The 53,332-nt window shown below is 70.2% G+C and carries 50 protein-coding genes (1 of these 50 cut by a window edge); 35 read left to right on the forward strand and 15 right to left on the reverse strand.

The features are described from left to right. The 4 genes in view from trpS to Aco04nite_RS29945 are tightly spaced (at most 31 nt apart) and all read left to right on the forward strand, a layout consistent with a single transcriptional unit that may run on beyond the window. Positions 1–270, forward strand: the 3' portion of a protein-coding gene (gene trpS / locus Aco04nite_RS29930) for a tryptophan--tRNA ligase (protein WP_213000569.1). 756 nt of this gene lie to the left of the window's left edge; 270 of the gene's 1,026 nt are visible here — the last part of the coding sequence; the start codon falls outside the window, past its left edge; the stop codon is at positions 268–270. 5 nt (positions 271–275) lie between these two features. Continuing rightward, complete coding sequence (locus tag Aco04nite_RS29935) at positions 276–833, forward strand: 2'-5' RNA ligase family protein (RefSeq protein ID WP_244876393.1); 558 nt, start codon at positions 276–278, stop codon at positions 831–833. Positions 834–864: 31 nt separating this feature from the next. Beyond that, a complete protein-coding gene (locus Aco04nite_RS29940) occupies positions 865–1,785 on the forward strand; it encodes a YihY/virulence factor BrkB family protein (protein WP_213000570.1) in 921 nt (306 codons plus the stop codon). Positions 1,786–1,792: 7 nt separating this feature from the next. After that, entirely contained in the window at positions 1,793–2,197 is a 405-nt protein-coding gene (locus Aco04nite_RS29945) for a hypothetical protein (protein ID WP_213000571.1), read from the forward strand. 23 nt (positions 2,198–2,220) lie between these two features. On the opposite strand, the gene Aco04nite_RS29950 is transcribed toward Aco04nite_RS29945, so the two are convergent. Beyond that, complete coding sequence (locus Aco04nite_RS29950; RefSeq protein ID WP_213000572.1) at positions 2,221–2,808, reverse strand: TetR/AcrR family transcriptional regulator; 588 nt, start codon at positions 2,806–2,808, stop codon at positions 2,221–2,223. A gap of 97 nt (positions 2,809–2,905) precedes the next feature. Between Aco04nite_RS29950 and Aco04nite_RS29955 the strand changes: the two genes are divergently transcribed. From Aco04nite_RS29955 to Aco04nite_RS29995, 9 genes are all read left to right on the forward strand, one after another. Continuing rightward, positions 2,906–3,859 carry a hypothetical protein gene (locus Aco04nite_RS29955; RefSeq protein WP_213000573.1) on the forward strand — a complete coding sequence of 318 codons (954 nt, stop codon included), beginning with the start codon at positions 2,906–2,908 and terminating at the stop codon, positions 3,857–3,859. Positions 3,860–3,875: 16 nt separating this feature from the next. After that, positions 3,876–4,157: an SCO4848 family membrane protein gene (locus Aco04nite_RS29960; RefSeq protein ID WP_244876394.1), complete on the forward strand. Its 282-nt coding sequence runs from the start codon at positions 3,876–3,878 to the stop codon at positions 4,155–4,157. Positions 4,158–4,350: 193 nt separating this feature from the next. Further along, positions 4,351–5,445 (forward strand): BMP family lipoprotein, encoded by a 1,095-nt coding sequence (locus tag Aco04nite_RS29965; protein WP_213000574.1) that lies wholly within the window; start codon positions 4,351–4,353, stop codon positions 5,443–5,445. A 169-nt stretch (positions 5,446–5,614) separates the two neighbouring features. Beyond that, on the forward strand, positions 5,615–7,120 hold the full coding sequence (locus Aco04nite_RS29970) for an ABC transporter ATP-binding protein (RefSeq protein WP_308161703.1): 1,506 nt from the start codon (positions 5,615–5,617) through the stop codon (positions 7,118–7,120). Next, positions 7,117–8,409 carry an ABC transporter permease gene (locus Aco04nite_RS29975; RefSeq protein WP_213000575.1) on the forward strand — a complete coding sequence of 431 codons (1,293 nt, stop codon included), beginning with the start codon at positions 7,117–7,119 and terminating at the stop codon, positions 8,407–8,409. The genes Aco04nite_RS29970 and Aco04nite_RS29975 overlap by 4 nt, the downstream gene beginning before the upstream one ends. 5 nt (positions 8,410–8,414) lie before the next feature. After that, positions 8,415–9,683, forward strand: a complete 1,269-nt coding sequence (locus Aco04nite_RS29980) for an ABC transporter permease (RefSeq protein WP_438874951.1) — start codon at positions 8,415–8,417, stop codon at positions 9,681–9,683. A 55-nt stretch (positions 9,684–9,738) separates the two neighbouring features. Then, the gene (locus Aco04nite_RS29985) at positions 9,739–10,458 is read left to right on the forward strand and encodes a cytidine deaminase (protein WP_213000576.1); all 720 of its coding nucleotides are present in this window, start codon (positions 9,739–9,741) and stop codon (positions 10,456–10,458) included. Beyond that, on the forward strand, positions 10,455–11,732 hold the full coding sequence (locus tag Aco04nite_RS29990; RefSeq protein WP_213000577.1) for a thymidine phosphorylase: 1,278 nt from the start codon (positions 10,455–10,457) through the stop codon (positions 11,730–11,732). Before Aco04nite_RS29985 ends, Aco04nite_RS29990 begins: the two co-directional genes overlap by 4 nt. A gap of 6 nt (positions 11,733–11,738) precedes the next feature. After that, on the forward strand, positions 11,739–12,416 hold the full coding sequence (locus Aco04nite_RS29995; RefSeq protein ID WP_203838291.1) for a DUF4272 domain-containing protein: 678 nt from the start codon (positions 11,739–11,741) through the stop codon (positions 12,414–12,416). Here the strand turns inward: Aco04nite_RS29995 and Aco04nite_RS30000 are convergent. Next, positions 12,413–13,216: a putative RNA methyltransferase gene (locus tag Aco04nite_RS30000; protein WP_213000578.1), complete on the reverse strand. Its 804-nt coding sequence runs from the start codon at positions 13,214–13,216 to the stop codon at positions 12,413–12,415. The two genes, Aco04nite_RS29995 and Aco04nite_RS30000, sit on opposite strands and share 4 nt — an antisense overlap. A gap of 26 nt (positions 13,217–13,242) precedes the next feature. Between Aco04nite_RS30000 and Aco04nite_RS30005 the strand changes: the two genes are divergently transcribed. From Aco04nite_RS30005 to Aco04nite_RS30040, 8 genes are all read left to right on the forward strand, one after another. After that, a complete protein-coding gene (locus Aco04nite_RS30005; RefSeq protein ID WP_213000579.1) occupies positions 13,243–14,307 on the forward strand; it encodes an adenosine deaminase in 1,065 nt (354 codons plus the stop codon). A 451-nt stretch (positions 14,308–14,758) separates the two neighbouring features. Further along, positions 14,759–18,442, forward strand: coding sequence for a sensor histidine kinase (locus tag Aco04nite_RS30010; protein ID WP_213000580.1), 3,684 nt, complete (start codon positions 14,759–14,761; stop codon positions 18,440–18,442). Next, the gene (locus Aco04nite_RS30015; RefSeq protein WP_014447580.1) at positions 18,439–18,843 is read left to right on the forward strand and encodes a roadblock/LC7 domain-containing protein; all 405 of its coding nucleotides are present in this window, start codon (positions 18,439–18,441) and stop codon (positions 18,841–18,843) included. Before Aco04nite_RS30010 ends, Aco04nite_RS30015 begins: the two co-directional genes overlap by 4 nt. Positions 18,844–18,935: 92 nt before the next feature. Continuing rightward, complete coding sequence (locus Aco04nite_RS30020; protein WP_203838361.1) at positions 18,936–19,310, forward strand: DUF742 domain-containing protein; 375 nt, start codon at positions 18,936–18,938, stop codon at positions 19,308–19,310. Position 19,311: 1 nt separating this feature from the next. Beyond that, positions 19,312–19,899 (forward strand): GTP-binding protein, encoded by a 588-nt coding sequence (locus Aco04nite_RS30025; protein WP_041832917.1) that lies wholly within the window; start codon positions 19,312–19,314, stop codon positions 19,897–19,899. Between the two features lie 74 nt (positions 19,900–19,973). Further along, a complete protein-coding gene (locus tag Aco04nite_RS30030; protein ID WP_213000581.1) occupies positions 19,974–20,756 on the forward strand; it encodes a DUF8817 family protein in 783 nt (260 codons plus the stop codon). Between the two features lie 33 nt (positions 20,757–20,789). After that, positions 20,790–21,059 (forward strand): hypothetical protein, encoded by a 270-nt coding sequence (locus Aco04nite_RS30035; protein WP_213000582.1) that lies wholly within the window; start codon positions 20,790–20,792, stop codon positions 21,057–21,059. Positions 21,060–21,069: 10 nt separating this feature from the next. Continuing rightward, positions 21,070–21,519: an AAA family ATPase gene (locus Aco04nite_RS30040; protein WP_244876395.1), complete on the forward strand. Its 450-nt coding sequence runs from the start codon at positions 21,070–21,072 to the stop codon at positions 21,517–21,519. Between the two features lie 209 nt (positions 21,520–21,728). Here the strand turns inward: Aco04nite_RS30040 and Aco04nite_RS30045 are convergent, their stop codons facing one another. The 5 genes from Aco04nite_RS30045 to deoC all read right to left on the reverse strand — a co-directional run bounded on the left by Aco04nite_RS30045 (position 21,729) and on the right by deoC (position 28,238). Next, a complete protein-coding gene (locus Aco04nite_RS30045; RefSeq protein ID WP_213000583.1) occupies positions 21,729–24,026 on the reverse strand; it encodes a transposase in 2,298 nt (765 codons plus the stop codon). A gap of 24 nt (positions 24,027–24,050) precedes the next feature. After that, positions 24,051–24,956: a SatS C-terminal domain-containing protein gene (locus Aco04nite_RS30050; RefSeq protein WP_213000584.1), complete on the reverse strand. Its 906-nt coding sequence runs from the start codon at positions 24,954–24,956 to the stop codon at positions 24,051–24,053. A 93-nt stretch (positions 24,957–25,049) separates the two neighbouring features. Next, positions 25,050–25,877: an aldehyde dehydrogenase family protein gene (locus tag Aco04nite_RS30055; protein ID WP_213000585.1), complete on the reverse strand. Its 828-nt coding sequence runs from the start codon at positions 25,875–25,877 to the stop codon at positions 25,050–25,052. Positions 25,878–25,890: 13 nt separating this feature from the next. Next, a complete protein-coding gene (locus tag Aco04nite_RS30060) occupies positions 25,891–27,318 on the reverse strand; it encodes an aldehyde dehydrogenase family protein (protein WP_213000586.1) in 1,428 nt (475 codons plus the stop codon). A 5-nt stretch (positions 27,319–27,323) separates the two neighbouring features. Next, positions 27,324–28,238 carry a deoxyribose-phosphate aldolase gene (gene deoC, locus Aco04nite_RS30065; RefSeq protein WP_213000587.1) on the reverse strand — a complete coding sequence of 305 codons (915 nt, stop codon included), beginning with the start codon at positions 28,236–28,238 and terminating at the stop codon, positions 27,324–27,326. A gap of 62 nt (positions 28,239–28,300) precedes the next feature. Between deoC and upp the strand changes: the two genes are divergently transcribed. After that, positions 28,301–28,933, forward strand: coding sequence for a uracil phosphoribosyltransferase (upp, locus tag Aco04nite_RS30070; protein WP_203838303.1), 633 nt, complete (start codon positions 28,301–28,303; stop codon positions 28,931–28,933). Here the strand turns inward: upp and Aco04nite_RS30075 are convergent. Continuing rightward, positions 28,930–29,412 (reverse strand): NUDIX hydrolase, encoded by a 483-nt coding sequence (locus tag Aco04nite_RS30075; protein ID WP_213000588.1) that lies wholly within the window; start codon positions 29,410–29,412, stop codon positions 28,930–28,932. The two genes, upp and Aco04nite_RS30075, sit on opposite strands and share 4 nt — an antisense overlap. Positions 29,413–29,484: 72 nt before the next feature. Between Aco04nite_RS30075 and Aco04nite_RS30080 the strand changes: the two genes are divergently transcribed. The 3 genes from Aco04nite_RS30080 to Aco04nite_RS30090 all read left to right on the forward strand — a co-directional run bounded on the left by Aco04nite_RS30080 (position 29,485) and on the right by Aco04nite_RS30090 (position 34,601). Further along, a complete protein-coding gene (locus tag Aco04nite_RS30080) occupies positions 29,485–32,937 on the forward strand; it encodes a bifunctional glycosyltransferase/CDP-glycerol:glycerophosphate glycerophosphotransferase (protein ID WP_213000589.1) in 3,453 nt (1,150 codons plus the stop codon). Further along, complete coding sequence (locus tag Aco04nite_RS30085) at positions 32,934–33,851, forward strand: GT-D fold domain-containing glycosyltransferase (protein WP_213000590.1); 918 nt, start codon at positions 32,934–32,936, stop codon at positions 33,849–33,851. Before Aco04nite_RS30080 ends, Aco04nite_RS30085 begins: the two co-directional genes overlap by 4 nt. 63 nt (positions 33,852–33,914) lie before the next feature. Next, a complete protein-coding gene (locus Aco04nite_RS30090; RefSeq protein ID WP_213000591.1) occupies positions 33,915–34,601 on the forward strand; it encodes a GOLPH3/VPS74 family protein in 687 nt (228 codons plus the stop codon). A 36-nt stretch (positions 34,602–34,637) separates the two neighbouring features. Here Aco04nite_RS30090 and Aco04nite_RS30095 read toward each other — a convergent pair whose 3' ends face one another. From Aco04nite_RS30095 to Aco04nite_RS30105, 3 genes are all read right to left on the reverse strand, one after another. After that, positions 34,638–35,813 (reverse strand): Fic family protein, encoded by a 1,176-nt coding sequence (locus Aco04nite_RS30095; protein WP_213000592.1) that lies wholly within the window; start codon positions 35,811–35,813, stop codon positions 34,638–34,640. Between the two features lie 142 nt (positions 35,814–35,955). Next, a complete protein-coding gene (locus Aco04nite_RS30100; protein ID WP_213000593.1) occupies positions 35,956–37,614 on the reverse strand; it encodes a phospho-sugar mutase in 1,659 nt (552 codons plus the stop codon). A gap of 64 nt (positions 37,615–37,678) precedes the next feature. After that, the gene (locus tag Aco04nite_RS30105) at positions 37,679–39,715 is read right to left on the reverse strand and encodes a serine/threonine-protein kinase (RefSeq protein WP_213000594.1); all 2,037 of its coding nucleotides are present in this window, start codon (positions 39,713–39,715) and stop codon (positions 37,679–37,681) included. 263 nt (positions 39,716–39,978) lie between these two features. On the opposite strand from Aco04nite_RS30105, the gene Aco04nite_RS30110 reads away from it, so the two are divergent. Next, positions 39,979–41,238, forward strand: a complete 1,260-nt coding sequence (locus Aco04nite_RS30110) for an amidohydrolase (RefSeq protein WP_213000595.1) — start codon at positions 39,979–39,981, stop codon at positions 41,236–41,238. Here the strand turns inward: Aco04nite_RS30110 and Aco04nite_RS30115 are convergent. Further along, entirely contained in the window at positions 41,218–42,138 is a 921-nt protein-coding gene (locus Aco04nite_RS30115; RefSeq protein WP_213000596.1) for a DUF4349 domain-containing protein, read from the reverse strand. The genes Aco04nite_RS30110 and Aco04nite_RS30115 overlap by 21 nt on opposite strands. 110 nt (positions 42,139–42,248) lie before the next feature. On the opposite strand from Aco04nite_RS30115, the gene Aco04nite_RS30120 reads away from it, so the two are divergent. The 4 genes from Aco04nite_RS30120 to Aco04nite_RS30135 are packed head-to-tail and all read left to right on the forward strand — an operon-like array spanning position 42,249 to position 45,513. Continuing rightward, entirely contained in the window at positions 42,249–42,881 is a 633-nt protein-coding gene (locus Aco04nite_RS30120) for an MBL fold metallo-hydrolase (protein ID WP_213000597.1), read from the forward strand. Positions 42,882–42,891: 10 nt separating this feature from the next. Further along, a complete protein-coding gene (locus Aco04nite_RS30125; RefSeq protein ID WP_213000598.1) occupies positions 42,892–43,767 on the forward strand; it encodes a hypothetical protein in 876 nt (291 codons plus the stop codon). Positions 43,768–43,810: 43 nt separating this feature from the next. Further along, a complete protein-coding gene (locus Aco04nite_RS30130) occupies positions 43,811–44,548 on the forward strand; it encodes an SCO6745 family protein (RefSeq protein ID WP_213000599.1) in 738 nt (245 codons plus the stop codon). A 20-nt stretch (positions 44,549–44,568) separates the two neighbouring features. After that, entirely contained in the window at positions 44,569–45,513 is a 945-nt protein-coding gene (locus tag Aco04nite_RS30135) for a GNAT family N-acetyltransferase (protein WP_213000631.1), read from the forward strand. Here the strand turns inward: Aco04nite_RS30135 and Aco04nite_RS30140 are convergent. Next, the gene (locus Aco04nite_RS30140; RefSeq protein WP_213000600.1) at positions 45,503–45,931 is read right to left on the reverse strand and encodes a YybH family protein; all 429 of its coding nucleotides are present in this window, start codon (positions 45,929–45,931) and stop codon (positions 45,503–45,505) included. The two genes, Aco04nite_RS30135 and Aco04nite_RS30140, sit on opposite strands and share 11 nt — an antisense overlap. A 103-nt stretch (positions 45,932–46,034) precedes the next feature. Between Aco04nite_RS30140 and Aco04nite_RS30145 the strand changes: the two genes are divergently transcribed. Both Aco04nite_RS30145 and Aco04nite_RS30150 read left to right on the forward strand, forming a co-directional pair. Continuing rightward, entirely contained in the window at positions 46,035–46,406 is a 372-nt protein-coding gene (locus Aco04nite_RS30145; RefSeq protein ID WP_203838315.1) for a YciI family protein, read from the forward strand. An 11-nt stretch (positions 46,407–46,417) separates the two neighbouring features. After that, entirely contained in the window at positions 46,418–47,623 is a 1,206-nt protein-coding gene (locus tag Aco04nite_RS30150; RefSeq protein WP_244876396.1) for an RNA polymerase sigma factor, read from the forward strand. Here the strand turns inward: Aco04nite_RS30150 and Aco04nite_RS30155 are convergent. After that, positions 47,620–48,081, reverse strand: a complete 462-nt coding sequence (locus tag Aco04nite_RS30155; protein ID WP_203838316.1) for a gamma-glutamylcyclotransferase — start codon at positions 48,079–48,081, stop codon at positions 47,620–47,622. The two genes, Aco04nite_RS30150 and Aco04nite_RS30155, sit on opposite strands and share 4 nt — an antisense overlap. Positions 48,082–48,201: 120 nt before the next feature. On the opposite strand from Aco04nite_RS30155, the gene Aco04nite_RS30160 reads away from it, so the two are divergent. Next, entirely contained in the window at positions 48,202–49,602 is a 1,401-nt protein-coding gene (locus tag Aco04nite_RS30160) for an NAD(P)H-quinone dehydrogenase (RefSeq protein WP_213000601.1), read from the forward strand. 33 nt (positions 49,603–49,635) lie between these two features. Here Aco04nite_RS30160 and Aco04nite_RS30165 read toward each other — a convergent pair whose 3' ends face one another. Next, positions 49,636–50,394 (reverse strand): DedA family protein, encoded by a 759-nt coding sequence (locus Aco04nite_RS30165; protein ID WP_213000602.1) that lies wholly within the window; start codon positions 50,392–50,394, stop codon positions 49,636–49,638. Positions 50,395–50,796: 402 nt separating this feature from the next. Between Aco04nite_RS30165 and Aco04nite_RS30170 the strand changes: the two genes are divergently transcribed. Both Aco04nite_RS30170 and Aco04nite_RS30175 read left to right on the forward strand, forming a co-directional pair. Further along, a complete protein-coding gene (locus Aco04nite_RS30170; RefSeq protein ID WP_213000603.1) occupies positions 50,797–52,386 on the forward strand; it encodes a circularly permuted type 2 ATP-grasp protein in 1,590 nt (529 codons plus the stop codon). Then, on the forward strand, positions 52,380–53,318 hold the full coding sequence (locus Aco04nite_RS30175) for an alpha-E domain-containing protein (RefSeq protein ID WP_213000604.1): 939 nt from the start codon (positions 52,380–52,382) through the stop codon (positions 53,316–53,318). The genes Aco04nite_RS30170 and Aco04nite_RS30175 overlap by 7 nt, the downstream gene beginning before the upstream one ends. The last annotated feature ends 14 nt before the right edge of the window (positions 53,319–53,332 follow it).

Genomic DNA, 53,332 nt, shown 5'->3' on the forward strand with positions numbered 1-53,332 from the left:
ATCTACGCGGCGCTGACCGGGCGGACCATAGACGAGCTGCTCGAGCAGTACGACGGCCACGGCTACGGCGACCTCAAGAAGGACCTTGCCGAGATCGTGGTGGAGTTCGTCAAGCCGATCCAGGAGCGCACCCGCGGCTATCTGGAGGATCCGGCGCACCTCGACAAGATCCTCGCGATCGGGGCCGACAAGGCCCGCGCCGTGTCGGCGGTGACCCTGGCCCAGGCCTACCAGAACATCGGTTTCCTCAGCCCCTCCCGCGGGGCCTGACACCGGTGGCGGCTCAGACGGGCGAGGCCACCACGCGCATCGGGGTCGCGATCGACATCCCGGAGCCGTGGGGAGCCCTGCTCACCCGGCGCCGGGCCGACGCCGGCGACCCGCAGGCGGCATACACGCCCGCGCACGTGACCCTGCTCGGCCCGACCGAGGTCGCGAGCGCGGCGCTGCCGGAGATCGAGAAGCACCTGGAGTCGGTCGCGTCGGCGCAGGATCCCTTCACGATCCACCTGCGTGGCACGGGCACGTTCCGGCCGATCACCGAGGTGGTCTTCGTGACGCTGGCCGTGGGGATCAGCGAGTGCGAGCTGCTCGCCGCCGCGATCACGGCCACAGACGGGGTCCACCGCGACACCCGGTTCCCGTACCACCCGCACGTGACCGTTGCCCAGGACGTGCCCGGCGATGCCCTGGACGCGGTCTTCGAAGACCTGTCCGAGTTCGACGCGCGCTTCCACGTGCCCGCCTTCACCCTGTTCTCGCACGACGTTGCGGGGGCGGGGGAGGGCCCGTGGCGCCGCCGCCGTGACTACCGCCTGGGCGGCCTGCGCTAAACACAGAACGTAATTGGGTACGGTCTGCGGCGTGAACGCCATCGACCGGGCGTACGCGGCGGTCGAGTCCCGGATTCTGGCGCTGCGAGTTCGCTCCAAGTATTTCGACCATTTCGCCCGTGCCTGGCTGCGCTACGAGCAGGTCCTCGGTGGCCGGCTCGCGGCCGCGATCGCGTACTACGGCTTCTTCGCGATCTTCGCACTCGTCCTGATCGGCTACTCGATCTTCGGGTTCCTGCTCAAGTCGAACACCGCGCTTTTCGACATCGTCCAGGAGTTCCTCGGCGATAACCTGCCGTTCCTCGACGTGGAGGCCATCCTCACCAGCGGCAAGACCGTCGGGATCGTGGGCATCGTCGGCCTGGTCTTCACCGGCATCGGCTGGATCGAGGCGATCCGCTCGTCGCAGCGGCTGATCTGGCGGCTCAACGAGCAGCCCGGGTACATCGGCATCCGTCAGGTCGTGGATCTGCTCGTACTGATCGGCATCCTGTTGCTGCTGATCGTCACGGTGGCCGCCGTCTACGGGCTGGAGACGCTGCTGGAGTGGCTCACCGACGGCCGGGCCGGGTTCCTGCTCTCGCTGGTCAGCACGATCCTCACGCTGGGCCTGGACATGCTCCTGGCGGCGGCGTTACTGGCCGCGGTGCCCCGGCTGCGGATGACCGTACGCCGGATGGTGCCCCCGGTCCTGCAGGTCGGCATCGGCATCTACCTGCTCAACACCGTGGGCAAGTCGTTCGTCGGGCTGATCGAGCGCAATCCCGCGTACGGGCTGGTCGCCAGCGCCGTAGGCGTATTGTTCTACCTCTATGTCTTCAACCAGTTGCTGCTGTTCGGGGCGGCATGGGCGGCGACGAGCCCGCACGGCCGGGTCGTGGACCTGTCCGCCGACGATAAAACCGCCCCGGTCGGACAAAACACCTGGATCCGGCACGACCGCCCGGAATGATGAGGCCGTGGGCACTCTCGTGACGCTGCACCTGCCGCCGGACTCCCCGGTGGAGAACCTGCCGTGGATCATCACCATCGGCGCGCTGAACGACGACGAGGACTGGGAGCCGCTGGTCTGCGGCCCCTACGAGCGCCCGCACGCGCTCGCCCTGGCGCAGGCGGTCGTCGCGGACGAGGACCTCATGGCGGTGGTCGAGCCGCTGCTGCCGCTCGCCGACGCCGCCGCGATCCGCGCCGAGGTCGAGCTCGCGAAATCAGGCCTGGACGACGGCGCGAGCACCGACGACCTGGAAGCCGAGCACTTCGACGACGGACCGCGCCACACGACCCCGGGCCGCCCGCCCACCGGCGACGAGGTGCGCGCCGGCTTCGCCCGGATCGCCGCGAAACTGACCTCAGCGGACCAATGAGTCCTGCGGCCCGCGAGCTGACCTCAGCGGACCAGTAGCGCCCGCAGGCCCGCGAGGTAGGCCTCCTTGTCGGGGGAGCCTGTCAGGACCACCTGCACCGCATAGCCGGGCATGAGGGCGAACAGTACGGCGGCCACGGCGTCCGGATCGGAGCCGGCCGCCACCTCGCCCCGCACGACGGCCCGCTCGGCCAGCTTCGTGAACAACGCGCGCATCTCGTGGAAGCGGTCGCGCACGATTGCGCCGATACCCGGGTCGAGCGTTGCCTCGGACCAGACCTGCAGGCCCATGGGGAAGTTGCCGCCGGGCCGCGCCTGCTCGTCGATCACGTCGACCACCCGGCCCATCGCCTCGATCAGGCTCAGCGTCTCGTCCTCGGCGACCGCGTGCAGCCGCAGGACCAGGCTGCCCGCGACGGTCTCGGAGATCGCGTTGATGATCTCGTCCTTGGATCTGAAGTAGCGGTAGACCGCGCCGACCGACAGCCCGGCCTCCTGGATCAGGTCCTGCATGGTCGTGTTGTGCACGCCCTTGCGCATGAAGCAGGCGCGGGCGGCGACCAGGATCTGCTCCCGGCGGGCATTCAGGTGGTCTTCCGAGACGCGGGGCACGTCACCACTCTAAAACGAACGCTCGTTCTTGACAGTATCGGTCGCGGCGTGGACCCTGAAACCAATAAAGAACGAGTGTTCGTTTTAGGAGTACATGATGTCGAGGCTCCACCCGGTGCGGCTCGCCTTGCTCGTCGCGCTCGCTGCCGTGGCACTGCAGGTGCTGCTCGTCCCCCTCTTCGTCGGACCCGCGTCCCACATCGAGCCCCGCGACCTGCCCATCGCCGTGGCCGGCCCCCAACCCGCGGCCGGTCAACTGGCCGCCAAGCTGACGGCTGCGCGGCCCGGCGCCTTCGACGTGCGGGTGGTCGCCGATGCCGACGCCGCGATCCGCGACCGCGACGTGTACGGCGCCGTGGTGCTCGGCGACGCCGGCCCCTCGCTGCACATCGCCACCGCGGCGAGCCCGACCGTGGCGACGCTGCTCACCCAGGCCACCGCCGAGCTCGGCCAGGGCGCACCCGTGCCCGTCGTGGACGTCGTCCCGACCGACCCGGACGACCCGCGCGGTGCCGCCTTCGGCGCGGCGTTCCTGCCCATGGCGATCACCGCGATGCTCGCCGGGGTACTGACGTTCTTCCTGGTCAGGCGGGCGGCGGCGCGGGTGCTGGCGATCGGGGCGTTCGCGGTGCTCGGCGGGTTCGCGGGTGCGGCCGTGCAGCGGTTCTGGCTGGGGACGCTGCCCGGTGACTATCTGGCGGTCGCCGCCGGGATCGGGCTCTTCGCGCTGGCTTTGTCCGCCGCGGTTGCGGGGCTCGGGGCGCTGATCGGGCGGGCCGGGCTCGGGGTCGGCGCGGTGACGTTCTTCCTCGTGGGCAACGCGCTCTCCGGGGTCAATGCGGCGCCGGAGTTGCTGCCGCAGCCGTGGGGTGCCGTCGGGCAGTTCCTGCCGATCGGGGCGGGGGCCACGGTGCTGCGCTCCGATGCGTACTTCGGCGGGCGGGGTGCCGGGATGCAGGTTGCTGTGCTCTCGGCGTACGCCATCGTGGGTCTGATCCTTGTCCTGAGCGGTAGGGGCGGTCTGAGCCGGACCGGCTCCGCGGAATCGTGACGGGCATACTGGGCCTGTGGTGCTCAACCGGCGGTGGTCCGCCTTCCTGATCGCGGTCGGCGTGTGGAGCTGGCTGATCTGGCCCCGCTTCGGGCTGGCCATCTGGAAGGACGACCGCGCGTTCAGCGACGGGGCCCCGACCGCGTTCCTCTGGGTGCACGCGTTGTTGATCACGGCGTCGCTGGTCATCGGCACGGTCGTGGGGGTGCTCGGCGTGCGCGGGTGGCGGGCCGCGGCGACGACACGCCGTGTTACCGAAGATTCAGCGGCTGTCGGCGCGGGTTCGCCGAAAGATTAACGGCGCGTTACGCGAGAAACGGGCAATTCCCTACCTTCTCCCGGTTACCCATCGTTCAGCGTGTCGTGCGGTTGCGGCCAGATAACAGTGCGCCAACGGTCCGGCGCGATTTCCGGACGCCGCCGTGGCCTGCGGCTACGCTCCCGGCTGTGATGCACCGCGCGTAGTCGGTGCGCTGTGGAAGGAGGGCGTGTTGCGCCCAGTAACTGGTCAGCGAATCGTTGCGATTCTCGCGGCGGGTGGGCTGACGCTCGCCGCCGCGGCCTGTGGCGACGCCCCTGAGGACACTCCGAGTGGTTCCGGCGCGAGCGCTGCGGCGGCATACAAGGCATGCATGGTCACGGACACCGGCGGCATCGACGACCGGTCGTTCAACGCCTCCGCGTGGGCGGGCATGCAGGCTGCCAAGGAAGCCGCCAGCAACGTCGACCCGAAGTACGTGGCGTCGACCGCCGAGGCTGACTACGAGCCCAACCTGCGCCAGTTCGTGACGCAGAAGTGCAACTTCATCCTCGCGGTCGGTGGCCTCATGGGTGACGCGACGAAGGCTGTCGCGGCGACCGCCACGGACTCGCAGTTCGGCATCGTCGACAGCAGCATCGCGGACGCCAAGAACGTCTACCCGATGCAGTTCGCCACCGACGAGGCCGCGTTCCTCGCGGGCTACCTCGCCGCGGGCTACTCCAAGACGGGCAAGGTCGCCACGTACGGCGGCCTGGCGATCCCGCCGGTCACCGTCTTCATGGACGGCTTCGCCGACGGTGTGGCCTACTACAACACCCAGAAGAGCAAGAACGTCCAGGTGCTCGGCTGGGACAAGGCCAAGCAGAACGGCACCATCGCCGGCAACTTCGGCGACCAGGCCAAGGGCAAGTCGATCACGAGCACGTTCGTCGCCCAGGGCGCCGACGTGATCATGCCGGTCGCCGGCGGCACCGGCCTGGGCACCGCGGACGTCGCCAAGGCGTCCGGCGGCAAGGTCTCGGTCATCTGGGTCGACCAGGACGGCTGCAAGAGTGCCGAGCAGTACTGCGACGTGTTCCTGACCACGGTCGTCAAGAACATCACCGACGCCGTGAAGCAGGCCGTCACCGACGGCGCGCAGGGCAAGACCCTGGGCTCGACCCCGGGCTACCTGGGCACGCTGGAGAACGACGGCGTCTCGCTCGCGCCGTACAACCAGTTCGACAGCAAGGTCGACGCCGGTCTCAAGGCCGAGATCGACAAGCTGAAGGCGGACATCATCGCGGGCACCGTGAAGGTCGAGTCGGCCAACGCGCCGAAGTGACCCACCGGGAGACCGAGTAGTTTCCGGCCGCCGCGCAGTCACGTCGTGACCTGCGCGGCGGCTCTGCTCCGGGCTGTTATAACGTCCCTCGCGTTATCCACCATCTCGTCTGCAGGAGATTCCGCTGAGACTCGAGCTGCGCGGCATCACCAAGCGCTTCGGCGACCTGGTGGCCAACGACCACATCGACCTCACCGTCGAACCGGGTGAGGTCCACGCCCTGCTCGGCGAGAACGGGGCCGGCAAGTCCACCCTCATGAACCAGCTCTACGGCCTGCTCCAGCCGGACGAGGGCGAGATCCTCGTCGACGGTGAGGCGCGCACCTTCCGCAGCCCCCGCGACGCGATCGCCGCCGGCATCGGCATGGTCCACCAGCATTTCATGCTCGTGCCCGTCTTCACCGTCGCGGAGAACATCGCGCTCGGTGCCGAGAAGACCCGCGCCGGCTTCCTCGACCGCCGCCGGGCCCGCCGCGAGGTTCTCGAGGTCTCCGCACGGTACGGGCTGCCGGTCGACCCGGACGCCGTCGTCGAGAACCTGCCCGTCGGCGCCCAGCAGCGGGTCGAGATCGTCAAGGCGCTCACCCGCGACGTCGACCTGCTGATCCTGGACGAGCCGACCGCGGTGCTCACCCCGCAGGAGACCGAGGAACTGCTCGCCGTCATGCGGGGGCTCTGCGACGCGGGCAAGTCCATCGTCTTCATCACCCACAAGCTCAAAGAGGTCAAGGCCATCGCCGACCGGATCACGGTCATCCGGCGCGGGCAGACCGTCGGCACGGCGAGCCCGGACACCCCCGAGGACGAGCTGGCCGCCCTCATGGTCGGCCGCGCGGTCACCCTCGAGGTCAGCAAGGAGCACGCCAAGCCCGGTCGCGAGGTGCTCACGATCGCCGGCCTGTGCGTGGACGACGACCGGGGCGTGCGCGCCGTGGACGGCGTCGACCTGGAGATCCGCGCCGGTGAGGTGCTCGGCATCGCGGGTGTGCAGGGCAACGGGCAGACCGAGCTGGTCGAGGCCGTGATGGGGCTGCGCGAGGCGCTCACCGGCACGATCAAGGTCGACAACGAGGACCTGACCGGCATGACCACCAAGCAGATCCTGCGCTCCGGCATCGGCTACGTGCCCGAGGACCGCAGCCTCGACGGCGTGGTCAAGGAGTTCTCCGTCGCCGAGAACCTCGTCCTCGACCAGTACGACCGGCCGCCGTACGGCAACGCGTTCCGGCTCAACCCGGCCGCCATCGACGCCGCCGCCCGCGAGCGCGTCGAGCAGTTCGACATCCGTACGTCCTCACCCGGCTCCGCGGTGAGCACGCTCTCGGGCGGCAACCAGCAGAAGGTCGTCGTGGCGCGGGAGATGTCGCGGCCGCTGCGGCTGTTCATCGCCGCCCAGCCGACCCGGGGCGTGGACGTCGGCTCGATCGAGTTCATCCACGGCCGCATCGTGCACGAGCGCGACGTCGGCACCGCGGTTCTCGTGGTCTCGAGCGAGCTGGACGAGGTGGTCGCGCTCGCCGACCGGATCGCGGTCATGTACCGCGGCCGGATCCTGGCGATCGTCCCGCCTACGACGCCGCGCGAGGAGCTGGGCCTGCTGATGGCCGGCATCACCGGGCCGAACGCTGCGTCTGTGGCGCCCGCGGCCGGTTCTGAAGACAAGGGGACGAAGTGAGCACCGACGGACCGGTCGACGCGCCAGTCGCAGAGGCCGCACCTCCGCCCCCCGCGGCGCCGCCCAAGGAAGAATCCGATTCCTTCCTGAGCCACTTCCTGCACAACCTGTGGGCGGCCAACACGGTCACTGTGACGCTGCTCTCGATCGTGCTCGCCGCGATCGTCGGCGCGGTCCTGATCGTCCTGTCCGACCCGGCGGTGCTGGACACGTTCAGCTACATCACCGCCCGTCCCAGCGACGCGTTCACCAGCAGCTGGACGGTGGTCAGCAACGCGTACGCCGACCTGTTCAAGGGCGCGATCGTCGACCCCTCCACGATCACGGCCTGGGCGAACGGCAGCGGCACCTGGCGGCAGGTGTTCTTCCCGATCTCCGAGACCCTCACGTACGCCGCCCCGCTGGTCTTCACCGGCCTGTCGGTGGCGCTGGCGTTCCGCGGCGGCCTGTTCAACATCGGCGGCCAGGGCCAGGCGATCATCGGCACGATCACGGCCGGGCTGGCGGGCTTCCTGCTGCCGCTGCCGCCGGTGATCCACCTGATCGCCGCGCTGGCGGCGGGCGCGCTCGGCGGCATGCTCTGGGGCTTCGTGCCGGGCATTCTCAAGGCCCGCACCGGTGCCCACGAGGTCATCGTGACGATCATGCTGAACTACACGGCCAACCTGTTCCTGAGCTGGCTGATCCTGCAGAAGGGCATCCAGCAGCCCGGCCGCAGCGACGCGATCAGCAAGACCGTGGACAGCTCGGCGACGCTCCCGTCGTTCGGCGGTGAGCTGCGGGCCAACCTCGGCATCGTGCTCGCCGTGCTCGCCACCGCCGGGGTCGCGTGGCTGCTCAACCGCTCGGCGTTCGGGTTCGAGCTGCGTGCGGTCGGCGCCAACCCGCCTGCCGCGCGTACGGCCGGTATGAGCGTCGCCAAGACGTACACGCTTCTGATGATGACCGCGGGTGGCCTGGCCGGGCTCGGTGGCGCCACCCAGGTCCTCGGCACCGCGCACGCGCTGACCACCCAGGTGGCCGGCAACATCGGCTTCGACGGCCTGCTGGTCGCCCTGCTGGGGCGCAACCGCCCGTGGGGCACGCTGGCGGCTGCTCTGCTCTTCGGCGCACTGCGCGCCGGCGGTAACCGTATGCAGTCGTACTCCGGTATCTCCCTGGAGCTGGTAACCGTGCTCCAGGCACTCATCGTCATCTTCATCGCCGCCCCGGCGCTGGTGAAGACGATCTTCCACCTCCGGGCAGCCCGCACCGCGCGGCTCGGTGCCTCGATGGCGAAGGGCTGGTGACCGGGGTGTCCACGGCGACAGTGCAGGAAGCGCCCGTGACCGTGGCGCCGGCCAGGTTCATGGACCGCCAGCGGCGCCTGGGCGTCGGCGTGACCCTGATCGGCCTGGTGGCGGCGATCCTCTTCGGAGCGCTGGCCCCCTCGCAGACCGCACGCTTCACGCTCAGCGAGGACGCGCAGGGTGCCGCGCTGTCCATCAACGGGCAGTTCGGCGCGATCCTGTTCGGCGTCATCGCGATCGCAGCCGGCGCGGTGCTGCTCGCCGGGCTGCTGCGGCGGTACCAGACCACGATCCTGGTGCTGGGCATCCTCGCGTTCGTCCTGTCGTTCCTGTGCTGGCAGGTGGCCGGGAAGTTCCTGCCGCTGGTCGACACGGTCAGCGGCAGCCTCGAGCTCGCCGTGCCGCTGATCCTGGGCGCGCTCGCGGGTGTGCTCGGGGAACGCTCCGGCGTGGTCAACGTCGCGATCGAGGGCCAGTTCCTGATGGGCGCGTTCTTCGCGGCGCTGGTCGGCACGATGGCCACCAGCGTCTGGGCCGGGCTGTTCAGCGCGGCCCTCGGCGGCGTGCTCATCGCGGCGATCCTGGCCGTGCTCGCGATCCGGTTCCTCGTCGACCAGGTGGTCGTCGGCATCGTGCTCAACCTGCTCGCGCTCGGCATCACGGGGTTCCTCTACGAGCGGCTGATGCAGCCCGACGCGCAGTCGTACAACGAGCCCCCGAAGATGCCCGAGTGGCGCATTCCGGGCCTCGCCGACATCCCCGTGGTCGGCCCGGTGCTCTTCGACACCAACCTGCTGGTCTGGCTCGCGCTGATCCTGGTCTTCGCGCTGCACTTCGGCCTGACCCGCTCCCGCTGGGGCCTGCGCACCCGGGCTGTCGGCGAGCACCCCACCGCCGCCGACACGGTGGGCATCCGGGTCCGCGGCCTGCGTTACCTGAACGTCCTGATCGGCGGGGTCATCGCCGGTGCCGGTGGGGCGTACTTCACGCTGGTCTCCACGGGCAGCTTCAACAAGAACATGACGGCGGGCGCGGGCTTCATCGCCCTGGCCGCCCTCATTTTCGGCCGGTGGACGCCGTTCGGTGCGCTCGGCGCGGCCCTGTTCTTCGGGTTCGCGCAGAAACTCGCGACCTACCTCAGCGTCGCCGGGAGCCCGGTGCCGAGCCAGTTCCTGAACATGCTGCCGTACCTCGCGACGATCGTGGCAGTGGCCGGGCTCGTCGGCCGGGTCCGTGGCCCGGCTGCTGCCGGGCAGCCCTACGTGAAGAGCTAGTAGCCGTTAAGGGGAGCCCGTCCGGTCCGGACGGGCGGTCAGGCACAATCGGCGCATGGAGATCGACTGGGGATCACTGCGGGCCGCGGCCATCGAGGCCATGCGTCACGCGTACGCGCCCTACTCCGACTTTCCCGTCGGGGTGGCCGCACTGGTGGACGACGGCCGGGTGATCGTCGGCTGCAACGTCGAGAACGCGTCCTACGGCATCGGGCTGTGCGCCGAGTGCGGGCTGGTCAGCTCGTTGCACGCGACGGGCGGGGGCCGGCTCGTGGCCGTCTCCTGCGTCGACGCCAACGGGCAGCCGCTGATGCCGTGCGGGCGCTGCCGTCAGCTGCTCTACGAGCACGGCGGCCCCGAGTGCCTCGTCGAGCTGCTGCCCCGGCCGCTGACCATGGCTGAGCTGCTGCCGCACGCGTTCGGCCCCGCTGACATCGAGAAGGTCACCGGGCCGTCCGCCGTGCCGGCCGTGCCCGCCCAGCTCGCCAAGTGGCGCGGGCGCGGCACCGTGTTCGTGCACCCGGACCTCTCCGGTGGCGAGCAGGTCTGGACGGGTTACTGGGAACGCTCCGGTGGCAGCCCGGACGAGACCGACGCGGACAAGGGCGTCCTCGAGGAGGGCCCCAACTTCGCGACCGCGACCGCGGCGGTGACCTGGGGGCGTACGCGTACCTCCCGGATCGTCGTGGTCGACGCAGCCGGCGCGCTGTCCTGGGCCGGCGAGGGAGAACCGCCGGAAGGCATCGGTACCAAGTGGGAAGAGCAGTCCTCATGAGCGAGTTCGCGGCCGTCGACGTCATCCGGGCGAAGCGGGACGGGCACGTGCTGTCCGACGCGCAGATCGACTGGGTGCTCGACGCCTATACGAAGGGTGTCGTCGCCGACGAGCAGATGTCCGCGCTGGCCATGGCCATCCTGTTGCGCGGCATGACGCCCGGTGAGATCGCCCGCTGGACGGCGGCCATGATCGCCAGCGGCGAGCGGCTGGACCTGTCCGCCGTGCCGCGCCCGACCGTGGACAAGCACTCCACCGGCGGTGTCGGCGACAAGATCACCCTGCCGCTGACCCCGCTGGTCGCCGCGTGCGGCGCCGCCGTCCCGCAGCTGTCCGGCCGCGGGCTCGGCCACACCGGCGGCACGCTCGACAAGCTCGAGTCGATCCCCGGCTGGCGCGCCAAGCTCAGCAACGACGAGTTCGTGCGCCAGCTCAGCGACGTCGGCGCGGTGATCTGCGCGGCCGGCGAGGGCCTGGCCCCGGCCGACCGCAAGCTGTACGCCCTGCGCGACGTCACCGGCACCGTCGAGGCCATCCCGCTGATCGCCAGCTCGATCATGAGCAAGAAGATCGCCGAGGGCACCGGCGCGCTGATCCTCGACGTGAAGGTCGGCACCGGCGCCTTCATGAAGGACGAGAACGACGCCCGGGAGCTCGCCCGGACCATGGTCGAGCTCGGCAAGGCACACGGCGTGAAGACCGTCGCCCTGCTCACCGACATGAACACCCCGCTCGGCCTGGCCGTCGGCAACGCCATCGAGGTGGCCGAGTCGCTGGAGGTGCTCGCCGGCGGCGGCCCCTCCGACGTGGTCGCGCTGACCGTGGCGCTGGCCCGGGAGATGCTCGACGCCGCGGGCATCGACGCCGACCCGGCCAAGGTCCTCGAGTCGGGCGCTGCCATGGACACGTGGCGCGCGATGATCCGGGCGCAGGGCGGCGACCCGGACGCGCCGCTGCCCGGCGCCCGTGAGACCGAGGTGCTGCGGGCCACGGAGGACGGCGTGGTCGGCTCGCTGGACGCGCTCGGCATCGGACTGGCCGCGTGGCGTCTCGGTGCCGGACGGGCCCGTAAGGAGGATCCGGTGAGCTTCGGCGCCGGTGTGCTCCTCAAGAAGCGGCCCGGCGATGCGGTGCGCGCTGGTGACGTGCTGCTCGAGCTGCGTACCGATGATGAAAGCAGGATCCCCGCGGCCCTGGCGGACGCGCAGCGGGCCGTGACGATCTCGCAGGGCGTGCCCACCCATGGGCGGTTGCTGATCGACCGCATAGCCTGAGCGGTCATGAAGGCCGCCCCCGACCCCAGGGCGGTGCGCGACGCCAGCCTCGACGAGCTGGAACGCCTCGCACTGCCGTTGCCACCGCCGTCGTTCCCGCTCGTCTGGGAGCCCGGTGACGAGGTGGAGCTGCGCCCGACGGGCGAGCTCGAGGCGCGGGCGGCCGTCCTGCACGTGGTCGTCGCCCGCTGCTTCGGCATGCCGACCGAGGCCGCGATGAGCTGGCTGCTCAACTCCAAGCTGGTCGACTTCGTCACCCCGCCCGAGTGGCAGTTCGTCGCCGGGGCCAAGGGTGACCATCGCTCGTTCGTGCTGCACCACGACGCCGTCTTCGCGCTCTCCTGGCTGCTCGGGCTCAGCGGTCACCTCGACGCGACCGCGCCGCCGGAGGAACGGATGATGAGCCAGATGCCGGATCTGCCGGCCGGCGAGCTGTTCAACGCCTGGCGGTCGCGGGCACTGGTCGCACCCCGCGACGCCACGGACGCCGTGGTGCTGCTCGATCTCTACTACTGCCTCGACTGGGCCTTCCAGGAAGCCGAGAAGCTGGGCGTGGAGCTGCCCGGCGAGGTCGACAGCAACGCGATCGGGCAGCGCCGCTGGGCCCTCGAATGGGCGGTCACCTTCACGGGGCCCTATCACGAGGACCCTCCCGAATGGGAAGAAGTAGACCTTTCGGTCTAGGCAGACTGATAGAGCGTTACATCGACTGCAGCGGTCACTTTCCGGGCCGTCATGCCTTCCAGGGGTACGTGTCGCGCGCTCGGGGTCATCCCGACCAGGGTGCGGGTCTCGGCAGCCGTCAGATCGAGCGTACGGCGATGGGTCGCACCGCCGACGACGGTGAACGCTGCCCCCAGTGACTCGGCGACCCGGTCGGCCTTCCCCGGGTCCACCCGGAGCAGGTTGTGGGCGGCGATCAGCTCCGCCAGGTGATCCGGGGCGGGGGTGACGACCGCCAGCAGGCCACCGGGGCGCAGGACCCGGCGGAACTCCGGGCCGTTACGTGGGGCGAAGACGTTGAGGATCAGCGCGACCGACGCGTCGGCGAGGGGGAGCGGGCCCCACAGGTCGGCCAGGGCAGCCCCGGCCCGCGGGTGGGCGCGGGCGGCTCGGCGCAGGGCGGGCTTGGAGACGTCGATGCCGAGACCGGCGGCGTCCGACAGGGTGTCGAGGACCTTCGCGAGGTAGCGGCCGGTTCCCGTGCCGGCGTCGAGGATCAGGCCGGGCTCCGGGCGTACCCCCTCCTGAAGTGCCTCTGTGATGAAGTCGTAGTGGCCCTTCTCCAGGAAGGCGTCGCGATCCGCGATCATCTCGGCGGTGTCGCCGGAATGAGGCGAGCGGCCTGTGGTGAGGTTCACGTATCCCTGCCGGGCGACATCGAAGGCATGACCCCGGGGGCAGCGCAGCGAGCGCTCATCGGGCATCGACAGTGTTTCGCCACACACTGGGCATGTCAGGTACGGCAGTGCTCCGTCGATCATTAGCTGCTTCCCTCTAGCATCTGCTGATGGTCGCCATCTCCCACGCCGACATCGTCAGGGCCCCCAAAGCGCTGCTCCATGATCACCTCGACGGCGGCCTGCGCCCCGCGACGATCGTGGAGCTGGCCGGCGCGATCGGGCACGTGCTGCCCGAGACAGATCCGGAACGGCTCGGTGCGTGGTTCGTGGCGGCCGCCGATTCGGGGTCGCTGGAACGCTACCTGGAGACGTTCGCGCACACCGTCGCGGTCATGCAGACCGAGGAGGGGCTGCGCCGCGTCGCCCGGGAGTGCGCGCTCGATCTGGCCGCCGACGGCGTGGTCTACGCCGAGGTGCGGTATGCCCCCGAGCAGCACCTCGAGCGCGGTCTGACCCTCGACGCCGTGGTCGACGCGGTGCACGCGGGTTTCCGGGAGGGCTGTGCCGAGGCGGCGAGCCAGGGCAACGTCATCCGGATCGGCACCCTGATGACCGCGATGCGCCACGCCGCGCGCTCGCAGGAGATCGCCGAGCTGGCCGTCCGCTACCGCGACCAGGGCGTGGTGGGCTTCGACATCGCCGGGGCGGAGGCGGGCTTCCCGCCCACCCGGCACCTCGACGCGTTCGAGTACCTGCAGCGTGAGAATTTCCACTTCACGATCCACGCGGGCGAGGCGTTCGGGCTGCCCTCGATCTGGCAGGCGATCCAGTGGTGCGGGGCCGACCGGCTCGGGCACGGCGTCCGGATCGTGGACGACATCAACGGCTCGGAGCTCGGCCGGCTCGCGTCGTACGTCCGGGACAAGCGGATCCCGCTGGAGCTGTGCCCCTCGTCGAACGTGCAGACCGGCGCGGCCCCCTCGATCGCCGAGCACCCCATCGGGCTGCTCCGCGACCTCCGGTTCCGGGTCACGGTCAATACGGACAACCGGCTCATGAGCGGAACTTCCATGTCCCGGGAGATGGCGCTGCTCGCCGAGAACTTCGGCTGGGGCTGGAGTGAACTGCAGTGGCTGACGATCAACGCGATGAAATCCGCGTTCATCCCGTACGACGAGCGGCTGGCGCTCATCAACGACGTGATCAAGCCGGCGTACGCGAAGTTGCTGTAGAGAAATCCCTTTTTGACCGTCATGTAGGACACGTGCGTACTTTCGGCCGCCGAAACTGCCGATTCGGCTAGGCGACTCAGCCGTTCGGACAGTCTCCTCTCTACAAACACTGCACAATCCGGCATCTTGCCTTGCCGTAGGGCCGCGTGCGAGCAATCGTCTGTGCTGCCGAGATCGCAGGTTGGTCCGGTCGGATCGGCAAGCACGGAGACCCCGTCGCGCCGACCGGAGTGAGTGACGTTAAGAGATGTATCCATATACGAGCAGTGATGGCCGACCGACGAGGCTCCCGTCTTAGGACGCGACTTCGCATCACACAAACGGTCCGGGTCAGGCTGCTCTTTCTCTTTGACACTCGTCGTGATGGAATCTCGGGGGCCCGACCCGGTGTGTCGGCCGTGTGCGGTGCCCGGCGATCCGAACGCCGGGTCCGAATCAGGAGGACGGTGACGTGAGCAAGCGCCCCCAGACGGCGAACGCGGTCATGTCGCGTCTCCGCCGGCCGGCAAGCCGGCTGCGGGATATGCCGATCTGGTCGAAGCTCGGGCTGATCATGCTCGTGCCGACGCTGGCGACGATCGTCGTCGGAACAAGCAGCCTCATCGACCAGATCGGCCAGGCGAGCAACGCCGAACGTGCCCGTACGCTGTCCGTGCTTTCCCAGGCCGCCGGTGGACTCGTAGACCACTTGCAGAACGAACGCGCCTACGGCGTGATGATCGCGACGACCAAGCCGAACACTCCCGACCGCGAGGCCGGCGAGACGGCCTACAGCCGCGAGCACCCCAAGGTCGACACTGCGAAGCTGCCCTACTCGCAGCAGAAGTCCGCACTCGAGGACGTTCCCGACACGGTCACCACGCTGCTCGTGCGGCTCGACCGGAACCTCGAAGAACTGCCGTCGATCCGCAGCCAGACCGCGAACGGCAAGTTCAAGTCAGGTGACGTCGAAGACGCCTATGACCTGCTGATCAACGACCTGCTCAACGTGCGGGACGTCTCTGCTCAGCTCGCCACGAACACCGACCTGAGCGACCGGCTGCGCGTGGTCGCCTCCGTCGCCCGGGCCAAGGACTACATCTCCCAGCAGCGCGACGTCGGTCACGAGGTGCTCGGCGCCGGTGAGTTCACCGAGGCGCTGCGCAAGTCCTTCCTGACCACGGAGGCGGGCTACGACATCGCCGACTCCACGATGCGTCAGGTCGGCACCCCCGAGGACCGCGCGCTGGTCGACAAGGTGGTCAACGGCCCCGCCAAGCGGGCCGCGACCAACCTGACCGAGCCGTTGAACTCCCTGAGTGGCGCCAACACCAAGACGATCCCCTTCACCCGGGACACGTGGGAAACCGCCATGGTCGGCTACAACGACCTGTTCCGCTCCGTGGAGAACAAGCTCGACGTCGAGATCGTGGCCCAGGCCACCAGCATCCGCGACGACGTGCAGCGTGACGTCTTCATCCAGACCAGCCTGCTGCTCAGCCTCCTGCTGCTCGCGATCGTCTTCGCCTGGCTCGTCGCCCGGTCGATGGCCCGCTCGCTGCGTGAGCTGCGCCAGGGTGCGCTCAACGTCGCCCAGTTCGGCCTGCCCCAGGCGGTCGAGCGGCTGCGTGACCCGGCGGTGTCCGGCTCGCTGACCCCGGCCCAGGTAGCCGATCAGATCGCCGAGCCGCTGCCGGTGCGCAGCCGGGACGAGTTCGGGCAGGTGACCGAGGCGTTCAACGCGGTTCACCTCGAGGCTGTGCGTACGGCTGCCGAGCAGGCCGCCCTGCGTGCCTCGGTCGCGACGATGTTCGTCAACCTCGCCCGTCGTTCCCAGATCCTGGTCGACCGCCTCATCGGTCACCTGGACCGCCTGGAGCGCGGCGAGGAGGACCCGGACCGGCTGGCCGAGCTCTTCCAGCTCGACCACCTCGCGACCCGAATGCGCCGGAACGACGAAAACCTCCTGGTTCTCGCCGGCGCCGACTCGACCCGTGTGCAGCGCGAGCCCGCCGCTCTGATCGACGTGCTCCGCGCCGCCCAGTCCGAGGTCGAGCACTACACCCGCATCGAGTTCGGCGTCATCGACCGGGACATCGAGGTGTCCGCCCACGCGGTCAACGACATGGTCCACCTGGTCGCCGAGCTCTTCGACAACGCGACCGCGTTCTCGCCGCCGAACAGCCACGTCGTGGTCGAGGCTCGCCGCCTCGGCGACGGTGCGGTGCTCTCGGTCGAGGACCGCGGCATCGGCATCAGCCGCGAGCAGCTGCGCGACCTCAACGAGCGCCTTGCCAACCCGCCGATGGTGGACGTCGCCGTCTCCCGGATGATGGGCCTGGTCGTGGTCGCCCGGCTGGCGAACCGGCACGGTGTGCGGGTCGAGCTCCGGCCGGCCGACAGCGAACGCGGCACGGTTGCCGATGTCGGGCTGCCCGTGGGCGTCATGGTCGCCAACAACAGCATCGCGGGCCGCCAGCAGGCCGGTATCTCGGCGTACGGGCAGGACCACCAGGCCCGGCCGCAGTTCACCGAGCCCCCGCTGGCGCTCGAGAGCAGCTCCGCCAACGTGTTCGGCGGCAGCCGCCCGTTCGACCCGAACCCGCCGATGCCCAACGGTGGCATGCTCGGCGCCGGTAACGGCCGCCAGGCGCCTGCCTGGTCCGACCTGACCGGTGCGCCGACCAACGGTTTCGAGTCGACCAACGGCTTCGAGCCCGCCAACGGCGCCAACGGCTTCAACGGCGGCGGTTCCAACGGCTTCGGTGGACCCTCCAACGGTTTTGGCGGGCCCTCCAACGGCTTCAGCAACGGCAGCAACGGCAGCGGTGGCCCCAACGGCTTCCACGGCCCGCGCAGCAACGAGCCGATCCCGCCGATCCCGCAGCCGGGTCAGCAGAACTTCGGTGGTGGCAACGAGAACCTGCCGCAGCGTCGCAACGGCGAGAACGTTCGCCCGGACGAGACGGCAGCCTTCGGGGCCACGATTCCGCGGCAGCTGCCGCCGAGCCCGGAGCCGCAGAACCGCACGTCGTTCGTGCCGCCGGTCTCGGCACCCCCGGTGCCGCCGACCTCCGCTCCGCCGTCGTACGGTCGCCCGGTTTCGGCGCCGCCCTTCGGGAGTCAGCCGGCTTCGGCACCCCCGGCCCGGCCGCAGTCGGCTCCGCCGGCGAACGGTCAGCCCAACGGTCAGCCGAGTTACGCTCCGAACGCGTTCGTGCAGCCTCAGTCCGCTCCGTCCGCACCGCCGGCCTGGCCGCCGGTGTCGGCGGACCGGGAGCAGGCCGCCCCGCACGTCCCGGAGAGCCTCGCGGCTGCCCTGGACATGACCGCAGAGCTGCCGCGCTACCGGCCCAACGGCACAGGTCCGCAGCCGCAGGTCGCCCCGCCGACCAACCCGCAGAACGGGACTCCCAGCCGGGAGGCCGAGCGTTCCGCGGCGGCCGCCGAGGCAGCCCACGAGGTGGCCACCAAGCAGGCCGCAGTCGCCCAGGCGACCGCAGCCGCGCAGATCGCCGCAGCGCAGTCCGCCGCACGTCAGCGGGCCGGTGACGGTCAGTCCCAGTTCGCCGACGAGACGATGGAGCTGCCGATCTTCCGGGAGCTCGAGTCGGCCTGGTTCATGACCGCCCGTCCGGCTGAGACCAAGCCGGCACCTGTGGCCGAGCCGAAGCCGACGCCCGTCGTGCAGAATGACGACGCAGTGGTTTCTCAGCGCATCCCGACCGGCGAGCCGATCCGAACGGCCAGCGTGCCCCAGCAGGCCGCCCCGACGGAACGACTCATCGTGGAGCGGGAGCCGGAGCCCGTCGGCGCGGTAGCGTCTAACGGCGCGGCCAACGGCAACGGGAACCACCCGTGGCAGACGGCGGCCGACGACGGCTGGCAGGCAGCCCGCAAGGCTGCCGAGGCCCCGGTGGACCTGACGACGACGGCCGGTCTTCCGCGCCGTACGCCGATGGCCCAGCTGGTCCCGGGTGGCGTCGACCGCGCCGAGACCTCCGTACAACGCCGCACTCCTGAGTCGGTCCGTGGGCTTCTGTCCGCGTACCACCGCGGTGTGCACCGGGGTCGCACGAAGGAAAATTCGACCAACCCGGAGGAGACTCCGGGAGGGCAGCTGTCCTCGCAGGCTGGCAAGGAGCATGAGGCATGACAAGTACGCAGGATCTGGGTTGGCTCCTCGCCAACTTTGCCGACCGCGTTCCCGGGGTGGCGCACGCGATCGCGGTCTCCGCCGACGGTCTGCTGCTCGCGGCCTCGCGGGACCTTCCCCGCGACCGTGCCGACCAGCTGGCGGCCATCGCCTCCGGCCTGGTCAGCCTGACTCAGGGCGCCGCACGGTGCTTCGAGGGTGGTGCAGTGCTGCAGACGGTCGTCGAGATGGACAACGGGTTCCTCTTCCTGATGTCGATCTCCGACGGTTCGTCGTTCGCCGTGCTCGCCGCTCGCAGCTGTGACGTCGGTCAGGTGGGCTACGAGATGGCCCTCCTGGTGGACCGCGTGGGTGAGGCGCTGACGCCGGCACCGCGCTCCGCGGCCGGGGTCCTCGGCTGAACGGATGGTGGACCGGATCCGTCCGGTATCTGTCCAAATGCTTTATGACGAGAGAAACTTCTATGGGCCGAGGGATGGGGCGAGCGGTGACGATGCCTGAACGCGATGAGCCGACCGGCGCGTTGGTCAGACCATATGCCGTGACCCGTGGCCGGACTCGGCCCAAGCTGGAGATAGCGCTGGAAGCGCTTGTCGAGACCACCGTTCGTGGCCGAAGTACGGGGCCGGGCAGGGGCGGCAGCGAACACCAGTACATCGCGGCGATGTGTGACGGCGGCAGAGTCCAGTCGCTGGCAGAAATCGCAGCACGCATGCAACTACCGCTCGGGGTGGCCCGAGTGATCGTCGCCGACATGGCCCACGACGGGCTGGTGGCGGTCTACGAGCCGACATCGCTTGAAGATGAAACCGACGCGGTGGGTACGGATCTGCTGGAAAGGGTGCTGAGTGGACTTCGCAGGCTCTGACATGTCGCGGCGGCCAACGGCCGGGCGCGTTACATCGGCGAAGATTGTTATCGCCGGTGGGTTCGGCGTCGGTAAAACGACGCTGGTGGGGTCCGTCTCGGAGATCACCCCACTGACCACTGAGGCGATCATGACTTCCGCCGGCGTGGGTGTCGACGATAACCGGCAGGTGCCGGGTAAGACGACGACCACGGTGGCGATGGACTTCGGCCGCATCAGCATCGACAGGGACCTCATCCTGTACCTGTTCGGAACACCGGGCCAGACACGTTTCTGGTTCATGTGGGACGAGCTCGTACGAGGTGCCATCGGTGCGGTAGTCATGGTGGATACGCGTCGGCTCGCCGACTGCTTCGCCGCCATCGACTTCTTCGAGCACCGAAGGCTGCCGTACCTGGTCGCCATAAACTGCTTCGATGGCATGCAGTATCACAACGCTCAGGACGTGCGGGACGCGCTTGCGATCTCGTCCGACGTGCCCGTGGTGAGCTGTGACGCCCGTAACCGCGAGTCGACGAAGAACGTCTTGATCTCTCTGGTCGAGTACGTTCTGACCATGCGTCGCTCGCGCGCGGTAGCGCCGGCCTGACAGGTCGTTCAAGTCCCGCTCTGTTCGACAGAGCGGGACTTTTGCGTGCCCAGATTCTGCGCTAGACAGTACGGATGGCAAACGAGGTCACCGTCCCGTTACTGCCCTGCGGCTCGATCGACGACATCGCCGACTTCTACCAGGCCCTCGGCTTCGAGGTCACCTACCGGCAGACGAAGCCGAATCCCTACGTCGCGGTCCGCCGCGAGGATCTGCACCTGCACTTCTTCGGCATGCCCGACTTCGACGCGGCGACGTCGTACGGCACCTGTCTGGTCCTGAGCCAGGACGTCGCCGGGCTGCACGCGGCGTTCGCGGCGGGGCTGCGGGCACGCTTCGGCAAGGTGCCCGTCGCCGGCCTGCCGCGGATGACCCGGCCCCGGCCCAGGAAGAACATGGACGGCGTGACCGGCTTCAGCCTCGTCGACCCGGGCGGCAACTGGATCCGCGTCACGGCGGCGCCCTCAGCACAATCGGCTCCCGCCCGCTCGGCAGAGCTGCCTCCCGCCCGCTCGGCAGAGCTGCCTCCCGCCCGCTCGGCACAATCGGATCCTGCCCGCTTGGCGGAGCCGCCTCCCGCCCGGGCAGCCGTTGGCGATCGGCTTGCCGTTGCGCTGGACAATGCGGTGGTGCAGGGCGACGGCAGGGGTGAACCCGGCCAGGCCGCGAAGATTCTCGACGGTGCGCTGCGCCGGGGCTCGGAGGATCCGGTCACTCTCGTACGGGCGCTGGTCTACCGGGCCGAGCTCGCCGAGGGACTCGGTGAACCGGCGGCGGAGCTGCTCGAACGGGCCCACGCGGTCGTGCTCACACCCGCCGAGCAGCTCACACTTGCCGCGGAACTCGGCGAGTACTGAGGTCGTGGGCGTGCCGTTGTTAGAGTGCCGCACATGGTCTTCCAGTACTGGCATGTCGGGGTGGTCGCCGCCGTAATCGCCGTAGTCGTCTGGGGCATGCTGGCCGCGCGGCGCGGCACCCTGATCGGCCTGGCAGCTGCCCTGGTGATCATCAGCGGCTGGCTGCTCTACACCCTGGTCCTCGACGAGCCCTTCCTCGACCATGACGGGGAGACCGCGGTGATGATCGGCACTCCCGCCGCCGTCGGAATCGTCTTCGGGCTGCTCGCGGTCAGGAACCCCTGGGCCCGCCGACGGGCCTGAGGGGTTCGGCGTGACGCGGGTGCTGGTGACGGGCATGTCGGGCGCGGGCAAGACCAGGCTGCTCGACGAGCTGGCCCGGCGAGGTGTCACCACCGTCGACACCGACTACGGCGGTTGGACGCTGCCCGACGGGACCTGGGACGAGCCCCGCATGACTGCCCTGCTCGCCGGGCCCGGCGATGTCGCGGTGTCGGGCACGGCCGAGAACCAGGGCCGGTTCTACGACCGTTTCGACGAGGTCGTTCTGCTCAGTGCGCCGCTGGAGGTTCTTCTCGAGCGTGTCGCGCGGCGTACGAACAATCCGTATGGCAGAACTGCCGCGCAGCGGGCGGAGATCAGGCGTTGGGTGGCCGAGGTCGAGCCGCTGCTGCGTCCCGGCGCCACCTTGGAGCTCGACGGGCGGCGCGCTGTTGAAGACCTGGCCGACGTCGTCGAGCGGTTGCTGACCGCGGGGGCCTGAACCGCCCAGGAGCCCGCACAAGCAGTCGCCCCGGCCGGGCGACCTTCGCGGAAGCGACCGCCCGGCCGGGGCGAGCAGCGTTGCTCTGAGCGGGCACAGCGGCTGATCCGACCAGCGCTGCTGTCAGCGGCTGGGTTGAGGCCCGTTGCTGTCAGCGCGGCTGGGCCGGCCAGCGGTGCTGTCAGCGGCTGGGCCGGCCTGCGGTGCTGTCAGCGGCTGGGGTAGCCCGCGTTGCGGAAGTCGTCCTCGGGCTGGCCCTCGCGGCTGAAGTCCCAGCCGCCGGCGGATTCGCGGCCCGGGCGACCGCCGATGGCGTAGCCGCCGATTTCCTGGCCTCGGCGCCAACCGCGGAAGTAGCCCGTGGTGTGGGCGGCGATGCTGGCGGCGTCGCGGACGATGCGGCTCGGGCGTTCCTCGCGCAGCGGGGAGCCTGGCACCAGGTTGGCCTGGGGGACGCGCTTGGGCAGGCCGGCGGTGGTCGACGCGGAGACCTCGGGGGCCGATGCCTTTTCGGCTGCGCGCCAGCCGGTGTCCATCGGGCTGGTCCAGTCGAGGTCGGAGGTGGCGGTCTCGGCGTCGCTGTGACCGGTGAACCACGCTGAGCGGGCCGCGGCGAAGATCAGCAGGTCGCCGTCGCCCTCGGCGGGGACTGGCGGGGTGCTGCTGCGGTCGAGGGCTGTCAGCGCCGGGGCGCGGCGGGCTGCCGCTCGGCCGTTGCGTCCTTCGACCAGGCGCAGCGACGGCGGGTCGGACGGGTCCGCGGGCTTGTCGAGGGCGCCGAGACCGTCCACCAGGCGCAGCGACGGGGGCTCCTTGGGCATGTCCTGCCACGGGGGGCGGACCCGGCCGTCCGCCGGCGGGCTGCTGACCGCGCCGGAGGTGAGCGGGTCGTCACCGGTGTTGAGCAGGGGCCAGTTGGCTCGGGAACCGGGCTCCGGCAGGTCGCCGTTCGTGCGCGGTGCCGTCGGCATCGGCAGGGAGAAGTCGGTGGCGGCCGGGGCGCTGTTGCCGTTGCGGGGTGTGCTCGGGCGCGGTGGGATGACCGTGCGCTGGCGTTCTGCGCGGGCGCTGCTCATGGCCGCGGTCGTCAGGGTTGGGCGGAACGGTTGTCCCGAGTCGGCCGGCGGCACCGAGGAGGGCCGGGAGCCGGGGGTGATCGGCGTCATGCCCGGCGGGGGCGGCGGCACGGAGACCGGGCGGCTCGACGAGCCCGAGGTGCGGGTCGGGAGGCTGGCGGCCGGTGCCATCGGCGGGGAGCTCATGGGGCTGGGCGCCAGCGGCGGCGGCATCAGCGGGTTGGGCGCCACCGGAGGGCTGGTGAGCGGGCGGGGCATGGCCGGGCCGTTGCCGGCGACGGCGGGCTCGGGGCGACCGCGGCGGCCGAGGCCACCACCGGTGCTGGACGGGCGCGAAGAGCCGAGGCCCACGCCGGTGTCGGAGGGACGCGAAGAGCCGAGACCCACGCCGGTGTCGGAGGGGCGCAGGGAGCCCATGCCGCCGGGGGCGGGCATCGCGGAGACGGAGGACGCGGCCGACTCGGGGGCGCGGCGGGAACCTGCCTGACGGCGGCCACCCGCGACGCCGGTGACCTGACTCGCGCGCTCGGCGAGGGTGCCGACGAGGGCTTCGCAGGCGGCGTCGCAGGATTTCACGGCGCCGATCGCGTGCCGCACGGTGTCGGCGGCGGCCGCTGCGAGCGACTTGTTGACGCCGCCGCGGCGGGGCGACTCGTTGATGGCCACGACCAGGGCGGTGACGGCGGAGACGACCTGGTCCTCGGTGCCCGCTCCGGCGCGGGTCAGCTCGCGGGCGATCTCCTCGGCCATCTGCTCCGGGGAGCCGCCGCGCGCCGTGAGGCGGCCGGGCTCGGGCAGGGCGTCGAGCACGGCCAGGGCGAGCGGGTGGGCCGGGTCGGGATAGGCCCTCAGCGCCGCGGGATACAGCTCGCGCAGCACTTCCTGCAGGGCGGACGCCGCGGCGAAACGGCCCTTGAGCATCGTGACGTGCGCAGCGAGCACCGGCTTGTAGGTGACGAGCTCGCGCGGGGCGGGGATGGTGACGGCGGCGATCGCCCCCGCCTGCAGCGCGCGGGCCAGGCCCACGGCGCGGCGGGCGGCCGGCGGTGCGTTCAGCTCTCCCAGGGAGCTGTCGTCGCCGAAACGCTTCGCGAAGTTGTCGGCGGAGTCATCGTCGGCTACGACCAGGGGACGACCAGCGGCGGTCAGCAGCGAGGTGACCATGTGGTCATCGCTGTCCGCAGCCACCGCGGCCTCGGCGAATCCACTCGTCCGTTCCACGAGCAGCGTCCCCAGCTGGGCATAGCCCGACGGGTCGTCGCTGATCTCATGGACTCCGAGCAGCCGGCCTGCGTCGTCCACCACGGCGATGGTCAGTGCTGCTCCGGCCGAAGCCGAATGCACCTTCTCATCAGCCGACGCCAGACCGCAGTACACGCGCACGAGCGCCACGGCGTCGTCCTCCTCCCCGGGACTTCTGTTTTCGGCCAAGGACTGATGGTCCCTGGTGAGGGGTCAGTCGCGCCAGTCCACGGCGGCAGAGATCTTGCCGATTACCGAACGCCACCCCAGACTCGCCTGCTGTGCCCCGATTTTACGGAGCTTGCGGCGTCCGAAGAAACCGCCCATTCCGCCACTCTCGGCCGACCGCAGGGACTCGTCGAGGTCGTCGAGCGGCGATCCGGGCGACAGTGCCAGGATGACCGGCTTCAGACGCAACGCGTGGCCCAGGTCTCGGGCCACCTCTCCCGCCGCGATGAGCAACGAGAGATCCCACGTGTCGTGACCGCCGCGCAGGTTCTCCACCACGAGGTCGAGCTCGTAGCGGTCGTCCGGCAGCGGGTCGACGTCCGAAGACTCTACCCGCTCGGCGACGGTGGCCCAGGTGTCGAGCTGCGCGAGGTCGTGCGGAGCACCCGATTGAATGAAGGAGACCAGCGACTCGGGCGTCTTGAACGCCAGCAGTTTGCCGCGGTTGCTGAGGAAGACGGGCACTTCCTCGTCCTCCGCCTCCGCGGCAGCGTCCTCTGCTTCGTCGTCCTTGAAGTCTTCCGGGTCGGGCTCGGCGACCAGATCGCCGTTCTCGTCGCGGATCGTGCCGGCCTTGCTGTCCTTGCTGTCCTTCGGGTCGGGATCACCCTCGGTCACGAGCGCTGCGAATTCGTCGTCGACGATGGCGTCCGCCTCGACGGCCTCGCGCGCCTCGCGGGCCCGCTCACGTGCGTCGAACGGGTCGTCCTCGTCGACCTCCACCTCGGTGGGGGTCAGCTCGGAGGCCTTCCGGTATGCACGCAGCGTCAGGCCGACTCCGCCGGGCATGGCGATCTCGACCGGCCGGATCCGGACCTCGTCCCAGAGCTCACGGCCCGAGAGGCCCTCTTGGGCCGTCGCAAGTTCCTCTTCGGGCGACTGGCTGGCCACTCTGACCTCCGGGTTGGTTCTCTCGAGCTGTTCGGACGGGGTGAGTCTGGGCACACACCTTAGTGGTCGCTCCTGGGAACGGCCCGACCGCGGTCAGAAACCCTTCGGGTGCCACACGGTCTTAGTCTCCAGCAGCGCGACCATGGGCTTCAGCCCGGGATCACCCGCGAAGTCATTCTCCGGATCACCGGGGCGCAAAACCCGCTTGAGGTTGCCTGCTGCGGCGCGTTCCAGCTCGGTGGCGAGATCGAGGTCCGTGACCCCGGCCAGGTCGATGGCGTTGACGTCGTCGTGCGAGGCGAGCCAGGGCGCGGTCTCGGCGGCGTTGCCGGTGAGAATGTTCACGACGCCGCCCGGGACGTCGGAGGTGGCGAGCACCTCGGCGAGGGTGACGGCGGCCTGCGGGCCCGCGGCGAGGACGACCACGGTGTTGCCGGTGACGATCGCCGGGGCGATGACGCTGACCAGCCCGAGGAACGAGGCCGGGGCGACGACGGCGACGACGCCGGTCGGCTCGGGCGCCGAGATGTTGAAGAACGGGCCGGCGACGGGGTTGGCGCCGCCGTGGACCTGGGCGATCTTGTCGGCCCACCCCGCATACCAGACCCAGCGGTCCACCGCGGCTTCAACCTCTGCCACGGGTACGCCCTGAGCAGCGAACTCATCCCGACGGCTCTCGAGCATCTCGGCGATGCGGTAGAGCACCTGCCCCCGGTTGTACGCGGTGGCCCCGGCCCATTTCGGCTGGGCGGCGCGGGCCGCGACGACGGCGTCCCGGGCGTCCTTGCGCGAGGCGAGCGCGACGTTGTCGCCGTTCACGAGATAGGTCCGTCCTGACTCGCTGCGGGGGAACTTCCCGCCGATGAACAGCTTGTAGGTCTTCCGGACGCCCAGCCGCGTGGGGGCGGCGGGGGCGGTCACGACGGGCGGCTTCTTAGCCAAGGTATGCCTCCAGGCCGTGTCGGCCGCCTTCACGGCCGTATCCGGATTCCTTGTAACCGCCGAACGGTGACGTCGGGTCGAACTTGTTGAACGTGTTGGCCCAGATCACCCCGGCGCGCAGCTTGTCGGCGACCGCCAGGATCAGCGAGCCCTTCTCCGACCAGATGCCCGCGGAGAGCCCGTACGGCGTGTTGTTGGCCTTCTCGATCGCCTCGGCGGGGGTGCGGAACGTCAGTACCGAGAGCACCGGGCCGAAGATCTCCTCGCGGGCGATGCGGTGCGCCTGGGTCACGCCGGTGAAGATCGTGGGGGCGAACCAGAAGCCCTGCGCGGGCAGCTCACACGGCGGGGACCAGCGCTCGGGGCCCTCCTGCGAGCCGGCGTCGGTGAGGACCCGGATGCGTTCGAGCTGCTCGGCCGAGTTGATCGCGCCGATGTCGGTGTTCTTGTCGAGCGGGTCGCCGAGGCGCAGCGTCGCCATCCGGCGCTTGAGCGACTCCATGACCTCGTCGTAGGCCGACTCCTGGACCAGCAGGCGCGAGCCCGCGCAGCAGACGTGGCCCTGGTTGAAGAAGATGCCGTTGACGATGCCCTCGACGGCCTGGTCGATCGGGGCGTCGTCGAAGACGATGTTGGCGGCCTTGCCGCCGAGCTCGAGGGTGAGGCGCTTGCCGGTGCCGGCCACCGAGCGGGCGATCTGCCGGCCGACCTCGGTGGAGCCGGTGAAGGCGACCTTGTCGACGCCGGGGTGCTCGACCAGGGTGCGGCCGGTCTCGCCGGCGCCGGTGATGATGTTGACGACGCCCGGGGGCAGATCGGCCTGGCGGCAGATGTCGGCGAAGAACAGCGCGGAGAGCGGGGTCGTCTCGGCCGGCTTGAGCACGACGGTGTTGCCCGTGGCCAGGGCCGGGGCGATCTTCCACGCGAGCATCAGCAGCGGGAAGTTCCACGGGATGACCTGGGCGGCCACGCCGATCGGCCGCGGGTTCTCCCCGAAACCCGCGTACTCGAGCTTGTCGGCCCAGCCCGCGTAGTAGAAGAAGTGCGCGGCGACCAGCGGCAGGTCGACGTCGCGGGACTCCTTGATCGGCTTGCCGTTGTCGAGCGACTCGAGCACGGCGAGCTCGCGGGAGCGCTCCTGGATGATCCGGGCGATGCGGAAGAGGTATTTGGCGCGCTCGGCTCCGGGCAGCGCCGACCAGGGCCCGAAGGCGCTGCGGGCGGCGGCGACGGCACGGTCGACGTCCTCCGGGCCGGCGGCGGAGACCTCCGCGAGGACCTCCTCGGTCGCCGGGTTGACGGTCTTGAAGACGCCGCCGGTGGAGCCGGGGGCCTCGAAGGTGCCGTTGATGAAGAGCCCGTAGGACGGCGCGATGTCGACGACCGACCGGGACTCCGGAGCTGGGGCGTACTCGAACATTCTGATCAGTCCAGGGTGAAGTAGTCCGGGCCGGCGTAGTGGCCGGTCGTGAGCTTGGTCCGCTGCATCAGCAGGTCGTTCAGCAGCGAGGAGGCACCGAACCGGAACCAGGCCGGGTCGAGCCAGTCGTCGCCGACCGTCTCGTTGATCATCACCAGGTACTTGATGGCGTCCTTGGTGGTCTTGATGCCACCGGCCGGTTTGACCCCGACCTGGCGGCCGGTGCGGGCGCGGAAGTCGCGGACCGCTTCGAGCATCACCAGCGTCACGGGCAGCGTCGCCGCGACCGGGACCTTGCCGGTGGAGGTCTTGATGAAGTCGGCACCGGCCAGCATCGCCAGCCAGGACGCGCGGCGCACGTTGTCGTACGTCGCGAGCTCGCCGGTCTCCAGGATCACCTTGAGGTGCGCGTCGCCGCACGCCTGCTTGACGGCGACGATCTCCTCGAAGACGTGGTCGTAGCGGCCGGCGAGGAACGCGCCCCGGCTGATCACCATGTCGATCTCGTCGGCGCCGGCGGCCACCGCGTCGCGGGTGTCGGCGAGCTTGACGTCGAGCGGTGCCTGCCCCGAGGGGAAGGCCGTCGCCACGCTGGCGAGGTGGACGCCCGAACCGGCCAGCACCTCGGCGACGTACGGAACCATCGCGGGGTAGACGCAGACGGCTCCGACATGCGGGCACGAAGAGTCGGCGGGGTCGGGGCGCAGCGCCTTGGCGGCCAGCGCGCGGACCTTGCCGGGGGTGTCGGCGCCCTCCAGCGTGGTCAGGTCGACCATCCGGATGGCCAGGTCGATGGCGGCGGCCTTGGCGGTCGTCTTCACCGATCGGGTCGCGAGGGCGGCGGCCCGCGCCTCGACGCCCACCTTGTCGACCCCGGGCAGGCCGTGGAGAGAGGCTCGGAGGTCGAGCGTCGCAGTCATGAAATCGATTCTACGCAGCCCACCAGCAGTTGATCTTGATGAACCCCGGTAGGTTGATCGGCGTGGACGTACTCGTCGTTGATCACCCGCTGGCCCAGACCCGACTCACCGCTATGCGGAACGCCGAGACCGACTCCGGTGTCTTCCGCGCGGCCCTGCACGAACTCACCACCATGGTGGTCTACGAGGCGGCGCGCGCGTTCGCCACCGAGCAGTACCCGATCACCACCCCGGTGGCGCCGACGATGGGCACCCGGCTTGCCAACCCGCCGCTGATCGTGCCGGTGCTCCGCGCGGGCCTCGGCATGGCCGACTCCGCGCTGGCGCTGCTGCCGGAGTCGTCGATGGGGTTCGTGGGCCTGGCGCGTGACGAGGCGACCTACGAGCCGCGGGCGTACATGGAGTCGCTGCCGGGCGACCTCGCCGGCCTGCCGGTGCTGGTGCTCGACCCGATGCTGGCGACCGGTGGCTCGCTGGTGCACTGCGTGCAGCTGCTCGTCGACCGTGGTGCCACCGACATCACCATCTGCTGCGTGCTGGCCGCCCCGGAGGGTGTCGAGCGGCTGCGGACCTCGGGCCTGCCGGTGCGCCTGATCACCGCCAGCATCGACGAGGGCCTGAACGAGAAGATGTACATCGTCCCGGGCCTCGGCGACGCGGGCGACCGCCAGTTCGGCGGAATGCCCCGCTTCTAAGAAACGGACCAGCTGAGCGCTCGACCGTTCGAGAACGGCATGACCCCGTGGAAGACGCTCGGGGAAGCGGCGAAGACGAGCGGCAGGAAATGGCGGTCGGACTCCCACATCGGGAGTCTGCCCGCCAGCACGTCCGCCACCGGCATCCAGTGCAGGCTGCCCTCATCGTTGCCCTGGAGCGGCGTTCCGCTCCAGGACGGGACGCGGAAGAGGAAACCGAACCAGTTCTCCCCGGCACGGCCGAAACCGGGCCATGAGATCGTGCCGGACAGGTCGACGGCGTCGCATTCGATCCCGGCCTCCTCGCGTACCTCGCGCCGCAGGCCGGAGACCACGTCCTCGTCCGGCTCCAGCTTGCCGCCGAGCCCGTTGTAATAGCCGAAGTGCATGTCGTCCGGGCGGGTGTCGCGCCGGATCATCAACACCTCCCGGCCGTCGGCCGAAAGCACATAACCCAGCGTCGCGATAATGGCCTGCACGCCGGTCACCCTAGGCGTGCGAATCGACCGATGTACGCCCGGGGCAGCCGGTTCGCTGCCTATTCTGCCGAAATGGCGAGTCCGGTCCTCAGCATCGTCGTGCCCGTCTACAACGTCGCGCCGTATCTCGGCGAGTGCCTGGAATCGCTCGCCGGGCAGTACCGCGACGCGCTCGAAGTGATCATGGTCGACGACGGGTCGACCGATGACAGCGCCGCGATCGCCGAGCGGTTCGTGGAGAAGGATTCCCGCTTCCGGCTGATCCGCAAGGAGAACGGCGGGCTGGGCGCGGCCCGCAACACCGGGGTCGGCCACGCGACCGGGGAATACCTGATGTTCGTCGACAGCGATGACGTGCTGGCGCCGTACGCCGCCGAGCTTCTGGTCGCGAGCCTGGAGAAGACCGGCTCCGACTTCTCGTGCGGGAACGTGCTGCGCCTGAACACGCGGGGCCTGCACCAGTCACCGATGCACCGGGGAGCGTTCGCCGGCACGTTTCTGCGTACCCATGTCAGTCGCCGTCCTGTCCTGCTGGGTGACCGGACCGCCTGGAACAAGGTCTTCAGGCGCAGTTTCTACGACACCCACGAGCTGGCGTTCCCGGAGGGTGTGCTCTACGAGGACGCCCTGGTCACCGTCCCAGCGCACGTGCTCGCCACGGCGGTCGACGTGCTCGAGACGCCGGTCTACTACTGGCGGGAGCGCGAGGGTCCGGACAAGTCGATCACCCAGCGTCGCGAGGAGCTGCCGGCCTTCCTCGACCGGCTGGAGAGCTGCTGGGGCGTGAGCCGGATGCTGACCAGCCAGCCCGCGATCAAACGGCTGTACGACGAGTCCGTGCTCAAGGACGACCTGATGCTCTTCCTGCGGGTGCTGCCCCGGGTCGACGCGGATTACCGGTCGGTGTTCCTGGAGCGCACCAACGCCTACCTGGACACCGTGGAGCCGGAAGCGATCCTGGAGCTGCCGGCCACCCAGCGGGTGCTCTGGACGCTGGTCCGGAACCGGATGCTGCCGGAGATCCTGGAGCTGGTGCCGGCGCTGCGCCGCCAGCGCCGGATCGCCCGTCGCGGGTTGCGCCGCTATCACGACATGGATCTCTACCACGAGAAGCTGCCGGAGCTGCCCGCCGAGCTGTTCACGGCGGGCACGCCGCGCCCGCGCACGAAGGTGCACGAGGTCGAGTGGGTCGACGGGAAGCTGCGGATCCGGGGTCACGCGTTCATCCCGGGGCAGTCCGCGGCGCATCCGTGGAGCACGTCACGGCTGATCTGGCTCAAGGAGAGCGGGGGGCGGCGGACCCGGCGTACGCCGATGGTGAACCGCCGGTGTGCGGACGCGACGGGGGATCACGGGTCGACGCGTACGGCGTACGACTGGTCGGGTTTCGAGGTGTTGATCGATCCGTTGTCGTTGCGTGCCCCGAACGGGGGCTGGCGCGACAACGACTGGTCCGTGGTGGTCGGGGTGGTCGGCCTGGGCAGCCGGAGCAAGGGTTCGCTGGAGATCGGCCAGCCCGCGACCCCGGTCCGGTTGACGCCGCTGTACCTGGATGACGTCCGGATCGTGCCGTACATCGACGCGGGCCGGCTGCGGCTGCGCGTGGAGCGGGTGCCGGCGGTCCTGACCGGCATGTACGGCGACGACGACAGCCTGGTGGTGGAGGGCCTGGTCGAGGGCGTGCGACCCACGTCCGCGACGCTGTCCCGGGTGCCGGGGCTACCCTGGCGCCGCTATCCGCTGCGGGTCGAGGGGGAGCGGTTCAGCTTCCGCGTCCCCGTCTGCGACCTGCGCCGGGACGAGGCCGCGTACCCGCCGCTGAAGATCGGGGAGCCCTCGGAACGCTGGCGGATCCGGCTGGCGACCGGCACCAAACGCAGCGGCGAGATCAACTGCGTCTCGCTCATGGACGGGCAATGGGATCCGGTCGAGCTCGGGCCCCGGACGGTCCACGTGCATCCCCGGGCCGACGGCGACCCGGTCCTGGTCGCGCTCCCGACCGGCCCGGTACTCACCGAGGTCAGCACCGCCGACCGGCGTTTCCGCTTCTCGGGGCGACTGCACGGCCGGTCCGCGGCTCTCAGCCTGGTGCTGCGCGCGACCGGTGCGCGGGAGACCAGGACTTTTCCGGTACGCGCGACCGGCGACACCTGGTCCGTCGAGGTCGACCCGGTCGCGGTCGAGAACTTCGGCAGCACCGTACGCATGCGCGCCGGCACCTGGCACGTCCTGTGCCGCAGCGGAACCGGCCCGGTCGAGCCCCTGCCCGCAGCCCCCGCCGCCCTGAACGTCCTGCCGTTGCCGCTGGCAGGCGACGCACCCCGGGTCTCGCTGGAGTGGCTGGCCGACGAGCGGATGGTGCTGCGGGTCCGCTCCGCGCTGCCCGACGAGGACCGTGGCCGGCGTAACCAGACCAGGCTGCGGGAACGCCACTACCCGGCGATGCGCGAGACGCCGCTGCGTGACGTGGTGCTCTACAACAGCTTCACCGGCCGCCAGTACTCCGACAGCCCCCGGGCCGTGCACGAGGAGCTGCTCGCCCGTGGCCTGCCGCTGGAACACCAGTGGGTCTCCGTGGACGGTCAGGCACCGTTGCCGCACTCCGCCGAGCCGGTGCCGTTGTGGAGCCGGGAATGGCACGAGGCGCTGGCCACGGCCCGTTACATCGTCACCAATCAGCACCTGCCGGAATGGTTCCGCCGCCGCGAGGGCCAGGTCGTCGTGCAGACCTGGCACGGTACGCCGCTCAAGCGGATCGGCTTCGACATCGCCGACGTGCAGTTCACCGACAAGCGCTACCTGGAGAAACTCGCGCTGGAGACCCCCAACTGGAGCTTCCTCGTCTCGCCGAACACGTTCAGTTCGCCGCTGCTGCGCCGCGCCTTCCGCTTCGGCGGGGAGCTGCTGGAGATCGGTTACCCCCGCAACGACGTGCTTCTTCAGGACCGCACCGAGATCACCGAGCGGGTCCGGGCGGCGGTCGGGGTCCCGCCCGGACGCAAGATCATCCTGTACGCGCCCACGTGGCGCGACGACGAGCACAGCGGCGGCGCGTACCGGATGTCCATGCGGCTCGACACCCGGCTGGCCGCGGACCGGCTCGGCGCCGACCATGTGCTGCTGGTCCGGCGTCACCCCAACGTGATCGACGAGCTGCCCGGCGACGGGTTCGTGCACGACGTCTCCGCGTACCCGGACATGGCCGACCTGCTCGCCGCTGCCGACATCCTGATCACCGACTACTCCTCGGTCATGTTCGATTTCGCGGCCACCGGCAGGCCGATCCTGTTCTTCACGTACGACCTGGCGCACTACCGCGACGAACTGCGCGGGTTCTACTTCGACTTCGAGGCGGAGGCGCCCGGCCCGCTGCTCGCCACGTCAGCCGAGGTGATCGACGCGGTCCGGGACGTCGACGCGATCGCCGAGCGCTACGCCGACCGTTACCGCGCGTTCGCCGGTAAAGCCTGCGACCTCGACGACGGCCACGCGGCTGCCCGGCTGGCCGACCGGATGCTGTCATGATCAAGCGAGCCTGGGGTGCCATCAGGCGCCGTCTCGCCGACCCGCGGCTCACCGAGACCAACGCGCTGCTCGTGGACATCCGCTGGGAGCTCAAACAGCAGCGCAAGTATCTCGAAGGCTTCCGCGCGCTGGCGTCGACGCCCATCTACGCCGAGATCCGCGAATTCACCGAAGCCCGGCAATACACCTTCGAGGAGACCATGCGCCGGGTCGCCCAGGAGCGGCTCAGCCTCGCCCGGTTCGGCGACGGCGAACTCAAGATCATGCTGCGCCCGCAGTTCGGCCTGAAGTTCCAGCCCTGGTCCGCCGCCCTCGCCGGGGAGCTTCGAGCGGTGCTGGAGATGGACGGCTACGACCCGGACCGCCTGCTGGTCGCCTTCCCTTACACGATTCGCGACGTGCACTGGACCGGCGTCTGGCTGGACCTCTGGCCCGAGGTGAAACCCCTGCTCAACCCCGATGTGCACTATGGCTCCGCGCACGTCACCCGGCCCGTCTTCTTCGCCCAGCTCGGCGAGCGCGGGGTACAGCTGTGGCGCGACGTCTGGGACGGTCAGCGGATCTGCGTCGTCACCGGGCAGGGGTCCCGCTTCAAGCTGGAACCGGCGCTGTTCGACAACGCGAAGTCAGTCGAGTTTCTCTACTCGACGCCGCGGGATGCCTACGCCGATCTCTCCCGCCTGAAGAATGAATTGGAAAGACGGGACGCTGACAAGTTGTACCTGCTTGCTCTCGGACCGTGCGGAACTCTCGTCGCCGCGTGGCTCTCGCAGCGCGGCCGATGGGCCATCGACATGGGCCACATCAGCGAGAGCTGGGCGAACGTCTTCGCCGACGGCGCCTGGCCGGAGTCCCTCAACGTTGTCAAGAAGTACCCATCCAACCACCCCACCGCCGCCCTCGACCAGACTTAAGACTTTCCCCCAGGCGGCCCTCCGGGCGTTGCATCGGTGACACCGGCCACTATCGTTTGCCTCATGACCTCCATCGCCCTTGCTGAGGAGCTCCTCCTCCTCGCGTACGACGACCAGACCGGCAAGGCGACCGGTTCCCGCATCGGGCTCGACCTCGGCATGGCCGCTGCGGTGCTGGTCGACCTCGCGCTGGCCGGGCGGATCGCGTACGTCGCCGGGAACCTGGTCGTCAACGACCCCACGCCGACCGGGGACCCGATCGCCGACCGGATCCTCGCGAAGGCCGCCGACGACGACCCGCACACCCCCGCACAATGGGTCCAGCGCCTGCGTCACCGCCTGCGCCAGCACGTCCTCGACGATCTCATCACCCGCGGCGTCATCCGCGACGAGGACGAGACCCAGATGGGCGGCGTCATCCACCTGCACCGCTACCCGACCACCGACCCGGCCTTCGAAGCCGAGATCCGCAAGCGCCTCGCCGAAGCCCTCATCACCGACGCCGTCCCGGACGAGCGCACCGCCGCCCTCTGCACCCTGCTGGTCGCCACCCGCATGGAGCCGGCCCTGCGCCTGCCCCCGGAGGAAGCCGCCCGCGCCCACGAACGCCTCGAGAAGATCGCCAGCGGAGCCGGCTTCTCCGGCGACGCCAACCTCGAGAACTCCATCGTCCGCCCCAGCGTCGCCCTGGTCGTCGCCACCCTCGGCAACGCCATCCGAGCCGCCCTGGGCGCCCCCCGCGTCGTCTGAGCAGAGAGCACCGTTGCGCCGAGGAGGCGCAACGGCTCAGATCGCGTTGATGATGTTCAGAATGTTGCGGTTGGCGAAGACCCGGCCATACTGCCGACCGGTGCGTTCCTCGAGGATGCCGAGGCTGACCAGCCGATTCACGGCCGTGTTGGCGGCAGGGTAACTGACGCCATGACGTTGTGATGCCGTGGTGGGAGTGATCATCGGATATCCGATGAGATCTTCGGTGATCCGGGTGGCGACACCCCGGATACTGGCCTTCATCAGGCGGTTCATTGCTTCGTCCCGCCAGTCGTGCAGGGCATCGATCTTTTCGACTGCCCTGACGGCCTGTGCCCTGACCGCCTCGGAGAAGAACTGGATCCAGGGGTCGAACTCGCCCGTGGCACTGCACCGGAGCAAATGATCCTGATACTCGCGGCGCCGTGACTCCAGCCAAGGAGACAGGTTCAGAACCGGGACTCTCAACTCACCGCGACAGGCCAACTGAAGAACACATACCAGTCTGCCGAGCCGGCCGTTGCCGTCGTTGAACGGGTGCAGAGTCTCAAATTGGTAGTGGCCCAGAGCCATCTTGACCACCAGGGGAAAGACATCCTCACCGTTGATCCATGACGCCCAGGCTTGGACTCCGGCCTGCAGTTGGTCGCCGGGTGGGCACGGGATGAACCGAGCGTCGCCCACTCGTCCGCCACCACTACCGATGAAAACCTGGGTCGTACGGACGTGACCCGCCTCGCCGGAGTCCCCCCGAGTGCCACGAACAAGTCGTTTCTGCAGCTGTTCGAGCATGCTGACCGTGATCGGTTTGTCTTTGATCCAGTCGAATGCCAGCTCCGCTGCTTCGACGTAGTTGACGACTTCGGCGACAGACGCCGTCAGTTGATCCCGGTCGAGAAAGTCGGCTTCCAGCACGTCGTCAAGCGTCGTGTACGTACCTTCCAGGGCCGAGGTGCTGACAGCCTCGCGTCGAATCGCCGGGCGGGCCAGCAAAGTCGGGTTCGGCAGCCGGAAGGCGGCTTGATCCAGACGCGCGACCGCCGCAGTCGCGTTGGCTACTGCGACGTAGGTCTCCTGGCTGAGGTTCAGCTTCCAGGGAAGCGGATCGGGAAGAAATGCGCGCTCGTTATATTGCTCACCGTAACGAGGGTCCCAGCCGCCGATACGGACAAGTGAGCCAACAGGGGATGTTTCGAAATCTGGGTACTGCACCCGATCTAAAGTAACGGTCGATTCGCTTACAATCCAGCGATTAGATTGCAAGTCTGGACGTTGGCACGAAGCGAGTTTGTAAGCCGATCCGGAAGTACTTACAATCTCGGGTCAAGATTGTAAGTACTCTCCGTGACGAGCGTCAGAGTGAGGACGGCAGGCCGAGGGCATCGCTGATTTCGCGGCGGAGGGTGGCCATGGAGGTGCCGGAGCGGAACTGGGCGTTGACCAGTTTGCCGGTGCCGAGGGGTTCGACGACCTCCAGGTAGGCCTTGAGCTTCGGTTCGGTGCCCGAGGGGCGGATGACCACGCGGGCCTGGGCGGTGCGCAGGGTGAGGACGTCGGCGTCGGGGGCGCGGTCGTCGACCTCGGTGATGGGTACGCCGAGGAGCTCGGTCGGCGGGTTCGTCCGTACGTGGGTCATCATGCGGGTGATTTCGCTGAGTTCGTCGACGCGGACGGAGAGCTGGTCGGTGCGGTGGACGCCGAACTCGGTGTCCAGCTCGTCGAGGCGGTCGCGGATGGTCCTGCCCTCCGCCTTCAGTGACGCGGCCAGTTCCGCCACGGTGAGGGCGGCGGTGATGCCGTCCTTGTCGCGGACCATGTCGGGGGCCACGCAGTAGCCGAGCGCCTCCTCGTAGCCGTAGGCCAGTTCGTCGGCGGCCCGGACGATCCACTTGAAGCCGGTCAGCGTCTCCGCGTAGGGCACGCCCCGCGCCTCGCAGAGCGCACCGAGCTGGCTGGACGACACGATCGTGGTGGCGTACGTGCCGGGGGTGCCGCGCCGGATCAGGTGGTCGGCGAGCAGTACGCCGAGCTCGTCGCCGCGCAGCGCCCGCCAGCCGCCATCGGGGCGTAGCGGGATGGCCACCGCGCACCGGTCGGCGTCGGGGTCGTTGGCGATGGCTAGGTCGGCTCCGGTCGCCTCGGCGAGCGCGAGGAGCAGGTCCATCGCGCCCTTCTCCTCCGGGTTGGGGAACGCGACCGTGGGGAAGTCCGGGTCCGGCTCGGCCTGTTCGGCGACGATGGCCGGGGCGGCGAAACCGGCTTCGGCGAAGGCTGCGGCGAGGACCTGGCCACCCACACCGTGCAGGGGTGTGTACGCGACTCTCAGGTCACGCGGGCCTTCGGCGACTACGGCGGCGGCGCTCCGGGCGTACCCGTCGATGATCTGTTCGTCGAGGAGCGTGCCGGGCCCGCCCAGCGGGACCGCGGTGACCTTCTCGATCGCGCGGATCGCGGCCTCGATGCCGGTGTCGGCGGGCGGGACGATCTGCGCGCCGGCGCCGGCCGGACCACCGAGCTGGGCGCCCAGATAGACCTTGTAGCCGTTGTCCTGGGGCGGGTTGTGGCTGGCGGTGACCATCACGCCGGCGACCGCGTCGAGTTTGCGGACCGCGTAGGCCAGGACCGGGGTCGGCAGCGGCCGGGGGAGCACCAGGGCCTCGCGCCCGGCCGCGGTGGCGACCCGGGCGGTGCGTTCGGCGAAGTCCTTCGAGCCGTGCCGGGCGTCGTAGCCGATGACCAGGGGGCCGGTGCCGCCCTGCTCGGCGAGCCAGGTGACCAGCCCGGCGGCGGCGCGGGTGACCACGGCCAGGTTCATGCCGTTGGGACCTGCCCGCAACCGGCCGCGCAGCCCCGCGGTGCCGAAGGTGAGTGGGCCGGCGAACCGGTCGGCCAGCTCCTCCCCGGTCTGCGGGAGCCGGTCCAGCAGGTCGCGGATCTCTTCGCGGCCCGCCGGGTCCGGGTCGTCCGCCAGCCAGGTCTCGGCCAGCTCTCGTAGCTCGTCAGTTGTTGCCATGCACAGTTCGTAGCATGGCCCCTGTTTATGGTTTCACCTGGGTTTTCCGCCGCGGGAAACAGAGCTAGCCGTCGAGGGCGAAGCTCTTGACCAACTCGTCGAAGATCGGCTTGCTGTCGGCGAACTGCTCCTCGGTGCTGGTCATGTAGAACGAATACGCCTTGCCGCCCTCGATCAGCGCGCCCCAGAGCCCGTGCCGGGTGCCGTCGCAGGTGTATTCGAGGACCGCGCCCTGCTTGCCGTCGATCTCCTGCTCGGTGAGGCCGACCTGCTTGTACGGCTTGGGGCAGCTGGAGCCCTTCTTCTTCAGATTGCTCTCGGCGATCTTCAGGAAGGCCTGCGCCTCACCCTTGCCCGGCTCGACCAGCAGCCGGACCTTGCGGTCGGAGTCGGGGTCCACATAGTCGACCCAGCTGCCGCCGCTCTTCTTGGTCCAGCCCTCGGGCACCGAGACGCTGGTCCCGCGGCCCTTGTAGGCGACCGTCGGGAAGTTGGCACCGGCAGGCTCTGACGCCTGCGGCAGCGCGGCCGTCGTCGTGGCCTTGTCGTCGTTGCCACTGCCGCTGAAGATCAGCACCACGACGAGGATCAGCACGAGCGCGGCACCGCCGGCGGCGGCGAGCTGGGTGTTGCGCGGCCAGCCCTTGACCGTGGTGACCGCCTTGTCGGTGGTCTGCCGGACGGTGGTGACCGTCTTGTCGATCATCTGCTTGCGCTTGGCACCGGGGCTCATGGTGACCGTGCCGCCGCCGTAGTTCATCGGCTCGCGGGCGGCGCGGTTGCCGTCCCACTGCCGGCGCGGCGGAATAACGCTCGTCGTGTCGCCGTGGTTGCCGTTGGCGATGACGCTGGTGCGGTCGCCGTGGTTGCCGGGCGGGATGACGCTGGTCCGGTCGCCGTGGCTGCCCCCGGCGGATGGGAGCACGCTCGTGCGGTCGCCGCCGCGAGCCCCGCCGGGCATCGGCGGAGGCGGCGGGTAGGCGCCCGTGGGCTGGTCGGCGCCGGGCGCGGCACCACGCCGCTGCTGGCCCGGCGCGTTGTCCTTGTTGAGCTTGGCCAGATGCCCGGAGAGCGACTCGCCGGGGGCGAGCATGGCCCGGCCGCCGATCTGCCCGGAAGGCTTCGGCTGCTGGGGCGGCGGGATCTGCTGGGTCTCGGCCGCCGGCGGGCGCTGCGACGGGACCACCGAGTAGGGGTCCGTCATCATGTGCGGCGGGGCCTTGCTGGCCAGCGGCCCGGCGAGCTGCTGGCGCAGCATCGTGCGGGCGGTCGTCACGTCGAAGCGGCGGGCGGGGTCCTTCTCGAGCAGGCCCATCAGGACCGGCGTGAGCGAGCCGGCGCGCACGGCGGGGGTCGGCGGGTCCTCGACGACGGCGTGCATCGTCTCGATCGGGTCACCCTTGTCGAACGGCGGCCGGCCCTCGATCGCGGTGAAGAGCGTCACACCTAGCGAGAACAGGTCGCTCGGCGGGCCGAAGTCGCTGCCCATCGCCCGCTCGGGGGAGATGAAGTGCGGTGAGCCGAGCACCATGCCGGGCGTGGTGAGCTGCACGTCGGTGGGCATCCGGGCGACACCGAAGTCGGTGAGCACGCAGCGCCCGTCGTTGCAGATGAGCACGTTGGCGGGCTTGACGTCACGGTGCAGCACGCCGTGCGCGTGGGCCACCTCGAGCGCACCCAGCAGCGCGATGCCGATCTTGGCGACCGCGCGGGCGGCGACCGGGCCGTCCTCGATCACCATGTCGGCGAGGCTGCGCGCTTCGAGCAGCTCCATGACGATCCAGGGACGGCCGTTCTCGTGCACGACGTCATAGACCTGGACAACGGCCGGGTGCTGCAGAGCAGCGGCGGCGCGGGCCTCGCGCATCGTCCGCTCATACATCGAGTCACGGTCGCTGGGCGCCAGGCCGGGCGGGAGGATGACCTCCTTGATGGCCACGTCGCGGCGAAGCAGCGTGTCGGCGGCGCGCCACACCGTGCCCATACCGCCGTGACCCACGGCCGAGCGCAGCGTGTAACGCCCACCGATGAGCGTGCCCGGGGCTGCGCGTCCGCTGGTCGAAGCGGTGTTGCCACTGCTCCACGTCGGGATCTGAGTCACAGAGATGCCACCGAAGGGGGTCTAGGGGGCGGTCGGCCAACCCCGCTATCTTGCCCGGTCCGACCCGGTTTCCGGAAGTCGGTCGCCGAGTGTTCTCGTTCTCTCGACGGTACGTAGCCGTACCATCGCTTTCGGTGGCACTTTTCGGACGCCGGGGCTCGTATCACCCGGGCGTGTATTTCTAATCCCGGTGGAACCGGTGGCGGGGGTCTAGGCTTTCGCGATTGCGGACACCGGACTCAAGGACGAGAGCGATACCGAACGTGACGAGTGCAGCGACGGCGTCCGAGGGCGCCCAGACGGCGACGTTCCCGGGCCCGCCACCCGGAGCCGAACCCCTGCCCGGTCAGCTCGACCGCTGGCTGGGTGCGCGGGGCGCCGAGTTGGTGGCCATCCGCCGTCACATCCACTCGCACCCGGAGCCGTCGTACTCGGAGTTCGAGACCGCCGCACTGATCGCCCGCGAGCTCGCCGTCGCCGGGCTGACCCCGCAGCTGCTGCCCAAGGGCAACGGTCTGATCTGTGACATCGGCGAGGGCGACCGGGTTATCGCGTTCCGCGCCGACCTGGACGCACTGCCGCTGCAGGACACCAAGGACGTGCCCTACCGCTCGACGGTCGCCAAGGTCGCGCACGCCTGCGGCCACGACGTGCACACCACCGTCCTGCTCGGCCTCGGTCTCGCGCTGGCCCAGCTGAACGATCTCGGTGAGCTGCCCGGCCGGGTCCGGCTGATCTTCCAGCCCGCCGAGGAGGCGGTGCCCTCCGGCGCGCCCGGGGTCATCGCCGCCGGTGCGCTCAAGGACGTCGCCGCGATCTACGCCCTGCACTGCTACCCGCAGCTGCCCGCCGGGCTGGTCGGGGTCCGCTCCGGCCCGTTCACCGCCGCCGCCGACACGATCCGGGTGCGCCTGACCGGCCCCGGCGGTCACACCGCCCGGCCACATCTCACCGCCGACCTGGTGCACGCACTCGGCCGGGTGATCGTGGACGTCCCCGCACTGCTGGACCGCCGGGTCGACCCGCGCGCGGGCGTCTCCATGGTCTGGGGTGCCGTGCACGCGGGCAAGGCGTTCAACGCGATCCCCGGCGAGGGCGAGGCGCTCGGCACCGTCCGCATCCTCAACCGCGAGGCCTGGCGGGAAGCCCCCGAGCTGGTCACCAGGTTGATCCGCGACGTGGTGGCGGCGACCGGCGCCGAGGCGGAGGTCACCTACACCCGCGGCGTCCCGCCCGTGATCAACGACCGGATGGCCGCCGCCGTCATCGCCGGTGCCGCCGGTGCCGCGCTCGGCGCCGACCGGGTGGTCGAGGCCGAGATCAGCATGGGCGGCGAGGACTTCGCGTTCTACCTGGAGCACGTGCCGGGCGCGATGATCCGGTTGGGAACAGGCACGCCCGGCTCCGAGGTCCGCTACGACCTGCACCAGGCCAACTTCGACGTGGACGAGCGCTGCATCGGCTACGGCGTCCGCGTCATGGTGCACACCGCCCTGGCCGCGCTAGCCACCGGCGCTTTCTAGGGCCACCGGCGCGGGCTTGCGGCGCCGCCTACGGCGCACGAGCCAGAAGCCGACGGGTACGCCGATGATGAGCAGCCACGGCAGCAGGAACCCCAGCACTGTCAACGCCACACCCAGCGACGTGAGCAGACCGTGCCAGCCGGCGGTCAGCCCGTCGAGGAAGCCCGGGTCGCCGTCATCGACGGGTGTCACGTCGGCCTGCGGGTCGAGCAGCACCGCCGTGATCGTGGAGAGTGCGGTGAGGTCGGCCAGCCGGCGCTTCTTGGCCTGCAACGACGCGAGATCCGCCTCGCGGGTGGCGACCTCGCGCTCGAGCATCACCAGGTCGTTGAGGGACTTCGCCTGGCCGAGCAGTTTGCGCCCGCTGTCCACCCGGGCCGTCTGGGTGAGGATCCGGGCGTCCAGATCCACGGTCTCCTCGGTGACGTCCTCGGTGCTGATCCCGCGCTGCTCCTCCTTGCCGAGCCCGGCGAGCTGGTCGATGACGTTCGAGAACTTCGCCGCGGGCACCCGCAGCGTCAGGGTGGCCTGCGCCGAGCCCTTGTCACCGCTGCTGCTGCGATCGTCGCCGCCGATGAAACCACCCGCCCCGGTGACGATGGCCGTCACCTGCGCGGCTTTGGTGTTGACGTCGTCGACCCGCACGGTGATGGACCCGGTGTAGACGATCGCCCGCTGGTCGACTGCCAGATCGGGCGATTTCTGCTTGTCCTCGGCGGTGCTGTCCTGCTCGACCTGCTTCTCCGCGATTCCGGCGCCGGCCTGGCCCACCGCCGGTGCGGCCGCCGAGTCGCTCGCCGTGTTGCTGCTGTCGCCGCTGCCGCAACCCGCCAGCGCTATCACCGAGGCGAGCCCGGCGGCCGCCCACCATCCGTATGTCCTGGATCTTGCTGTGCGCATGGATCCTCCCGTTCCCCGTTCCGGTCTGCCCGGCTGGGACGTACGGCGGGCTGCTCCCGGTTCCGACAGACTGTTCGGTAGCGGTCACGATTCGGCAGCGGAGGCGACACGTGCGTATCACCAAGTTCACCCATGCCTGTCTGCGGCTCGAGGGCGACGGCGTTCTGGTCGCCGATCCCGGGGCGTTCAGCGAGCGGTCGGCGCTCACGGGCGCGGACGCCGTACTGATCACGCATGAGCATTTCGATCATCTGGACCCGGATGCGCTCGCCGACGCTCTGGCCCGGCGGCCGGGGCTGAGGATCTACGCCCACCCCGACGTGCTGCCGAAACTCACGGCGTTCGCCGATGTGGTCACTGCCGTGGAGCCCGGCGCGGAGTTCGAGGCCGCGGGCTTCAGGATCCGCGCGTACGGCGGCCAGCACGCCGTCATCCACCCGGAGCTCCCGCGCATCGCGAACCTGGGCTTCCTGATCTCGGACGGCGCCGGCTCGGTCTACACGCCCGGCGACTCGTTCACCGTCCCGGAGGAGTCCGTGGACACGCTGTTCGTGCCGCTGAACGCGCCGTGGATGAAGCTCAGCGAGGCGATCGACTTCGTGCGGGCGGTCCGGCCGGGGCGGGCGTACGCACTGCACGACTCCCTGCTCACCGAGACCGGCGCGAGCATCTCCAACGGTCACCTGGAGCGGTTCGGCGGTACGAAGTACGCGCAGCTGGCCCCCGGCACCACCGTCTCCTGAGGCGGGCGACGTGGACGACATCGACGAGCTGATCCGGCGGCTCTACGAACAACCGCCGGACGGCTTCGTCGCGGGCCGGGCCGCCGCCGTGGCCGAGGCGAAGCAGGCCGGCGACAAGGACCTGGCCAAGCGGCTCGCCGCGCTGCGCAAGCCGACCGTCGCCGCGTGGCTGGTCAACCTGCTCGCCCTGCGCCGCCCGGAGCTCATCGCCGATCTTGTCGAGCTCGCGGAGGAACTGCGGCAGGCTCAGCGGGGGTTGCAGGGCGAGCAGCTCCGCGAGTTGTCCACCCAGCGCCGGCAGGTGGTGTCCGCGCTGGTCGCCGCGGCGCAGAAGCTGGCGATCGCGGACGACCCGGCGCTGCGCAGGGTGAAGTTGCCGATGGCCGAGGTCGAGTCGACGCTGACCGCGGCGATGGCCGAGCCGGACATCGCCGAGCAGGTCCGCAGTGGCCGGTTGGTGAAGGCGGCGACCTACGCGGGCTTCGGCGAGGTCCCGCGCCCCCGCCTGCGTCTGGTCACCTCCCCCGAGCCCGAGGGCAAGCCCTCGGAGAACGAGCCTGCCGAGCGGGATCGCGCAGCGGAGCGGGAGCGTGCGGCGAAGCGCAGGGAGCTGCAACGGGATCTGACCATCGCCCAGCGCGCCCGGGAAAAGACGCAATCCGTGCTGGAAAAGGCCGAGGCCGCGGAAAGTGACGCAGGCCACTCCATTGATGAACTTGAGGAACAGATCGCGGAGCTGGAGCGTCGGCGCGGCGACGCGCAGGCTGAGTTGTCACGGCGCAAGCTGGCACGACGCTCCGCCGAGCGCGACGCATCGGCGGCTCGGCGACAGGTCGGCGACGTGGAGGCGGCCATCGAAGACCTGGACGCCGAGGAACCGGGCTAGTCGTCGGTTTTCCTGAACCGGTCAGGGAGAGCAGAATCGGGCGGTGACACCCGAACAGGCAGCCGCCAATGCCCGGCCGGGACTCGCATCGCTCGTCGGGGCGTTCGCGGAGTCTCCGCAGACGCTGCGCCGTGCGCGGGTGCTGGGCCTGTCCGGGTGGGCCTATCACGTGTCCGCGCGGGCCGGTGCGCTCGGCGACGTGCGCCCCGAGACGGTGGCGGCAGCCATCGGCTTCATCGCGTCCGAGGCCGTGACCGACGGCTGGGAGGGCGCTGCCAAGATCACCCCACCGGTCGAGGTCGCCAGCTGGCATCTGCGCGAGATGTGCCGCTGGGGCGTCGAGCAGCTGGGTGGCTTCCCCCGGCTCTCGCGCCTGCTGGAGCTCTCGAAACGCGTGGTGTCCGCGGTGGACGCCGCGGCGCTGCCGCTGTTCGCGGCGTGGCGGGCGATGCCGGTGCCCGAGAGCGAGCCGGGAGCGCAGGCGGCCTTCATGCTGCACCTGCTCCACGAGCACCGGCTAGGCATCCATGTGGTGGCGGTGCGGGCCAGCGGCCTCACCCCGCTGGAGGCGATCATCGCCGGGCCCGAGGGCGAGACCGGCGCGGTCGCGTTCGGCTGGCAGCCGCCCTATCCGCAGGCGGGCCCGATCATGCGGCGGCTGATGTGGGCCGAGTCGGTCGCCGATTCGCTGGCCGGGCAGGCCTACGCGGCTCTGGACCGCGCCGAGCGCATCGAGCTGATCGGTCTGCTGCAAAGTCTGTCGCACCGCCTGGCGCGATAGGGCACTCTGACCGGGTGACGATGGGGAACATCCGCCGACCTACGCTCGACGACTCCGCCGAGCTCCTCGCCATGGTGCACGCGTGCGACATCGCCGCCGTGGGTGAGCCCGACTTCACCCCCGACGAGGTGCGTGACGCGCTCACCGGGCCCAACACCGACATGACCCGGGATTGCTGGGTGGCCCTCGACACGGACGGCGCGATCGTCGGCTGGGCGTTCCCGCACAACACCAACCGCGGGGACCACGACTTCGTCGAGGTGTTCGTGTGGCCAGGGCGCGGTGAAGCCACGATCCGGCCGCTGCTGGAGCTGCTGCTGGTCCGCGCCGCCGAGCGTGGCGCCGAGTTCGGGCACCGGAACTACAAGCTGCGGGCTGGTGCGATCCCGACGGAGAAGCCGTGGATCGAGGCGCTCACCGAGGCCGGGTTCACGTTCCTCAAGCAACACGCACGGATGACAATGGCGCTCACCGGGCATCCGCACACCGCCCCCGAGCCGCCGGCCGGCATCACGATCCGGGCGATCGACCCGGACGACGAAACCGAGCTGCGGCGTTTCCAGGCCACGATCGCCGAGGCGTTCGAGGACACCGATCACCACGCCACCGACTTCGAGACCTGGCAGGCGCGGATCGCCGGGGAGTCGAGCGTGTCGTACGACGAGTGGTTCGTCGCGTTCGTGGACGGCGAATGGGCGGGGGTGCTGCAATCCTCGGACAACTCGATCGCGGATGGGCAGGGCTGGGTGCGGGCGCTCGCTGTGCTCCGGGCGTACCGGAAAAGGGGTGTGGGTGAGGCGCTCCTGCGCCGAGCCTTCGCGACCTACGCCGGCAAAGGGCGGACCGAAGTGGGTCTGGGGGTCGACATGGCCAATCCAACCTCGGCCGTGCGCCTCTACCTGGCCGTCGGCATGCACCCGAAATACGAGGCCGACATCTACGAGCGCGAGATCGTCACGGCTTGAGATCGAGCGACGCCCGGAACGACCCGTCCATCTCGAACGGCACGGACTGGTGCTCGTGGGTGATCAGCCAGGTCCCCTCGATCTTGCGCAGGCCGTGGGTGACCCGGTGCCAGAGGTCGAACGCCTCGCTCTGGCCCTTCGGGATGCCGCGCATGCAGTGGAGGCTGCTCGCGAACGCCACCTCCGGCCCCGCGGTGATCTCCAGCGCGGTCACCTCGAGCGTGGGCGGCTGCTCGAACGTCGCCAGCCAGTGCTCCAGCGGCTCGGGGTCCTGCGCGCTCGCCGGCTGACGCAGCGGCGGGGCGAGCGTGAACTGCACCGCATCGTCCGCGTAGTACCGCAGGATGTCCTTGACCTGCCCGGTGCCCAGCGCGGCGGCGTGGCCCTCGATGACCTCGCGGATCGCTTGCTCGTCCATGGCGTGCTCCTGTCGTGGAAGTTTCTCTCGCGGGGACGTCGAAGCCGCCGTACCCGCTTCGACGTCCCGGGAGAAGATTTCTTGACGAGCAGAGGAGCCGGGGATGAAGTACCTCATTCTCATCCAGTCGAACGAAAAGTCACTCGCCGTCTGGGAGACGCTGAGCGAGCAGCAGCGCATCGACTTCGGCCGCGGGCATCGCAAGCTCAGCGAAGAGATGGAGGCTGCCGGCGTACGCGTCAGCAGTGAAGGCCTCGCCGATCCCGCCCGGGCCAGCCGGGTGTTCGTGCGCGACGGGCAGGCGGTTGTGTCGGACGGCCCGTTCGCTGAGGCCAAGGAGCATCTCGCCGGGTTCTACCTGATCGACGTCGACTCGGCGCAGGAGGCGTTCGAGTGGGCCGCGAAGGTGCCGGACGCCGCGACCATCGGCGTGGAGGTGCGCCCGGTGCTGGACATGAGCGGGTGGGAGATCTGAGCCTCCCCGGGATGGGCCTTCCTGGGATGGGCGTCCCTGGGCTGGAGGACCTGCTGCGTGCCGCCACGCCGCAGGTCCTGGGCGCGGTGGTGCGCCGCTACGGCGACTTCGACCGGTGCGAGGACGCGGTGCAGGAGGCGTTGCTGGCGGCGGCGCGGCAGTGGCCGGCTGAGGGCGTACCGGACGATCCCAGGGCGTGGTTGATCACCGTGGCCGCCCGTCGCCGGATCGAGGTCCTGCGCAGCGAGACGGCCCGGCGGCAGCGCGAGGAGGCCGTGGCGGGTTTCGTGGCCGGGCCGGTTCCGGAGACCGATGACTCGCTGACGCTGCTGTTCCTCTGCTGTCATCCGGCGCTGACCACGTCGTCGCAGGTGGCGCTGACCCTGCGCGCGGTCGGCGGGCTGAGCACCGCCGAGATCGCCCGGGCCCTGCTGGTCCCGGACTCGACCATCGGTCAGCGGATCAGCCGGGCCAAGCAGAAGATCCGCGAGGCCGGCGCCCGGTTCGTGCTGCCGGCGCCCGCGGAGCGCTCCGCCCGGCTCGCCGCCGTGCTCCGCGTGCTCTACCTGATCTTCAACGAGGGTTACACGGCCAGCTCGGGACCATCGCTGCACCGGGTCGAGCTGTCCACGGAGGCCATCCGGCTGACCCGGCAGCTGCACGCCCGGCTGCCCGGCGACGACGGCGACGGTGAAGTCGCGGGCCTGCTCGCATTGATGCTGCTCACCGATGCCCGGCGCCCGGCCCGGACCCGTGCGGACGGTGGCCTGGTGCCGCTGGCCGAGCAGGACCGCACGGCCTGGAACGCCGCGCTGATCGCCGACGGCATCGACCTGATCACCAGGACTCTGTCTTCCGCGCCGATCGGCCCCTATCAGGTGCAGGCGGCGATCGCTGCCGTGCACGACGAGGCCGCGACGGCGGCGGACACCGACTGGCCGCAGATCCTGCGCCTCTACGACCTGCTGGCGCTGCTGGAACCGGGCCCGATGGTCACCCTGAACCGGATCGTCGCCCTGGCCATGACGCGGGGCCCGCGAGCGGGTCTGGCCGCCCTGGACGAAGCCGCGCTCACCGGGCATCACCGGATCGACGCGGTGCGCGCCCACCTGCTGGAACTGGCCGGCGACCTGCCCGCCGCCCGCGAGCACTACGCGGCCGCGGCCCGGGGCACGCTCAGTGCCGCGGAGAAGCGCTATCTGGAGAGCAAGCTCTAGACCTCGGGGGCCTGGGTACGCGTGGGGCGCTGGCGCAGGTCGTGCACGTAGTCGTCCGGGGCACCGGCCTTCTCGGCGGCGTTGGCGATCTCGGAGAGATACCACGCAGTGGGCATGCCGCCCTCATAGCCGTGGAAGACGTAGACCCACGCGCTGAGGTCGCCCTCCAGCGTCGAGACCCGCACGGTGACCTTCTGGTAGGCGCCCGCCGCCACGCCCTCGACCTCGTCGAGCTGGGACGCGTCCCACGGGTGCACGTCGTAGAGCGAGACGAAGACCCGGTCGCCGGGGGACTCGACGATCGTGGTGACCGCGCCCTCCCAGCCCATGTCGCCCTCGCCGGCGAAGGTAAGGCGCCAACCCTCGACCCAGCCCACCCCCACCATCGGGGAATGCGGGCAATACGCCCGCATTCGGGCAGGATCCAGGTTCGAGCCGTACGCCGCGTAATGACCCACGGCGATGACCATAGCCCCGTCCGGCAGTGAGGGAGAATAGGAGGCGAGCGTGTCGGCATAGTTCCGCCGCATCGCTACGAAACGTGACAATGTCGCTCGTCCTGACGGAGGTTGGAAGTCGTGAGCCGGATCGTGATCATCGGCGGTGGGCCGGGCGGGTACGAGGCGGCCCTGGTCGCCGCGCAACTCGACGCGGACGTGACTCTCGTCGAGGCCGACGGAGCCGGCGGTGCCTGCGTGCTCTTCGACTGCGTGCCCTCGAAGACGTTCATCGCCAGCTCGGAGGTGGTCACCGGCTACCGGCACAACGAGCGCTTCGGCATCCGTTCCGCCGGGCTCGACGGCGTCTCTATCGACGCCAAGGCGGTCAACGAGCGGGTGAAGAGCCTCGCGCTCGCGCAGTCCGCCGACATCCAGGCCAAGCTCGTCAAGTCGGGCGTGGACGTCGTGCACGGGCACGCGCTGCTCGGTGAGGACACCCTCGGCCACACCCACCGCGTGCTGATCACCCCGCACGGCGGCGAGATGTACGAGATCGACGCCGACACCGTCCTCCTGGCCACCGGGGCCACCCCGCGCGTGCTTCCCACCGCCGTTCCCGACGGCGAGCGCATCCTCGACTGGCGCCAGGTCTACGACCTCACCGAGCTGCCCGAACACCTCATCGTCATCGGCTCGGGCGTCACCGGCGCCGAGTTCGCCAGCGCCTACCTCGCGATGGGCGTCGCCGTGACCCTGGTCTCCAGCCGCGAGCGCGTCATGCCGCACGAGGACGCCGACGCGGCCATGGCCATCGAGCGCGTCTTCCGCGATCGGGGCATGACGATCCTCAACCAGTCCCGCGCGGAGTCCGTGGTCAACACGGGTTCCGAGGTCGTGGTGACCCTCGCGGACGGCCGGGTGGTCACCGGCTCCCACGCCCTGATGGCGGTCGGCGCGGTCCCCAACACCGCGGGCCTGGGCCTGCGGGAGTACGGCGTCGACGTCGCCCAGGGCGGCTACATCACGGTCGACCGGGTCTCGCGCACCAACGTCCCGGGCGTCTACGCCGCCGGCGACTGCACCGGCGTCCTGCCCCTGGCCAGCGTCGCCGCCATGCAGGGCCGCATCGCCGTCTGGCACGCCATGGGTGAGGCCGTCGCCCCGCTGCGCCTGCGCACGGTCTCCGCCAACGTCTTCACCGACCCGGAGCTCGCCACGGTAGGCGTCTCCCAGAACGACGTCGACCAGGGCAAGATTCCCGCCCGGCAGGTGATGCTCCCGCTCACCGGCAACGCCCGTGCCAAGATGTCCGGCCTGCGCGACGGCTTCGTCAAGCTCTTCTGCCGCCCCGCCACCGGCCAGATCGTCGGCGGCGTCGTCGTCGCCCCCAAGGCCAGCGAGCTGATCCTGCCGATCACGATGGCCATCGAGAACAACCTCACGGTCGACCAGCTCGCCCACACCATCACGATCTACCCGTCGCTGTCAGGCTCGATCGCCGAAGCAGCCCGCCAGCTCATGCAGCACGAAGTCCAGTAGGCGACCCGGTGTCTCGGTAGGCGGCCCGGTGTTTCAGTAGGCGGCCCGGCGGGCGGGCTCCTCCGGTGTGGAGGGGGAGCCCGTGGGGGCGTTGGGCACGACCTCGTCCTCGGCTGCGGCGTCGGCGGCGTCCGGGGCGATCTCCTCGTCGGCGTTCTTGCGGCCGCCGAAGAGGGCGAGGATCCAGCCGGCCGTGCCGAAGATGACCGCGGCGGTGGCGGCGATGGCGAACAACCGCCAGGCGGACTGGGTGATGGCGGTGCCGCCGACATGGCCGACTAGCCCGCCGTACATGGCCCAGGCGAGCGCGGCGCTGCCGTCGTAGAGGACGAAGAGTTTGACCGGGTATCCGGTGCGGCCGGCGTGGTAGCCGGCGGCCATCCGGCCGCCCGGGACGAAGCGGCAGAGCAGCAGCACCAGCGGGCCGGGTTTGCGCAGGCCGCGGGTGAAGCGCTCGGCGGCGCGCTTGGTCTTGGACTGCTGCTTGGGACCGGCGTCGTCGGCGGACTTGTGCATGAACCGCCGGCGCAGCGCGGTCAGCCGCCCGCTCACCCAGTGGCCCCCGGCGGACCGGCCGAGGACGAACGCGATCGAGTCGCCGGTGAACATGCCCAGCGCGCCGATGAGGATGACCAGCGGCAGGCTGAGGTTGCCGTAGACGGTGAGCGCGCCAGAGGTGATCATGATGGCCTGGATCGGGACGACCGGCACCAGCGCGTCGACGGCCAGGAACCCGTAGATGGCAAGGTAGGCCCATGCCGGTGTTGACAGGACGGTCAACAGTTCGGTCATGAGCTCGGCCACCTTGGGATTGTCCGTGAGCGCAGCTGTGAAAGCGCTGAGTTCAGCATGCGCCCTGGTCGGGCTCCGCTGACGGTGATGCCCGACACGGTACGGGCTGGACGGCGATCCCGCTGCCGAAGACGCGCGTCCGGTATCCGTCCTTCCGGCCGTTCCGGGCCCCGATGGTGAGCTACTCGTCCGGTCGTCACACGCGTACCTTGGTAGCAGTCCCGAAACACCGGGTCCCCCGTTCCTGGTGTGCCGGGTCAGCGGCGCCCGTCCGGTTCGCCGGATGAGCTGCGCCCGGGCCGTCGGTAGGTCCCGTACCGGCGGCCCGCCCATAGACCAGTCGTAGATCCTGCCTGTGACTCTTGTTACCCGTGCGCAATGACCCGCCCTTAGGGTCAGGCCATGGCGGATCTTTTTGAGGAATACCGCCTCGGCCCCGGCTGGGACGAGATGTTCGCGGAGCCCGGCATGCCCCGGGAGACCTACGAGGCGCTGCATGCCACGCTGCAGCCACTTTCCAGCGGTGAGCTGGGCGTACGAGCCGAGGTGCTGGCCCGTGCGTTCCTCGATCAGGGCATCACGTTCGCCCTCAAGGGGGTGGAGCGCCCGTTCCCGCTCGACATCGTGCCCCGGATCATCGCCGCGGCGGAGTGGCGCTCGGTCGAGGTCGGTGTCGCGCAGCGGATCCGCGCGCTCGAGGCGTTCCTGGCCGATGTGTACGGCCCCGGGCAGGTGCTCGCCGACGGCGTGGTGCCCCGGCGGATCATCGCGACCAGCGCGCACTTCCTGCGGGCGGCGGCGGGCATCAACCCGCCCAACGGCGTGCGCATCCATGTGGCCGGCGTCGACCTGATCCGCGACGAGCAGGGCACCTTCCGGGTGCTGGAGGACAACGTGCGGATCCCGTCCGGGGTCAGCTACGTGATGGAGAACCGCCGGGCCATGGCCCAGGTGCTGCCCGAGGTGTTCGCGGCGACCCGGATCCTGCCGGTCGAGTCGTACCCGGGGATGTTGCTGCGGGCCCTGCGCGCCGCCGCCCCCGTCGGTGTCGGTGATCCGACCGTGGTGGTGCTCAGCCCTGGAGTCTTCAACTCGGCGTATTTCGAGCACGCGCTGCTGGCCCGGGAAATGGGCGTCGAGCTGGTCGAGGGCCGGGACCTGGTCTGCGTCGGCAACGACGTGGCCATGCGCACCACCGCCGGCGAGCAGCGGGTGGACGTCATCTACCGGCGCATCGACGACGACTTCCTCGACCCCGTGCACTTCCGGGCGGACTCGGTCATCGGGGTCGCCGGGCTGCTGAACGCCGCACGGGCGGGGCGGGTCACCATCGCCAACGCGGTCGGTAACGGTGTGGCGGACGACAAGCTGCTCTACACGTACGTTCCGGACCTGATCCGCTATTACCTCAACGAGGAGCCGCTGCTCCCGAACGTCGACACGTACCGGCTGGACGAGCCCGGCGTGCTCGACCACGTGCTGCCGCGGCTGGACGAGCTGGTGATCAAACCGGTCGACGGGGCCGGCGGCGCGGGCATCGTCATCGGCTCGCAGGCCACCGACGAAGAGCTCGCCGTGGTCAAGGAGACGATCGTCGCCGACCCGCGGGGCTGGATCGCCCAGCGGGAGGTGAAGCTCTCGATGGTGCCGACGCTGATCGGCAACCGGCTGCGCGGGCGGCACGTCGACCTGCGCCCGTTCGCGATCAACGACGGCGAGAAGATCTGGGTGCTGCCGGGCGGGCTGACCCGGGTGGCGCTGCCCGAGGGCGCCCTGGTGGTCAACTCCAGCCAGGGCGGCGGCTCCAAGGACACCTGGGTGCTCGCCGACCCCGACGACACCACGCCGTTCGAGGTGCCGCACCTGCCCGCCGACGCGGCCCCGCTGCCCCCGGCGGCCAGCCCGGTCCCAGGCCCGGCCGCGGGAGTCGGCGAGTCCCAGCAACAGCAACAGCAACAGCAACAACAGCAACAGGAAGGCCCGCGATGCTGAGCCGGATCGCCGAGTCTCTCTACTGGATCGGGCGGTACGTGGAGCGCGCCGAGGACACCGCGCGCATCCTCGACGTGCACCTGCAGCGCATCCTCGCCGACCCGTGGACCGACGAGGACCAGGCCTGCCGGTCACTGCTCGGGGTGATGGGCATGCCGATGGAGGAAGAGCAGCTGACCTCCGCCCAGGTGATCGGCCTGCTCGGCCTGGACGAGCACAGCCCCAGCTCGGTGGTCGGGGCGCTGGCCGCCGCCCGGGAGAACGCCCGCGGCGCCCGCGAGACGGTGTCGTCGGAGATGTGGGAGTGCCTCAACTCGACCTGGCACGGCCTGCCCAGCGCCCGGCGACGGGTGGAGCAGCAGGGGGTGCACGCGTTCTTCCGCTGGGTGCGGGAGCGCTGCGCGGTGATGGCTGGCCTGACCGATGCCACGATGAGCCGGGACGAGGGCTGGCTGTTCCTGGTCCTCGGGCGCAGCATCGAGCGGGTCGACATGACCGCGCGGCTGCTGCGCACCCACGAGCGGGCCGGCGGGAGCATCCCGTCGTGGCTGACGTTGCTGCGTTCCAGCGGGGCGTGGGAGACGTTCCTGCGCACCTACCGGGGGTCGCTGGACGATCGGCACGCCGCCGAGTTTCTGCTGCTGGACAGGCTATTCCCACGCTCGGTCTTCGCCGCGCTCTCCACCGCGGAGTCCTGCCTGACCGACCTCGAGCCCGACCCGGGCCGCGCCGGGGTTGCCACGGACGCCCAGCGCATCGTCGGCCGCGCCCGCACCAACCTGGAATTCCGGGGCGCCGACGAGCTGATCGACGACCTCTCCGCCGTACTGTCCAGCCTGGAACACACCTGCTCCCAGGTCAACGACGCCGTCTCCCGCAGGTACTTCCGCCAGACGACGGCAGTGAACTGGGTCAAGGGAGCCGTGGCATGACCGATTGCACCGAG

The organism is Winogradskya consettensis, from assembly GCF_018332715.1.
GTDB classification, from domain to species: Bacteria; Actinomycetota; Actinomycetes; order Mycobacteriales; family Micromonosporaceae; genus Actinoplanes; species Actinoplanes consettensis.

What these genes read in the sequence shown, in the direction of transcription:
- Aco04nite_RS29955 (WP_213000573.1), top strand. Translation starts at nt 2,906, where the DNA reads ATGTCGAGGCTCCACCCGGTGCGGCTCGCCTTGCTCGTCGCGCTCGCT.
- Aco04nite_RS29985 (WP_213000576.1), top strand. Translation starts at nt 9,739, where the DNA reads ATGGAGATCGACTGGGGATCACTGCGGGCCGCGGCCATCGAGGCCATG.
- Aco04nite_RS29990 (WP_213000577.1), top strand. Translation starts at nt 10,455, where the DNA reads ATGAGCGAGTTCGCGGCCGTCGACGTCATCCGGGCGAAGCGGGACGGG.
- Aco04nite_RS29995 (WP_203838291.1), top strand. Translation starts at nt 11,739, where the DNA reads ATGAAGGCCGCCCCCGACCCCAGGGCGGTGCGCGACGCCAGCCTCGAC.
- Aco04nite_RS30000 (WP_213000578.1), bottom strand. Translation starts at nt 13,216, where the DNA reads ATGATCGACGGAGCACTGCCGTACCTGACATGCCCAGTGTGTGGCGAA.
- Aco04nite_RS30005 (WP_213000579.1), top strand. Translation starts at nt 13,243, where the DNA reads ATGGTCGCCATCTCCCACGCCGACATCGTCAGGGCCCCCAAAGCGCTG.
- Aco04nite_RS30015 (WP_014447580.1), top strand. Translation starts at nt 18,439, where the DNA reads ATGACAAGTACGCAGGATCTGGGTTGGCTCCTCGCCAACTTTGCCGAC.
- Aco04nite_RS30020 (WP_203838361.1), top strand. Translation starts at nt 18,936, where the DNA reads ATGCCTGAACGCGATGAGCCGACCGGCGCGTTGGTCAGACCATATGCC.
- Aco04nite_RS30025 (WP_041832917.1), top strand. Translation starts at nt 19,312, where the DNA reads ATGTCGCGGCGGCCAACGGCCGGGCGCGTTACATCGGCGAAGATTGTT.
- Aco04nite_RS30030 (WP_213000581.1), top strand. Translation starts at nt 19,974, where the DNA reads ATGGCAAACGAGGTCACCGTCCCGTTACTGCCCTGCGGCTCGATCGAC.
- Aco04nite_RS30035 (WP_213000582.1), top strand. Translation starts at nt 20,790, where the DNA reads ATGGTCTTCCAGTACTGGCATGTCGGGGTGGTCGCCGCCGTAATCGCC.
- Aco04nite_RS30060 (WP_213000586.1), bottom strand. Translation starts at nt 27,318, where the DNA reads ATGTTCGAGTACGCCCCAGCTCCGGAGTCCCGGTCGGTCGTCGACATC.
- deoC (WP_213000587.1), bottom strand. Translation starts at nt 28,238, where the DNA reads ATGACTGCGACGCTCGACCTCCGAGCCTCTCTCCACGGCCTGCCCGGG.
- Aco04nite_RS30080 (WP_213000589.1), top strand. Translation starts at nt 29,485, where the DNA reads ATGGCGAGTCCGGTCCTCAGCATCGTCGTGCCCGTCTACAACGTCGCG.
- Aco04nite_RS30085 (WP_213000590.1), top strand. Translation starts at nt 32,934, where the DNA reads ATGATCAAGCGAGCCTGGGGTGCCATCAGGCGCCGTCTCGCCGACCCG.
- Aco04nite_RS30090 (WP_213000591.1), top strand. Translation starts at nt 33,915, where the DNA reads ATGACCTCCATCGCCCTTGCTGAGGAGCTCCTCCTCCTCGCGTACGAC.
- Aco04nite_RS30100 (WP_213000593.1), bottom strand. Translation starts at nt 37,614, where the DNA reads ATGGCAACAACTGACGAGCTACGAGAGCTGGCCGAGACCTGGCTGGCG.
- Aco04nite_RS30115 (WP_213000596.1), bottom strand. Translation starts at nt 42,138, where the DNA reads ATGCGCACAGCAAGATCCAGGACATACGGATGGTGGGCGGCCGCCGGG.
- Aco04nite_RS30135 (WP_213000631.1), top strand. Translation starts at nt 44,569, where the DNA reads ATGGGGAACATCCGCCGACCTACGCTCGACGACTCCGCCGAGCTCCTC.
- Aco04nite_RS30140 (WP_213000600.1), bottom strand. Translation starts at nt 45,931, where the DNA reads ATGGACGAGCAAGCGATCCGCGAGGTCATCGAGGGCCACGCCGCCGCG.
- Aco04nite_RS30145 (WP_203838315.1), top strand. Translation starts at nt 46,035, where the DNA reads ATGAAGTACCTCATTCTCATCCAGTCGAACGAAAAGTCACTCGCCGTC.
- Aco04nite_RS30150 (WP_244876396.1), top strand. Translation starts at nt 46,418, where the DNA reads ATGGGCCTTCCTGGGATGGGCGTCCCTGGGCTGGAGGACCTGCTGCGT.
- Aco04nite_RS30165 (WP_213000602.1), bottom strand. Translation starts at nt 50,394, where the DNA reads ATGACCGAACTGTTGACCGTCCTGTCAACACCGGCATGGGCCTACCTT.
- Aco04nite_RS30170 (WP_213000603.1), top strand. Translation starts at nt 50,797, where the DNA reads ATGGCGGATCTTTTTGAGGAATACCGCCTCGGCCCCGGCTGGGACGAG.
- Aco04nite_RS30175 (WP_213000604.1), top strand. Translation starts at nt 52,380, where the DNA reads ATGCTGAGCCGGATCGCCGAGTCTCTCTACTGGATCGGGCGGTACGTG.